48 protein-coding genes and 1 riboswitch (2 of these 49 cut by a window edge) are annotated in these 57671 nt (G+C 55.9%); of the genes, 26 read left to right on the top strand and 22 right to left on the bottom strand.

Annotated elements, in window-relative coordinates; genetic code table 11:
- The 4 genes from sodA to ABFX35_RS19455 all read left to right on the top strand — a co-directional run.
- Positions 1–437, top strand: the 3' portion of a protein-coding gene (gene sodA, locus ABFX35_RS19470; protein ID WP_346082535.1) for a superoxide dismutase [Mn]. Its footprint begins 187 nt before the window's first position; the window shows 437 of its 624 coding nt (coding positions 188–624); its start codon lies beyond the left edge, outside the window; the stop codon is at positions 435–437.
- Between the two features lie 177 nt (positions 438–614).
- Positions 615–1286 carry a 6-hydroxyaminopurine reductase gene (gene yiiM, locus ABFX35_RS19465; RefSeq protein ID WP_346082534.1) on the top strand — a complete coding sequence of 224 codons (672 nt, stop codon included), beginning with the start codon at positions 615–617 and terminating at the stop codon, positions 1284–1286.
- A gap of 91 nt (positions 1287–1377) precedes the next feature.
- On the top strand, positions 1378–2151 hold the full coding sequence (locus ABFX35_RS19460; RefSeq protein ID WP_346082533.1) for a class I SAM-dependent methyltransferase: 774 nt from the start codon (positions 1378–1380) through the stop codon (positions 2149–2151).
- Positions 2152–2731: 580 nt separating this feature from the next.
- Positions 2732–3325, top strand: coding sequence for a helix-turn-helix transcriptional regulator (locus ABFX35_RS19455; protein ID WP_279026156.1), 594 nt, complete (start codon positions 2732–2734; stop codon positions 3323–3325).
- A gap of 183 nt (positions 3326–3508) precedes the next feature.
- On the opposite strand, the gene ABFX35_RS19450 is transcribed toward ABFX35_RS19455, so the two are convergent.
- The 7 genes from ABFX35_RS19450 to ABFX35_RS19420 form a co-directional block, all read right to left on the bottom strand.
- The gene (locus ABFX35_RS19450; RefSeq protein WP_346082532.1) at positions 3509–4147 is read right to left on the bottom strand and encodes a fimbrial protein; all 639 of its coding nucleotides are present in this window, start codon (positions 4145–4147) and stop codon (positions 3509–3511) included.
- 12 nt (positions 4148–4159) lie between these two features.
- Positions 4160–5251, bottom strand: coding sequence for a fimbrial protein (locus ABFX35_RS19445; protein WP_346082531.1), 1092 nt, complete (start codon positions 5249–5251; stop codon positions 4160–4162).
- Positions 5229–7739 carry a fimbria/pilus outer membrane usher protein gene (locus ABFX35_RS19440; protein ID WP_346082530.1) on the bottom strand — a complete coding sequence of 837 codons (2511 nt, stop codon included), beginning with the start codon at positions 7737–7739 and terminating at the stop codon, positions 5229–5231. Before ABFX35_RS19440 ends, ABFX35_RS19445 begins: the two co-directional genes overlap by 23 nt.
- Positions 7740–7800: 61 nt before the next feature.
- Positions 7801–8538: a fimbrial biogenesis chaperone gene (locus ABFX35_RS19435; protein ID WP_346082528.1), complete on the bottom strand. Its 738-nt coding sequence runs from the start codon at positions 8536–8538 to the stop codon at positions 7801–7803.
- A 57-nt stretch (positions 8539–8595) separates the two neighbouring features.
- On the bottom strand, positions 8596–9210 hold the full coding sequence (locus ABFX35_RS19430; RefSeq protein ID WP_279026148.1) for a fimbrial protein: 615 nt from the start codon (positions 9208–9210) through the stop codon (positions 8596–8598).
- Positions 9211–10368: 1158 nt separating this feature from the next.
- Positions 10369–10731, bottom strand: coding sequence for a YibL family ribosome-associated protein (locus ABFX35_RS19425; RefSeq protein ID WP_121525426.1), 363 nt, complete (start codon positions 10729–10731; stop codon positions 10369–10371).
- 79 nt (positions 10732–10810) lie between these two features.
- Positions 10811–12277 (bottom strand): aminotransferase-like domain-containing protein, encoded by a 1467-nt coding sequence (locus ABFX35_RS19420; protein ID WP_346082526.1) that lies wholly within the window; start codon positions 12275–12277, stop codon positions 10811–10813.
- Between the two features lie 141 nt (positions 12278–12418).
- Between ABFX35_RS19420 and ABFX35_RS19415 the strand changes: the two genes are divergently transcribed.
- Positions 12419–13027: a LysE family translocator gene (locus ABFX35_RS19415; protein ID WP_095846447.1), complete on the top strand. Its 609-nt coding sequence runs from the start codon at positions 12419–12421 to the stop codon at positions 13025–13027.
- On the opposite strand, the gene ABFX35_RS19410 is transcribed toward ABFX35_RS19415, so the two are convergent.
- The 3 genes from ABFX35_RS19410 to ABFX35_RS19400 all read right to left on the bottom strand — a co-directional run bounded on the left by ABFX35_RS19410 (position 13024) and on the right by ABFX35_RS19400 (position 16958).
- Positions 13024–13575 (bottom strand): MltR family transcriptional regulator, encoded by a 552-nt coding sequence (locus ABFX35_RS19410; protein WP_346082653.1) that lies wholly within the window; start codon positions 13573–13575, stop codon positions 13024–13026. The two genes, ABFX35_RS19415 and ABFX35_RS19410, sit on opposite strands and share 4 nt — an antisense overlap.
- 251 nt (positions 13576–13826) lie before the next feature.
- Positions 13827–14981, bottom strand: a complete 1155-nt coding sequence (locus ABFX35_RS19405) for a mannitol-1-phosphate 5-dehydrogenase (RefSeq protein ID WP_279026140.1) — start codon at positions 14979–14981, stop codon at positions 13827–13829.
- Positions 14982–15038: 57 nt separating this feature from the next.
- A complete protein-coding gene (locus ABFX35_RS19400) occupies positions 15039–16958 on the bottom strand; it encodes a PTS mannitol transporter subunit IICBA (RefSeq protein ID WP_279026138.1) in 1920 nt (639 codons plus the stop codon).
- 685 nt (positions 16959–17643) lie between these two features.
- Here ABFX35_RS19400 and ABFX35_RS19395 point away from each other — a divergent pair.
- From ABFX35_RS19395 to ABFX35_RS19385, 3 genes are read left to right on the top strand one after another with little or no spacing between them, the layout of a single operon-like run.
- Positions 17644–18660 carry an ABC transporter substrate-binding protein gene (locus tag ABFX35_RS19395; protein WP_279026136.1) on the top strand — a complete coding sequence of 339 codons (1017 nt, stop codon included), beginning with the start codon at positions 17644–17646 and terminating at the stop codon, positions 18658–18660.
- A gap of 9 nt (positions 18661–18669) precedes the next feature.
- On the top strand, positions 18670–19434 hold the full coding sequence (locus ABFX35_RS19390; protein WP_095846451.1) for an ABC transporter permease: 765 nt from the start codon (positions 18670–18672) through the stop codon (positions 19432–19434).
- Positions 19431–20213 (top strand): ABC transporter ATP-binding protein, encoded by a 783-nt coding sequence (locus ABFX35_RS19385; RefSeq protein ID WP_346082525.1) that lies wholly within the window; start codon positions 19431–19433, stop codon positions 20211–20213. Before ABFX35_RS19390 ends, ABFX35_RS19385 begins: the two co-directional genes overlap by 4 nt.
- Positions 20214–20264: 51 nt before the next feature.
- Here ABFX35_RS19385 and ABFX35_RS19380 read toward each other — a convergent pair whose 3' ends face one another.
- Together ABFX35_RS19380 and ABFX35_RS19375 are read right to left on the bottom strand one after the other, a co-directional pair.
- Positions 20265–20984, bottom strand: coding sequence for a DUF3053 domain-containing protein (locus ABFX35_RS19380; RefSeq protein WP_279026134.1), 720 nt, complete (start codon positions 20982–20984; stop codon positions 20265–20267).
- 68 nt (positions 20985–21052) lie between these two features.
- Positions 21053–21328 carry a hypothetical protein gene (locus ABFX35_RS19375; protein ID WP_346082524.1) on the bottom strand — a complete coding sequence of 92 codons (276 nt, stop codon included), beginning with the start codon at positions 21326–21328 and terminating at the stop codon, positions 21053–21055.
- A riboswitch (guanidine-I (ykkC/yxkD leader) is annotated at positions 21317–21415 on the top strand. Its footprint overlaps the gene before it by 12 nt.
- 64 nt (positions 21416–21479) lie before the next feature.
- On the opposite strand from ABFX35_RS19375, the gene ABFX35_RS19370 reads away from it, so the two are divergent.
- The 6 genes from ABFX35_RS19370 to uca all read left to right on the top strand — a co-directional run bounded on the left by ABFX35_RS19370 (position 21480) and on the right by uca (position 29228).
- Positions 21480–22547: a putative urea ABC transporter substrate-binding protein gene (locus ABFX35_RS19370; protein ID WP_346082523.1), complete on the top strand. Its 1068-nt coding sequence runs from the start codon at positions 21480–21482 to the stop codon at positions 22545–22547.
- A gap of 16 nt (positions 22548–22563) precedes the next feature.
- Complete coding sequence (locus tag ABFX35_RS19365; RefSeq protein ID WP_095846456.1) at positions 22564–23376, top strand: ABC transporter permease; 813 nt, start codon at positions 22564–22566, stop codon at positions 23374–23376.
- Positions 23377–23386: 10 nt separating this feature from the next.
- Entirely contained in the window at positions 23387–24166 is a 780-nt protein-coding gene (locus tag ABFX35_RS19360; RefSeq protein WP_095846457.1) for an ATP-binding cassette domain-containing protein, read from the top strand.
- Positions 24167–24185: 19 nt separating this feature from the next.
- Positions 24186–24893: an urea amidolyase associated protein UAAP1 gene (locus tag ABFX35_RS19355; RefSeq protein ID WP_279026164.1), complete on the top strand. Its 708-nt coding sequence runs from the start codon at positions 24186–24188 to the stop codon at positions 24891–24893.
- A complete protein-coding gene (locus tag ABFX35_RS19350) occupies positions 24893–25516 on the top strand; it encodes an urea amidolyase associated protein UAAP2 (protein WP_095846459.1) in 624 nt (207 codons plus the stop codon). Before ABFX35_RS19355 ends, ABFX35_RS19350 begins: the two co-directional genes overlap by 1 nt.
- 115 nt (positions 25517–25631) lie before the next feature.
- Positions 25632–29228 carry an urea carboxylase gene (uca, locus tag ABFX35_RS19345; RefSeq protein ID WP_346082522.1) on the top strand — a complete coding sequence of 1199 codons (3597 nt, stop codon included), beginning with the start codon at positions 25632–25634 and terminating at the stop codon, positions 29226–29228.
- Between the two features lie 58 nt (positions 29229–29286).
- Here the strand turns inward: uca and glyS are convergent, their stop codons facing one another.
- The 3 genes from glyS to ABFX35_RS19330 form a co-directional block, all read right to left on the bottom strand.
- Positions 29287–31356, bottom strand: a complete 2070-nt coding sequence (gene glyS / locus ABFX35_RS19340) for a glycine--tRNA ligase subunit beta (RefSeq protein ID WP_346082521.1) — start codon at positions 31354–31356, stop codon at positions 29287–29289.
- A gap of 9 nt (positions 31357–31365) precedes the next feature.
- The gene (gene glyQ / locus ABFX35_RS19335) at positions 31366–32274 is read right to left on the bottom strand and encodes a glycine--tRNA ligase subunit alpha (RefSeq protein WP_279028678.1); all 909 of its coding nucleotides are present in this window, start codon (positions 32272–32274) and stop codon (positions 31366–31368) included.
- A gap of 201 nt (positions 32275–32475) precedes the next feature.
- On the bottom strand, positions 32476–33216 hold the full coding sequence (locus ABFX35_RS19330; protein WP_346082520.1) for a LuxR family transcriptional regulator: 741 nt from the start codon (positions 33214–33216) through the stop codon (positions 32476–32478).
- Positions 33217–34146: 930 nt separating this feature from the next.
- On the opposite strand from ABFX35_RS19330, the gene ABFX35_RS19325 reads away from it, so the two are divergent.
- Positions 34147–34719, top strand: coding sequence for a DNA-3-methyladenine glycosylase I (locus ABFX35_RS19325; RefSeq protein ID WP_346082518.1), 573 nt, complete (start codon positions 34147–34149; stop codon positions 34717–34719).
- 57 nt (positions 34720–34776) lie between these two features.
- On the opposite strand, the gene ABFX35_RS19320 is transcribed toward ABFX35_RS19325, so the two are convergent.
- The 4 genes from ABFX35_RS19320 to ABFX35_RS19305 form a co-directional block, all read right to left on the bottom strand.
- Positions 34777–35493, bottom strand: coding sequence for a FadR/GntR family transcriptional regulator (locus ABFX35_RS19320; protein ID WP_279029177.1), 717 nt, complete (start codon positions 35491–35493; stop codon positions 34777–34779).
- Positions 35494–35639: 146 nt separating this feature from the next.
- Positions 35640–37028, bottom strand: a complete 1389-nt coding sequence (locus ABFX35_RS19315; RefSeq protein ID WP_279029174.1) for an MFS transporter — start codon at positions 37026–37028, stop codon at positions 35640–35642.
- A gap of 124 nt (positions 37029–37152) precedes the next feature.
- Complete coding sequence (gene idnD / locus ABFX35_RS19310) at positions 37153–38193, bottom strand: L-idonate 5-dehydrogenase (protein WP_279029171.1); 1041 nt, start codon at positions 38191–38193, stop codon at positions 37153–37155.
- 33 nt (positions 38194–38226) lie between these two features.
- Positions 38227–38994 (bottom strand): SDR family oxidoreductase, encoded by a 768-nt coding sequence (locus tag ABFX35_RS19305; RefSeq protein WP_346082515.1) that lies wholly within the window; start codon positions 38992–38994, stop codon positions 38227–38229.
- A gap of 328 nt (positions 38995–39322) precedes the next feature.
- Here ABFX35_RS19305 and ABFX35_RS19300 point away from each other — a divergent pair, with 328 nt between their 5' ends.
- The 11 genes from ABFX35_RS19300 to ABFX35_RS19250 all read left to right on the top strand — a co-directional run bounded on the left by ABFX35_RS19300 (position 39323) and on the right by ABFX35_RS19250 (position 55112).
- Positions 39323–40576 carry an enolase C-terminal domain-like protein gene (locus ABFX35_RS19300; RefSeq protein ID WP_346082514.1) on the top strand — a complete coding sequence of 418 codons (1254 nt, stop codon included), beginning with the start codon at positions 39323–39325 and terminating at the stop codon, positions 40574–40576.
- 158 nt (positions 40577–40734) lie between these two features.
- Positions 40735–41742, top strand: coding sequence for a LacI family DNA-binding transcriptional regulator (locus tag ABFX35_RS19295; protein WP_279029076.1), 1008 nt, complete (start codon positions 40735–40737; stop codon positions 41740–41742).
- Positions 41743–41861: 119 nt separating this feature from the next.
- Complete coding sequence (locus tag ABFX35_RS19290) at positions 41862–43988, top strand: alpha-galactosidase (protein WP_346082512.1); 2127 nt, start codon at positions 41862–41864, stop codon at positions 43986–43988.
- 68 nt (positions 43989–44056) lie between these two features.
- On the top strand, positions 44057–45328 hold the full coding sequence (locus ABFX35_RS19285) for an MFS transporter (RefSeq protein ID WP_346082510.1): 1272 nt from the start codon (positions 44057–44059) through the stop codon (positions 45326–45328).
- Positions 45329–45398: 70 nt separating this feature from the next.
- Positions 45399–46433 carry a LacI family DNA-binding transcriptional regulator gene (locus ABFX35_RS19280; protein ID WP_095846469.1) on the top strand — a complete coding sequence of 345 codons (1035 nt, stop codon included), beginning with the start codon at positions 45399–45401 and terminating at the stop codon, positions 46431–46433.
- A gap of 850 nt (positions 46434–47283) precedes the next feature.
- A complete protein-coding gene (locus ABFX35_RS19275) occupies positions 47284–48036 on the top strand; it encodes a sugar phosphate isomerase/epimerase family protein (protein WP_346082509.1) in 753 nt (250 codons plus the stop codon).
- Between the two features lie 2 nt (positions 48037–48038).
- Complete coding sequence (locus tag ABFX35_RS19270; protein WP_423783688.1) at positions 48039–49004, top strand: sugar kinase; 966 nt, start codon at positions 48039–48041, stop codon at positions 49002–49004.
- A gap of 158 nt (positions 49005–49162) precedes the next feature.
- On the top strand, positions 49163–50431 hold the full coding sequence (locus ABFX35_RS19265; RefSeq protein WP_346082507.1) for an MFS transporter: 1269 nt from the start codon (positions 49163–49165) through the stop codon (positions 50429–50431).
- A 99-nt stretch (positions 50432–50530) separates the two neighbouring features.
- Entirely contained in the window at positions 50531–51508 is a 978-nt protein-coding gene (gene ghrB / locus ABFX35_RS19260) for a glyoxylate/hydroxypyruvate reductase GhrB (RefSeq protein WP_346082505.1), read from the top strand.
- Between the two features lie 124 nt (positions 51509–51632).
- Positions 51633–53696 carry an alpha-amylase gene (locus ABFX35_RS19255; RefSeq protein WP_346082504.1) on the top strand — a complete coding sequence of 688 codons (2064 nt, stop codon included), beginning with the start codon at positions 51633–51635 and terminating at the stop codon, positions 53694–53696.
- A 135-nt stretch (positions 53697–53831) separates the two neighbouring features.
- Positions 53832–55112 (top strand): valine--pyruvate transaminase, encoded by a 1281-nt coding sequence (locus tag ABFX35_RS19250; protein ID WP_095846474.1) that lies wholly within the window; start codon positions 53832–53834, stop codon positions 55110–55112.
- Between the two features lie 27 nt (positions 55113–55139).
- On the opposite strand, the gene ABFX35_RS19245 is transcribed toward ABFX35_RS19250, so the two are convergent.
- From ABFX35_RS19245 to ibpA, 3 genes are all read right to left on the bottom strand, one after another.
- Positions 55140–56798, bottom strand: coding sequence for a putative transporter (locus tag ABFX35_RS19245; RefSeq protein ID WP_279028365.1), 1659 nt, complete (start codon positions 56796–56798; stop codon positions 55140–55142).
- Positions 56799–56968: 170 nt separating this feature from the next.
- On the bottom strand, positions 56969–57397 hold the full coding sequence (gene ibpB / locus ABFX35_RS19240; RefSeq protein WP_279028364.1) for a small heat shock chaperone IbpB: 429 nt from the start codon (positions 57395–57397) through the stop codon (positions 56969–56971).
- Positions 57398–57530: 133 nt separating this feature from the next.
- On the bottom strand, positions 57531–57671 hold the final stretch of the coding sequence (gene ibpA / locus ABFX35_RS19235; RefSeq protein WP_279028361.1) for a small heat shock chaperone IbpA. Its footprint extends 273 nt past the window's final position; the window shows 141 of its 414 coding nt (coding positions 274–414); the start codon falls outside the window, past its right edge; its stop codon occupies positions 57531–57533.

The following is a 57671-nucleotide window of genomic DNA, read 5'->3' as shown; positions in this document are numbered from 1 at the left end:
AAGTCCCGGCCGACAAAAAAACCGCGCTGCGCAACAACGCCGGCGGCCACGCCAACCACAGCCTGTTCTGGAAAGGGCTGAAAACCGGTACCACGCTGTCTGGCGAGCTGAAAGCCGCCATCGAACGCGATTTCGGCAGCGTAGAAAAATTCCAGGAAGACTTTGAGAAAGCCGCCGCCACCCGTTTCGGCTCCGGCTGGGCCTGGCTGGTACTGAAAGACGGCAAACTGGCTGTGGTTTCCACCGCCAACCAGGACAGCCCGCTGATGGGCGAAGCCATTTCCGGCGTTTCCGGCTTCCCGATTATCGGCCTGGACGTGTGGGAACATGCTTACTACCTGAAATATCAGAATAAACGCCCTGATTACATCAAGGCCTTCTGGAACGTCGTGAACTGGGACGAAGCCGCCAAACGCTTCGCCGAAGCCGCGAAATAAGCGCACGCTCACCAGCCACGCTAACCGTTTCCCCACCGGGGGAGCGGTTTTTTTTTGCCCTGATTCCGCGCCGCTGCCCCGCTTCCGTTTTCCCTATCACGGCCGCACCGCTTTATCCTGTCCCTGGCCGGCAACTCACGCTATCCTGAAACCTGACGTGACAGTAAGGAGGCTCACATGCACCACCCCGACGTTTATATTGGCGGCATTCAACCTTACGAGGGCGGGCGCCCGAGCGCGATCGCCAAGCGCCAGGTGGACGGTGCCGTTCAGCTCACCCCGCAGGGGCTGGCGGGCGATGAGCAGGCGGAAACCCGCCACCATGGCGGGCCGGACCGCGCGCTGTGCCACTATCCGCGCGAACACTACAACCACTGGCGCGCACAGTTTCCGGTGCAGGCCGAGCAGTTCTGCGCGCCCGCCTTCGGCGAGAATATCTCCACCCTCGGCCTGACTGAGCACAACGTATTTATCGGCGATATCTTCCACTGGGGCGAGGCGTTGATTCAGGTCACTCAGCCGCGTTCCCCCTGCTTTAAACTCAATTTCCATTGCGATATCGACGATATTTCGCTATTGATGCAGCAAAGTGGCCGCTGCGGCTGGCTGTACCGGGTGATCGCCAGCGGTGAAGTGAGCGGCGATCGCCCGTTAACGCTGGCGGCGCGCAACAGCGAAATCTCGGTGGCGGAGGCCATCAGCATCGCCTGGCATATGCCGTTCGACGAAGAACAATACCACCGCCTGCTGGCGGCTGCTGGGCTGTCCGCCACCTGGAGCAAAACCATGCTGGCGCGCATCACCACCGGCAAGATCGAAGATTTCAACCGGCGCCTGTTCGGCCACTAACGGATAGACACAGCGCGCAAGGGTCAGGGATGGGCCACATAACACGCTGGCACCCCAGCAACGTGAGAGATTAAACAGATAGGCAAAGACCATGACACAACTCATCCATCCTGCCGCAGCCGAAGGTTATCAGGCCAATGCGGAATACTACGTTAAAGGCCGCCCGGATTATCCACCAGAAGTCAGCGCATGGCTGCGCGAAGCCGTCGGCCTGCAGCCGGGGAAAACCGCGATCGATCTCGGCGCGGGCACCGGCAAATTCACCGCCCGCCTGCTGGAAACCGGGGCGCAGGTGATCGCCGTCGAGCCGGTGTTGCAGATGCGTGAAAAGCTGGCCGCCGCGCTGCCGCAGGTAAAGACCCTGGCGGGAACCGCCGAAGCCATCCCGCTGCCGGACGAATCCGTCGACGCCGTGGTGTGCGCACAGTCCTTCCACTGGTTTGCCACCCCGGCGGCGCTGGCGGAAATCCGCCGCGTTCTGAAGCCGGGCGGCAAACTCGGGCTGATTTGGAACATGCGCGATGCGCGCGTGAACTGGGTGCGCAAACTCAACCAGATTGTCGATCGCTACGAAGGGGACGTGCCGCGTTTCTATTCCGGCGCGTGGCGCAGTCTGTTCCCGGTGAAGCATTTTGATAGCCTGCGGGAGCAAGGGTTTATGTTCGGCCACAGAGGCGCCACCGAAGACGTGATTTACAACCGGGTGCGCTCAACCAGCTTTATCGCCGCCCTGCCGCAGGCGCAGCAGGAACAGGTGATCGCACAGTTGCGTGAGCTGGTGGCGGCGGAAGAAGAACTGTGCGGCAAGGAAACCGTAACGGTGCCTTACCAAACCCAGGCGTTCGTCACTACCAAGCTGGAATAAAAACTGCGCCGGGCGCGGGGAAGCGCCGGCAACAGGTTTCAATACACGGCCGTTTACCCCGCCAGCGTACTTAACGAAGCAATGTGTAAAATAACAGTCTGCTGATACGATAAGATAGTAATTCCAATCATATTGGGGTAATAAAAATACCACTTATAGACAATACACCACGATCAGAAATTAATATTATGGGCGATGTAATGCGTAACCTTAAAGAATTAAGGTTATTGGCGGAGGGCCAAGCCAATATTAAAATGTCGATAGCCACTTGATTTGTAATTAATCAGCCATAAAACACTCCGCCGCACCATTCCCAATTGTATCTGCAATATCATATGCAACAGATGGGCATCATACGGAAAAATAATTTTCCATATCAGAATAAACATCCAGCAACATACCTTGGATTGCAATTACCATAGAAACAAAATATTACATATATTTATTTTAATATAATACCTGTATGGGTGGAGAATTATATTTAATAGAATTAGGATAAACATCCATAATTCATGACAACTGACGACTAATAACGCCAAGTCATCTGAATGAGAACAATAAATTAAGGTATGGATAATATATGTTACACGTGGTGAAAGTGGATAACTTAACCGTTAAAATGGCATCAGAGGATCGTTTTGCTCTGGATGGGCTCACTTATTACTTTGAAAAAATTCATATAAAAAACGCTATATTTTCCGAAGCGGGGGTTTTCATAATTAGTCAAAGTGATATTATGGAAGCCTATCGATTTTTATTAGCACATCTTGACTTTTTTAAGTCACATAAGATTATTTTTTTTATTTGCCCGTCATCAGTGTGGAAAGTTATAGACGGTATCAATGACAGACGGTTTAAGTTTATCGATATACATTCTAAGCCTGATACTATTGGCGGATTTATTCAAAGGGAAAATGACAGTTATAACATTAAGACTTCTACTCATCAGTCGAAAAGAAAACTAACATACTGTGAAATTAATTTCATAAGATATTATATGAAAGGCTATAATCCAACCTCGATCGCAAGAATTCTGGGTGTAAGTATAAAAACAGTCAGTGCACATAAAAGAGCCGTCATGAGAAAACTTTTGGCTGCTAATGTATTGGAGTTACTTGTCAAATATGAAATCAGCAAAAAGACAAAATCTCTATGTATACAGGCCCGACATTAATATTACTTATTTTAAAGTTCTAAACAGTCTTTTCTCAACTATTGGGTCATGCATTCAAATTTTGAACATGATTACTCACACCCAATAAAAACATAGATACTCCTCCAGTACGCATGCGAATATTCACAAAAAACCAAAATAAATATTTCAATGACATTCTATTTAGATGGTACCAGCGGGTAATCATTCCCAGTTAATGGTATATGTTGCTGTTGCGATAACAGAACCGGCAGAAATACTGGATCCGCCATAATTGTAATAATAGGCATATAGCGCAATACCACACTTTATCCCTACAGTGTTGAGGAGTTTACAAACTGCTTCGCTATTGCTTGCCTCGAATACACTCTTATTATTGGAAGTAAAAGCTTGTCCCAGAGTTATCGCATTGCCTGTCTCGTTTTTCAGCGAAATGCCGATGCCTTCGGCAGTACCCGAGTTCTGTATATAGTCTCCATTCGCAGAGGCATTGTTACTGTCGATGGTAAGATAGAATGTTGCCGCGTTTGTACCAATGGTTGTTGTGGCAGCGGTCCCCCACACACCGCTTGGGTCGCAGTCACTTACGGTGAATGAAAACTCTGTCGGTTCACCAACCGTGCCCACCCCAGAGGTGATCGCCTCAGCGGTGTTGATACTGGGCAAAATAACAGTCATGTCGCCGTTAGCATCGGTGTTGTCACTGTTGATACTGCAGGTGGTGTCCGCAATGGTGCCGCTCACCGTGACAGTCGCGGCACGCGCAACCGCCGCTGAATAAACCGGCGCCTGATATAATGCACAAAATAAAAAACCTGCTATCATCGCCAAGAACTTAAGCATATGACTCGCTCCTCAGTCGTAGTTTAGGTACAGCACAGCCGTAGCAGTTAAACTACCCGCAGCCAGCGACGATTCATCATAGACGTAATACTCAGCGGTCAGCGGCAAAGACAAACTGCCCACCGTATCGCCTTTAGAGACCAACGATATCTCCGTTGCATCACCCTGAACCCCGGCGCTGTCACTAAAGGTCAGGTCGCTACCGTCACTCAAAATTTTCACCCCGACGCCGCTACTGTCAGAGGCGCTATTACGCAATACCGTCGTTTGGCCGCTAACTATATCAGCACTGTAAAACCACGCGGATACATTACGGGTACTGGCGCTGTTCAGCGCGCCGCTGCATGTCAAAGGGATGGTGAAAGAGGTACTACCGACTTCACCTTGTTTCAACGATGTCGGACTTATCGTCGGCAGCGTGACGGTCGTATCCGTCGCTGAACAGGTCGTCGGCGTCGGAGAGAATGTGACATCTACTTGCTGATAGCCAATCCACTGTGTATTACTCCAGGAATTACTCAAAAAAGCATCAAGCGCATCAGACGCGGTAGCGCTTGAGCTTCGCGCCACGGCCACCACCGGCAGATCTATACTTGTGGTGGCATTTACTGTAGAACTACTTGATGGAACGGAATCGCTGTCGACCAGCTCTGCGGTAATGGTATAAGTGACCTGGTAAGCACTGAGATTGTAATAGGTGACCACAAGAATTGAACCAAGAGGAAGAGTAGTTTCATCCGCAGTTGCCGTGAATTTGACCCACTGATCAACATCGTTGCTAGTATCGGTAAAATGGACGTAATATCCACCGCTCATCGGAGAAACCACGTAGGCAGTTGAAAGTATCGTACAATACATGGCCCCAGCGTTCGACGTCCAGGTAGTAGAAGCACTTCCTGTAGCGTTATCCGTCGAGGTCAATAGGCTGGATATATCCCAAGTCGAAGTAGCCGAATGTACATCCGACGCAATGGGAGAAAGCAGTGATGAAGTTGGCCAGCACTGAGCATAAGAGAAGCCTGAAAGCGCCAACATACTTCCCGCTAAAAAAAATAGACAAGTTTTATGTATAGGCCAACGGTTATTGAGCCGGGGTACATTCATTGCGATGCTCCTCTACAGGGTGGCTGATGGCGCAAAGGCGTTCTTTTTTACTGCTGCTGTCGGTATACCGGACATAGAGTATTTCCGGCAGGGCCTCCGACTTAACATAGAGCTGCGATCCCTGGGCAACATACCCGGTATCTTCTTTCTGCTTATTCAAAATTGATGCGCCAAACGGCAACGGCTCGCCATTATTCAATTCGGCATCAAAAGTAAAAACCTGGCGCCTGTCGGTCTGATATTTGAGGTAGGATATACTGCCGTACCAAGGCGCGGCGTAGGCGACGTTGCCCAATATTTCCGCCTGCCCCTTATTAGAGCTATTTTTATCATCCATTATAAATTTATTCCGTCTGTAAGCAGAAGCTGATGCAATCAGTGCCTGACCACGGCTATTGGTTTGCACCCCAGGATTATTATTTACAATAGCGCCAGCGGCGCCAGGAGCATCCAGTATTACAAAAGTGTTCCCCGTATCGCCGGAAGCCAATAATCCGCCACGCCACAGCATCAACGTGCCGCTCGCCGATGCCCCCATTTGACGATAGCTGCTAGCATCGGTATAACTTGCGGTCAGTTTGCTCCATGGCGATTGCCAATCTGCATAAAGGCTTGCTGAACGTGAAGCTGACGACTGGCTGTCAGAAAAACTGGCGCTATAGCCCACCGTCTGGGTGGCGCCGTTAATACCCACCGTTGATGAACTATATCGGCCATTGGCAGCATATAGATTACTGCTCAAGCTGGCCTGCCGACCAAAAATGCTAAACGGGATGGTCAAAGATAAATCAATCCGGCTTTCATCGGATTTCACGATGCCATAGTTAGCCTCATCATATTCACTACTGTCATCATTTGGATCGTATTCGTAATGAATGCGTGAAGCCGCCACGCTGTAAGAGATATCGCGCCAAGAGTTACTGTACGTGACTGAATATTGTTTGGTTTTCTGCATTGACTGCCAGTAGGTGCTATAGCTGCCTCGTAAAGCGATTTTCCCCCAATCATCGGGAAGTGGCTGATCAAGCGTTGCGCTGAGCGTATGTTTGCTTCGCTTATAGCTACTGGCGCTATAGCCTTTTTTGAAAAGCGCATTTAATTTTACCGTATCGTAAAATGACAAGTAATTCTGCGTATCATAATAATACGTCGCTAACGTCAGGTTTGTCCGGGTGGGGAAGTACCGGCTCCATGATATTTTATAGCGTTGCCCTGCATGAGTTGTCTCATCGCCAAGCTCGGCCTTCGCGTCATCAACACTCAGCGATAATGAGCCTATATAAGGAACGGAAAAAGCCACCCCTCCCAGTATCGAGTGGTATTTTTCACTCAGCGTTCCTCCGGCATATAACGTCAGGTAATTATTGATACCATGAGAAAAACTCCCCTGCATAAAATCAGGATGGCTATCGACATCGCGGACATCCACCTGCCCGGCATTGAACAGCCATTCAGACGAGCCGGGCCTTAACATGTCCGACAACGTAGAAAAAGGAACCACAAAAGATTCAACGGTTCCATCTGCATTCTGTACTTTAACGGTCAGATCACCACGCGATCCCGTCGGCATGAGATCCCTGATCGCAAACGGACCTGGCGGAACGCTATTCTGATAAATCACACTGCCGCTTTGGTATACCCTAATGACAGAGTTAGTTTTTGCCACCCCATAGATAACCGGCATATATGTACGATATATATCCGGGTACATTTTCTGTTCTTGCTTCAGTAAGATCCCCTTATAGCGGAGGGAATCGAACCAGTCCGAGCCGGTATAACTTTCACCCACCCGGATAACAGAGTGAAGGGAAGGGAAAGGCCGTTCGATATAGCGTTCATTATTCGTCCAATAGCCATTAGGGTTTGCACGGGTTTTACGATAGACAGATTTATCAACCAGGTGGCTCCCCCCCAGATCAAGGCCGCTATTCAGCGTTAAATATAGATTGTCAGTATCACTGATCCCATCTGATCGCCAGGCATGATAATAGTTTGCATTATAGGTGGTATAGAGACCATTAATACCCTCATCCCACTGAGACGGCGGAAGCCAGCGGGCATCAAATTTAGTGACAAAGGCCTGTGGTATCGTAAGATTTACCCGCAGTTGACCACTGCTCAGTGAGGACTGACCGCCATGCAGAAGTAAATCAACATCGACCCACTGACCCGCCGTTGCCTGCTTGAGGATATCATCTGCATCAGTAATACCAATGAGGGGGACGGCTTCCCGACTTATTTTCATTTTATTATCATCGGTAATAATAAATTTATATTTACCACGCCATGTACTGTTGATATACACATCGAACAAATAAGTGCCGGCTGCGATTTTTTTATCTGAAGAGTTCCAGTTCACGCTTGCCGCTTCCCCCACGAGAAAACTGGTGTCGAATCCTGCAGCAGCGTGCACCTTACCCTGTAGGCCAGCAATTATAGCCAAAGATAACAAGGCCAGTTTAAAGCTTCGATCGGCTAAAATATGCATTCCTATCACACTCTTACTGGCAAGGTATCAACAGATAGTATTAACTTGTGGAGCCTGGTGATTAAAATTTAGCAACGGATGGTACTTTCGAGCCATAATCGTCGATTCTAACCATTTGGTAAGTGCCCGATGATAAATTCCCCCGGATTTCTTCCGGCGTTGTACAAGAGAACGGCGGCACAAAAACCGCTTTCTTCAGGAAATTATCCGTAACCCTCCCTTTTTGAGGGGTGTAGCTTTTCCCATCCCAGCGCATTATTTGCACTATCGTCAGATAATAAGGTGATTTATTGTTGATACAGGCTTTCCCATCGGCACCACGAGATAAAGCAACATACTTAGGAATATCATCGACGGCTATCGAAAGCCCTGCAGGCCGCCAAAATAACTTGATGCGATTACGCAGTGCAACTTGCATGTAATTGCTACCATGCTTATCGGGCATGGGGGGGACATCAAGAACGTTAAGCCAGAATACAGACTCGCGATCTTGAGGAAGTTTGCTTGAGGAACCTGTCAATAATACTTTTAGCGTCTGGCCACCTTCGCCATCAATTTTGACGACCGGAGGCGAAACGATAAAAGGGGCATGGACGTCTTCCGGACGAGACTGCGGATTTCCATCATCGATCCATGCCTGGACAAGATGAACCGTACGTGACTTATTAAGCAGTTGCACAGAAACACTGCTTTCATCTGAAGGATAAACCAATCGGGTCCTATTTATAACTACGCTGGCTGATGCTTGGCCAGAGAGCAAGGAAACAGCCACCAAAAAATATTTGCCAAAGTTAAACATATTTCCACTCCTTATAATAAATGGAGCCTGGTACACCGGGCCGGGCTCCACTACCTGTCATTCGTAGCTAAATACGTAGGTTGCTGTTGTTACAACGCTACCGGTGGTAACGCTAGAACCACCATAGTTATAGTAATTTGCATAGTAGGTAATATCGCCCGCTGCACCCGTGTCATATACCGCGGAATCAGTTGAACTGCTAGAACTGGTAGTTGCTAACCCAGTATCCAATGCTGTATCCAATGTAATTGCTTTGGATCCATCGCTGGTAAGAGCAATACCAACGCCAGTAGCGGTCCCAGTCGCATTTTTCAGATAGGTTTCATCATCTGAAATGTTAGCGCCACTAAATGTTATATCCAGCGCCTGAGCCGTCGTGCTAGTTGCCGTATACCCCGAACAACCGGAGACCGCGATAGTAAATGCGGTCGCGCCACTGGTAAGAATCCCCGTGGAGGTGCCGAGTGCATCCGTAGTTATCGGTTCAAGGCTAACTGTAAAGTCGCTGCCATTGTTAGTCGTAACGTTACATGTCGTATCGGTTACGGAGCCGGAAAACGTAATCGTACCCCCACCAACTGATGAACTGGTTGTCGCCATCGCAGTACCTGAAAGCGCTAAACCACCCATTGCAACTGCCAATAAAGCTCGAGTAAAAATTTTATCTTTCATACAAATAACTCGTTTTTTGTGAACCCTATTTTAAAAATGCATAATCTGAAATCAGATTGACATCAATCCTTAGCCTGAACTATTACAAAATTAAAACATTTCCATAGCCCACCTGTTTAATCAATGAAGTTAATTTTTACACACAAAAACCAATCTCACTCGCATACGAGCTCAATCAATTATTGAATTTTCCATTTTAGGAAAAACTTTAATCAACGTTAGGGATCGTACTCCTCTACGACTTATTCTTGCAATTGATGCAGATCAATTTTTACAACATGCCTATTTTTTGATCTCGCTGTTTACTTGCTGTTTATATTTCCATTAGAGTTCAAATATTCAACAATGACATCTTTATTAGTGGCGTATTTCGCTTCATGCACCAAACCATATTTTCCAAAAAAAATTGATTAGTTACGTAAAGTTATTATGTAGCTAATTTCATGTTACCACTGGGAATTTTCTTAATATGTAGACGCTCGTTAATACCGTCCAATCGATTACTCATCGATACTTTTACTATGGAGCCCACTATAGAAAACTCGATAGTTTATTTCTGCAGCACTTAAACCAATGTTCAAAAAACAATCAAATGATGTAATGATTTATTACACTGTTAAACTAAAACAATACAAACAATACAAACAATAAATGAGCTTCGGTTTGCTTCTTAATTTATTTTATTTAGCCCTTCATACTAAATATCCTTATTTATACTACTTAAGTGGTATTGACCACGTTATAAATATTAAAATAACTGTTATGATTATTTTTATTAGGATATGGATTTCAGCTCTTCGGATTTTCAAACATGCGATTCACCTGTGTGTCTACCCAAGTTTTTACATTACTCCAAGCTTAACGCCGCACGCACATCGCTTCATCTGCCGGAACTCATATACATCTGGTATTTAGCCATTCGTTCCAGTTGACCTCATGTTTGTCTATCGTTCGGGGAATATTTGTGGGAAAACGTGACTATGGTTCACCATCGCAAAATAGTGGGATACCGAGAGGAAAAAAGGACTATAGGCGGTAAAAACGAGCAAAGCCTAAGTAAGCTGACGCAGGGAAGACGTGCCCGCAACCCGTTGATTGACTGGATAACGAGGCATCAGCAGTGTGCATACCCACTGCTGACGTATTCGGCAGGCGGGATCAGAAAGGTTTTTTAGCGTAGCCGGTTACCGCTTTCAGCCCCATTTCACGGCCCAGCGCGGTCATCGGGTGCACCACGATCAGGCCGCGCACGCTTTTCTTCAGCGCGCCCATATCCGCCTGCTCTTTCTTGGTGATCTCACGGCTGAACGGCAGCTTTTCCAGCTTTTGCGCCTCGCTGCTCAGCTTCTGCACGCGCACGTTTTTCAGCCGCTCAATTTCCGCCGCCAGCGTTTCTTTTTCTTTATTGTGTTGCGCGATCAGATCCGGGTTGCCCTGTTGGATCACCTGGCTATCCTTGTGGTTCAGTGCATCCAGTTGGTCGCTCAGGCGCTTAATCTCTGCCTTTTCTATCTCTTTCATGGTATCCGGCCTGTTGTGCCGCTTGCGGCACGCTAAGAAGTGATTTTCAGTGCGGCATTGTAGCAAAATGCGCAGCCGGTTACCCGCCCGATGCGATCCCGGCTGGCAGGCCGCTCATCGCACAAGCCCGGGCCCCGACGCGTGCTAAAGCCTGTCTGTAGCGTTCGTTGAACGGATAGCAGCAGGAAAGGCGCAGCCCATTGCGATAACGGCCGCTGGGTGAATAGAGCATACCCGGCGTCAGGCAGATGTGCTCATCCAGCAACTGGTGAAACAACTGCACGCAGTCCACCCCGTGCGGGAACTCAACCCAGAAAACAAAACCGCCCGCCGGCTGGGTGGCGCGCGTTCCGCGCGGGAAGTGGCGAGCGATAATCGCTCGCGCCTCATCCACCTGGGCGGCATAGCGTTTACGCAGATTGCGCAAGTGGTGATCGTACCCCCCGCTGGCCAGAAACGTGGCCAGCGTTTCCGACAGCAGCTGCGACTCCGCCATCGATGATACCGCCTTCAGCTTACGCAACGCATCGCTAAAGCGCCCGCCGGCCATCCAGCCAATGCGGAAATCCGGCGCCAGCGTTTTGGTGAAGCTGGAGCAAAACAGCACCCAGCCGCCATGGTCAAAGGCTTTTACCGCCGGCTCCAGCACACCGCCAAACTGGATTTCGGCATACAGCCCATCCTCGATCAACGGCACCTGGTGATCGTTCATCAGCCGGGCCAGCCGCTTTTTTGCCGCCAGCGGCATCGTGCACCCCAACGGATTCTGCACCGTCGGCATGGCGATAACCGCATTCAGCCGCTTCTCGTCCAACAGCAGTTCCAGCGCATCCAACGACAGGCCATGCTGCGGATCGGTGGGGATTTCCAGCGCCTTCAACCCCAGGCTGGCCAACAGTGGCAACAGGTAAAAATAGGTGGGTGACTCTAGCCCGATGCAGTCACCGGGTTTGGTGGTAGCGCGCAATGCCAGTTGCAGCGCCTCCATGCAGCCGTGCGTCAGCACCACGTCACCCGGCTCCAGCAGCATACCCAGCGCCATCCCGCGGCGAGCGATCTGCTGGCGCAGCCGCAGGCTGCCGGGCGGCAGCGCATATTGGCCGATCAAATCCGGCTGGCGCCGCAGTTGTGAAGCCAGCATGCGCCCCAGTTTACCGCCGGGATAAAAATCCGCCGTCTGCGGGCAGGCCAGCGACAGGTTGGTAAACGCCGGATTCTGCTGGGCGGCGAACACCGTATCGATCAGCGCCAGCACGTCATCCGCCGGCTTTTCAATACGATCGCTCGGCGGCGAAGCCGCTTTCAGCGCCGGCAACGTACTGCGCACATAGAAGCCGGACTGCGGCCGCGCCTCGATCAGCCCGCGATCTTCCAGCATACGGTAAGCCGCCACCACGGTATTGATACTGACGCTGTGGCTCTGCGCGCAGCGGCGCACGGAAGGCACGCGGCTGCCAGGCTGTAGCGTGCCACGGCGAATGGCCTCCGCCAGCGTTTCGGCCAATTGTAAATAGCGCGTTTCCGCAGTGGATTCATCAAGAAACACAGTTTATCTCCAGGCAATGGGTACAGTTTCATCTTTAACAAACTGTATCCATCACAATAGCCGATCTCTGGTTCTGTCACCATCACGCCAAGCGCCTTATGCTGGTGTTACTGCCCAACACCCTGTTTTAGGAGCTTTTTTATGCTGGATTCTGCTTTTATCAGCTACGTCACCGTGATGTCGATAACCCCGGGGCCGAATAACCTGCTGCTGGCCTCATCCGGCGTCAACTTTGGCCTGCGCCGGACGCTGCCGATGATTTTTGGCATCGGCGCCGGCTGCGCGGTGCAGCTCGCGCTAACCACCTCCATGCTCAACGTTATTCTCAGCGGCGCCAGCGGGCTGCGTTTCCCACTGGCGCTGATGGGCTGCGCCTACCTGCTGTGGCTGTCGTGGAAGCTGTTTCAGGCTGCAACGCCCACGGCCAAACAGCAGGCCAAGCCAATGCGCTTTATCGCCGGCGCGCTGTTTCAGGCGGTGAACCCGAAAGCCTGGCTGATGGCGATCAACGTGGCTATTTTGTTTACCCCGCGCAGCGGCGCCAGCCTGCATCAAACGCTGGCGATCATCGCCGGTTTCACCTTATTGAATATTCCCTGCGTGTTGGTGTGGGCGCTCATGGGCGATCGGCTGCGCACTGCCCTGCGCGTGGCCTGGAAGCTGCGGGTGTTTAACGGGATCATGGCCGGATTGATGGCGGCCACGGCGTTGTGGCTGCTGTATGATGAGTGGCGGATCGCCCTGGCTTAAGCCGGGCCGAGCGGAGAAAGGCGGGAAGGCTGTTTGGCGCCGATGCCGGCGATCAGCTCGGTGAGGGACAGCACCATGGTGGAACGCACCATTTGCTGATAACGCTGGTGCTGCATGGCGATCAGCAATTCGTCGGCTTCGCCGGGTTGCAGGAACGTCGGCACCGGCGGCAGCACCGCCACGCAGTGCAATTCGCCAAACGGGCCAAGGATTTCATCATCAACGAAACGGTATTCGCTGCCGTCGTGGTTTAACTCTTCGCGCAGCGCCATCAACAGCTCAGCGTCTTCATATTCATGGCGGGAAATCACCCCAAGCCCGTACATCAGCTTCAGGCGCACAGACAGTTCGCCCAGCGGGCCGGCACCGGATAACAGCGGTTCGACGGCGTATTTCACCGCATAGTCATCCTTGCGAAAAACCTGCACTACCAGCACGTTGAGCGCTTCCGCCAGCAGATCCACCGCTGCAATCAGGAAGCTGCGCACCGTCTTGCCGGCGTTAAGCTTTTCCAGAACCTTATTTTCAAATGCCTGCGCTTCTTCCATCGTCGTTCTTCGTATGGCGTGGAGTGGGATCCCTTCTCCCGACAGGGGAAGTTTTGGATAAGCGTGAACAATATCACGAATGTTGCTCACCCGGCCTCCTCCCTAACCAGAGAAAATGCATTTATCCCCCTCTTATTTTAAGCGGCAGATGCGCGGGCCTGATTCCCAGAGCCGCGCTAAAACGGGGCCTCTGATATAGGCAGCGTCGCCAGGCCAACACACCTGCAATTTACTGTATGAAGGGTATGCCATTATGCGTGATGCATAGCGGTATATGCAGCCACCGCTTTGCGTACCACCTCACTGTCTTCCGGCAGGCCGGTGATTTGCACCAGCGCCGCCTGCGGCCCCAGCCGTGCCAGCAGTTCCGCCATCTCTTGCGCCTGCGGATCCTGCTCATTGTTGTAATGCAGCACCGCGGCGATGCCCTGGATCAGATTTTCGTTCGGCAGGCCATACTCCAGCGTGCCCAGCAGTGGCTTGATCAGGCGATCGCCGGCGCTCAGTTTGCGCAGCGGCTGGCGGCCGACGCGTTCCACGTCATCATGCAGGTAGGGGTTCTCAAACCGGCCGAGGATCTTATTGATATACGCCGCGTGTTTTTCCGGCGCGAAACCATAGCGTTTGATCAGCACCGCGCCGCTCTCTTCCATTGCGCCCTTTACCACACTGCGCACGTCGGGATGGAGAATGGCTTCGCGGATGGTCGGCAGGTTCGCCCGCTGCCCCAGATAAGCGGTAATGGCATGGCCGGTGTTAAGCGTGAACAGCTTGCGTTCAACAAACGCCATCAGGTTATCGGTCAACTCCATGCCGGCAATGGCTGGCGGCTCGCCTTTGAACTGCGTTTTATCAACAATCCATTCGCTGAAGGTTTCCACCGTCACTTCCAGCGGATCGGTGGTGCCTGCCGCTGCCGGCGGTACGATGCGATCGACGGCCGAATCAACAAAGCCGACGTGCTGCTCCACCCAGGCCTGCTCTTGCACCGGCAGAGCGTTAAACACGTGCTGTTTCAGTTGGCTGGTGCCGCGCACCATATTTTCGCAGGCGATAATGTTCAGCGGCGCTTCATTGCCCTGCTGGCGGCGTTTAATCAGCCCTTTGGCAATAGTGCCGGCAATTTTATCCAGGATCTGCGGCCCGACCGCCGTGGTAACCAGATCGGCCTGCGCAATCAGCGCTGCCGCCTCATCGCTGGCGCTATGCACGGCGCTGACGTTATTCACCGGTTCTACCCGCGCCTGTTCACCCACCACATGCACGTCATAACTACCGCGCTTGTTCAGTTCGTCCAGTACTGCCTGGTTGACATCGGCAAAGGTCAATTCAACGTTCGCGTCAGCCAGCAGCTTACCGATAAAGCCGCGGCCAATATTACCTGCCCCGAAATGTAATGCTTTCATAATCTTAGCCTTTTCAAACATCACGGGGGCGTTGCTTGCGCAACCCCCCGTAGGGAGTTACGCCTGCTTACCGTTCAGCAGATCCAGAACATCCTGCACGCTGGTGGTGGTGCTCAGGCGCGCAATGACGGTTTCGTCGTCCAGCGCAGTGGTCAGGCTGGTTATCACCTGGATATGTTCGTTGTTGCGCGCCGCAATGCCGATCACCAGGCGCGCCACCTCATCCTCTTCGTTACCAAAGCGCACACCCTGCGGGTATTGGCAGAACACCACCCCGGTGCGCAATACGCGGTCTTTGGCTTCGATGGTGCCGTGCGGCACCGCGATGGATTCCCCCAGATAGGTGGAGGTGAGCTTTTCACGCTCCAGCATCGCCGGCACGTATTCCGCTTCGACATAGCCCCCTTTCACCAGCTGTTCACCGGCAAAGCGGATCGCCTGTTCTTTGTCGGCCGCCTGCAAGCCAAGGAAGATATTGTCTTCACGCAGCCTGAACAGGTTCTGCTCGGTGGCGTCAAAGCTGTCGTCCAGCGTCGAGATCACTTTCTGCTGGTTTTCGCTGGTCTTGCTGGCGGCCACCAGGCGCTCGGCCAAATTGCTGTACAGGTGGCTATCGAGGAAGTTGGTCAGCGAGATGTGCTGTGCCTGCGGCGCATGCCGCATGGCGCGCTCGGTCAGATCGCGGTGGGTGATCACCAGATCCACATCATCCGGCAGGTTGTTGATCGCACAGTTGGTCACCGAGATGTTTTTCAACCCGGCGTCGGTCACTTTTTTGCGCAACACGCCGGCGCCCATGGCGCTGGAACCCATACCGGCGTCACAGGCGACGATGATTTTGCGCACGGTGCTCAGATCGCCATCCACCAGCGCATTTGCCGGCGCCGCTGCGCCCTTCGACTGCGCCTTCATGTCCTGCATGCGGCGGGTAGCTTCTTCCAGTTCGTCTTCGTCCTTCGCCTTGGTGGTTTTCAACAGCAAGGCCGAAATCACGAAGGAAACCGCAAATGCCGCGGCGATCGCCGCCAGGTTGGCGAAGTAAGCGCCTTTTGGCGTCATCGCCAGCACGGCCAGGATTGAGCCAGGGGAAGCCGGGGAAACCAGGCCGCCGTTCAGTAAGGTCAGGGTGAACACCCCAGTCATGCCGCCCAAAATCACCGCCAGGATCAGGCGTGGGTTCATCAGCACATACGGGAAGTAGATTTCGTGGATACCCCCGAAGAAGTGGATAATCGCCGCGCCGCCGGCGGACTGCTTGGCATTGCCGCGGCCAAAGAACATATAGGCCATCAGCACGCCCATCCCCGGGCCGGGGTTGGCTTCAATCAGGAAGAAGATCGATTTGCCGGCTTCCGTTGCCTGCTGGATACCCAGCGGCGAGAAGATGCCGTGGTTGATGGCGTTGTTCAGGAACAGGATTTTCGCCGGTTCGACGAAGATCGACGTCAATGGCAGCAGGTTGTTCTGCACCATGATGTTGACGCCCGCCGCCAGGATGTGCGAAAGCCCTTCAACCAGCGGCCCGATGGCCATGAAAGCCAGGATCGCCAGCAGCATGCCGATAATGCCGGCGGAGAAGTTGTTGACCAACATCTCAAAGCCGCTTTTGATCTTGCCGTCAACCCAGCGGTCAAAGCGTTTGATGGCCCAGCCGCCCAGCGGGCCGGCGATCATTGAGCCGAGGAACATTGGCATATCGGCGCCGACGATCACCCCCATGGTGGTGATGGCGCCGACCACGCCGCCACGTTCGCCACCCACCAGGCGCCCACCGGTATAACCGATCAGCAGCGGCAGTAAATAGGTGATCATCGGGCCGACCAGCTTGCCTAACGTTTCGTTCGGCAGCCAACCGGTTGGAATAAACAGCGCGGTGATAATGCCCCAGGCGATAAATGCACCGATATTGGGCATCACCATATTGCTCAGGAAGCGGCCAAAGTTCTGAACCTTGACCTTGATATCTGGTGAAAACATAAACCCCACCCCTATTGTTACGCGCTGACAATAAGAGCGCGTGATATTTGTCGTGACGGAATCGTCGAGTTGCTGCTGTATGCGAAGCGGACTCTAGCACGCGCTTTTTGGGGGGAATATCGTGTGAAAATCTTGTGATATACATCACACCAGACATGCCCATTACCGGGGGGTAATGGTGATTTAGATCACAATAATTGAATGTAAAAAAAGCACATTGTTAAAAACAGACCGGTCATGCCGTAAAAAATGTGATTTGTATCACTATTTTGTATGACAACTTTGTTTGTTAATTGTGATGTTAATCACAATTAACTTTTCGCTGCGGCGAGCAAAACGAGAGCTCGATCTCGTTCCTGGTTTTCGCCGATATGGCGCTGAAAACGGCAACGTAAAAAATGAAATAAAATTACATTTCTCACCCCGCCGGCGCTGGAGAGAACAATAACAACACGAAAAGTGGGTAAATAAAGCCAGCAAATCGTCCTTGCCATACCGTGCCCCATGAAGGCGATGCCGGCAGTGCACCACCACAGCGCTCCGCCTCATTGCGGTGCGCCGCCTGGGCCGAACATGTTACATCCTATTGAATTAACTTGATTTTTATTCTTGGCATAAGTTCTGCATACGTTAGCTGGCCTTGTATACAAGTTTGTATCCTGTCAATAACACTGGGGGAACATTTATGCGCGACCATAATGATGAAAAAATTGATATTCAGCGTCGTCGGTTAATGAAGTTATCCGCCCTAAGTTTGGGCGGCATAACCTTGGCCAGCATGCTGCACAGCACGCCGGCCTTGGCGGCCGATGATGAAATCCTTATCGGCTACTGGCCGATTGTCGGCGGGTTGCCGCTGTACACCGGCGTTGAAAGAGGCATTTTCAAACAGGCAGGGTTGAACGTGAAGGCCGTGAAGTTCGCCAGCCCGCAGCAGGTCGTGGAAGCGATGATCACCGGCCGCATTCACGGCTGCGCTAACGGCACCGCTACCGGCGCGCTGGGGCTTGGCGCCATCACCAGCCCAGAGCTATTCAAAATCATCTGCTCGAACCCATCCAATGAAAAAATGGTGTTGGACGAGTTCCTGGTGCCGGTCAACAGCAGCGCAACGCGCATTTCGGATCTGCAGGGCAAGCGTATCGCCTGCGGCCCCGGCATCCAGAACGTGACCATGACGAAAATCATTCTGGAAAAAAACGGCTTCAGCGACACCAAAGTCATCGAGTTGCCAGTGGGCCAGCATGCGCCATCGCTGGCCGCCGGGCAAATCGACGGGGTGTATACCCTGGAGCCGACCGGTACGGTGGCGCGCATCAAGGGAATGGGCAAGGTGTTGGAAACCGGCGTGATTTCCAAATACGTGCTGGGCGATGCCAGTGCCCCTTGGTTCGGCGGCGCAGCGGCGCTGACCAGCAGCTTTATCAGCGCCAACCCCCAACGGGCGCAGCAGTTCACCCAGGCATACGGCCAGGCGGTTGAGTTTATTCAGCAACAGCCGGAGGCTTCGCGCCAATACGTGGCGGGCTATACCGGCATTGAGCCGGCGCTGGTGCATGAAGTGCCGCTGCCCGGCTTTGTCATGTATGACCAGCTCACCGGCGACAATCTGCAGTGGTTCCAGAAATTTTACGACGTGTTCACCGAGCGCAAGATTTTCAGCAAACCGGTAGACGTTGCTTCACTGATTTATCGTGCGTAGAGGGATGATATGACCAAAAATTGGGGAAACAGGCTCTTACCCCTGATCGGGCCTGCCATCCTGTTTGTCTTATGGCAAACGGCGGTGAGCGCCAAATGGCTCAACCCGGTGCTGCTGCCTTCGCCGGTGGAAACGCTGCGCTATTTGTTCGAGGCGCTGGTGAGCGGCGGCATGAATCAGGATATCGGCGCCACGCTGTACCGCACGATGATGGCCTTTGTGTTTTCCGCCGTGATCGGCGTGCCGTTGGGGGTGATTCTGGGCAGTAATGAGCGCGTCTACCGCAGCGTGGAGTTCCTGGTGGATTTCTTCCGCTCCACGCCTTCGTCGGCCATGATCCCGCTGTTTATGCTGATTTTCGGCATCACCGATGCCAATAAAATCGCCATCGCCGCTTTCGCCGCGGTGTTGGTCATCCTGTTTAACAGCGCCTACGGGGTGATGAATGCCAAAAAGACCCGCATCATGGCGGCCCACGTCATGGGGGTGCCCCGCTGGCATATCTTCAAAGACATCATGCTGATGGAAAGCCTGCCGCAAACCTTCGTTGGGCTGCGCACCGGCGTCTCGATGGCGTTGGTCATCGTCATCGTCGCGGAAATGTTTATCGGCTCGGAAACCGGCCTTGGCCACCGCATTATTGATGCGCAGCAGCTGTTTAATATCAAGGATATGTATGCATCCATTCTGCTGACCGGCGCCTTTGGCTATCTGCTTAACCTGGCGTTTTTGTTAATTGAAAAACGCTGCGTACATTGGAGTGGCAAAGCATGAGTAATCCATCCTGGCCAAAGCCCAACACCCACGTTACCATCCGTGGGCTGTATAAATCCTTCGCGGGCCAACCCCTGTATAGCGATCTGAATCTGGATCTGCCCCGGGGGAAGATCGTTTCCATTTTCGGCCCCAACGGCTGCGGCAAATCAACGCTGATGAACATGATTGCCGGCTTGCTGCCGCTCGATCAGGGGCAGATTTTATTCGACGGCAAAAAGCTTTCCGAAACCAATATCGGCTACGTGTTCCAAAACTACCGCGATGCGCTGTTCCCCTGGATGAGCGCCTGGAAAAACATCGCCTACCCGCTGAAACGGCGCGGCATGAAAGAGAGTGAAGTCAAAGCGCGGGTGGAAGAACTGGCGCAAATGTTTGATATCCGTTTTGATCTGAACCGCTACCCGTATGAGCTTTCCGGCGGCCAACAGCAAACCGTGTGCATCATGCGCGCGCTGGCGGTTAAACCGGAAGTGATGTTCCTGGACGAGCCGTTTTCCGCACTCGATTTTGAAATGACGCTGTTTATTCGCGACAAGCTGCAACAGGTGCAGCTCGCGACCGGCGTTACCATGCTGATTGTCTCGCACGATCTGGAAGACGCGGTTTTCCTCGCCGATGAGATCCTGCTGCTGACGCGGCGCCCCACCCAGGTGGCGGAGATTGTGCCGTTCAACCTGGCACGCCCGCGCAACGCCGAAGCCATGAGCGACCCGGAGTTCATTCGGGTCAAGGCCCATACGCTGGCGGTATTTAAGCGCGAAATGGCGGCGGGTTAAGCGCCGCCCCGGTGGCAGCGCCCTGCACGGGCGCCGCCGCTGGCCTTACGGTTACTGCATCACGCGCTGTACGGTGCTCTGCGCATTCAACAGGTTCTGCTGGCGCGCCACCAGGTTCGACATCATGGTGTTGTACTGCGCCGCCTGTTGCTGGGTGCGGAACTGCACACCGCCGTTGTTGAAGCTCACCTGGTTACCCTGCGCCTGCAGGAAATCCCCCACCTGCACCAAATCCTGCAGGAACGTGGCGGTGGTCGGGATAGCCGGCATCAGTGCGTTGGCCGGATCGGTGACCACCTTGTCATACACCTGGTTGTACACAGCTTTCAGATCGTCCGGCTGTTTCAACGCCGCGCGCGCCGTATCCGCCTGCGATTTCGCCGACTGAATCTGCTGGCCGAGCAGATTCAGCGCGCCGACGGACTGCTGCAGCGCATCGCGCTTGGCGATATAGTCTGGCGCAACGCGGATCTGATTAACCAGATCCAGCGCCGGCGTCAGGCTAGCGTCCACCGATTTGGATAACTGCTGGGAAAAGCCGACTAAAATCGCATAATCGCCGGCATAATTGCCGAACTTCTGCTTTTGATCTTCGCTCAGCGTGGGAATTCTCACGCCGCTGCGCATCACAGTATTTTGTAAGTAATCAATGAACGCCTTACGCTGTTCCGGCTCTTTATCGCCACAGGCAGTCAACTGCAGGACTGCCAACAATGCCAATACCGGCACCAACCAACGCATCAGGCTTCTGCTCTGGATCCCTACCGCCATGTGACATAACTCCTGTTATAAACGTACTTTTTCATCGGGCTCCATGCCTTTTGCCGCACTCCGTGCGCCTATAAGAATAGATCAACTGCCGGCAATTCGATACGCGATTCACCATGGTGCGCCCATTGCGCGGTGAAATGCTTCGCCGTAGTGCAGGCTGCGCCAAAAGCGACCGCCCGCCCATCATTCACCGAATAGCGCAGCACGTCAATGGCGAACAAATAACCTGATAAAACAAGCCGGATAGGCGGTTTTTTCACAAACTGGCAAGTATCTTGCTTAATTTTTACCTGCAGGAGCGGTAGCGGGTCACCGTTGTCGCACGACAATTTGCAATAGGTCACTAGGGTTCCGGTCTGGCAACAGACGCTGGTCCGAGAGTGGCCGACCGCCCTCTGGCGGTTACACGGCGGGATAAAAGCCCGGGAGGCCAACGCGAGATCGTTCTCGCCGCCGACCTGCCTTTATTCCGTGGTTAACGTCAGAGGACATTACATGATTAAATTCTGCCAACGCCTGCTGCAGGGCACCGTCTTATTGAGCGCCCTGTTGGCCAGCCTGCCGACCCTGGCGAGCGCCAAACCCAGTTTCAAACTCTGTTGGTCCGTCTATGTGGGCTGGATGCCCTGGGATTACGCCCAGCAGCACGGCATCGTCAAAAAATGGGCCGATAAATACGGCATTGATATCCAGTTCGTTCAGATCAACGACTACATCGAGTCGGTCAACCAATATACCGCCGGCAGCTTTGACGGCTGCACCATGACCAACATGGACGCGCTGACCATTCCCGCCGCTGGCGGCGTGGACAGCACGGCGCTGATCGTCGGCGACTACTCCAACGGCAATGACGGCATCCTGATCAAGGGCCAGGGCGATATGACGGCGCTGAAAGGGCAGCCGATCAACCTGGTGGAGCTTTCCGTTTCGCATTACCTGCTGGCGCGCGCATTGGAAAAGGCCGGCATGAGCGAAAAAGACGTGCAGGTGGTCAATACCGCCGACGCCGATCTGGTCTCCGCTTTCAGCACGCCGAGCGTGAAAGCGATCGTCACCTGGAACCCGCTGCTGGCCGCCGCTAAACAGCAACCCGACAGCCACCTGCTGTTCTCTTCCGCGCAAATCCCCGGCGAGATCCTCGATCTGCTGGTGGTCAACCGCGCTACGTTGCAAAAACACCCCGAGCTTGGCAAAGCGCTGACCGGCGCCTGGTATGAAACCCTGCGCACCATGGCGGGCGACGGCGCCGAAGCGGTGGCCGCACGCAGCCAAATGGCGCAGGCCTCCGGCACCGATCTGGCCGGCTTCGACCAGCAGTTGGCGGCCACCCATCTGTTCAGCACGCCGCAACAGGCGTTGGCGTTTACCCAAAGTGCACAGTTGAAAACCACCATGCAGGCGGTGGCGGAGTTCTCCTTCCGTCATGGGCTGCTGGGCGATAACGCCCCCAGCGCCGACGTGGTGGGCATCAGCACGCCGGCAGGCACATGGGGCAACGCCGGCAACGTCAAACTGCATTTTGATGACAGCTATCTGAAGCTGGCGGCAGCCAACCAGCTGTAAAGCCACGGGGCCGATGATGAAAAAAATCATTAACTACCAGCCGGACAGGCTGTCACGGGTACTGCTCGGCTTTCTGCCGCTGTTGCTGCTGACGGTGATCTACCTGATGGCTTCCGACGCACGGCTGGCGGCTAATGCCTCCGACAAACTGCTGCCGAGCTTTGGCAGCATGGGCGACGCGCTGGCGCGCATGGCGCTGCAGCCAAGCCCACGCACCGGGGAATACCTGATGTGGATCGATACCGGCGCCAGCCTGCTGCGCCTGCTGATCGGCATTCTGATCAGCAGCGGGCTGGGGCTGGCGCTCGGGGTATTCTGCGGCGCCCTGCCCGCGGTGCGCGCCCTGCTGTCGCCGCTGATCACACTGTTTGCGTTAATCCCGCCGCTGGCGGTGCTGCCCATCCTGTTCATTGTGTTCGGGCTGGGGGAAGTCTCGAAGGTGGTGCTGATCGTGATCGGCGTGGCGCCGTTTATCGCCCGCGACTTGCAGCAGCGGGTACAGGCCATTCCGCAAGAGCAGCTGATCAAGGCGCTGACGTTAGGGGCGCACAGTGGCCAGATCCTGTGGCGCATCATCCTGCCGCAGCTGCTGCCGCGCCTGCTGGAAGCCGTGCGCCTGTCGCTCTGTTCCGCCTGGCTGTTCCTGATCGCCGCCGAGGCCATCGCCTCCACCGAAGGGCTGGGCTACCGCATCTTCCTGATGCGCCGCTATCTGGCAATGGATGTGATCCTGCCTTACGTCGCCTGGATCACGCTACTGGCCTTCCTGCTGGATGTGTTGCTCAGCAGCATCAGCCGCCGCTGTTGGCCTTGGTATTACGCACGTTAAGGAACACACCATGAGCCTGTTAGTGATGAAGCAGTTGGAAAAACATTACGGCGCCCAGGTGGTGCTGGAGCGGGTCAACGCCAGCGTGGAGGAAGGCGAGTTCGTGTCGATCGTCGGCGCCTCCGGCTGCGGGAAAACCACCTTCCTGAAAATGATGCTCGGCACCGAATCCCCCAGCCGCGGCCAACTGCTGCTGGACGGCCAGCCGATCCGCCAGGAACCAGGGGAAGACCGCGGCGTGGTGTTCCAGCGCTATTCGGTTTTCCCACACCTCAACGCCCAGGAAAACGTGATGCTGGGCGATGAATTCAGCCAGGCGCGCCTGCTCGGCCGCGTGTGGGGAAGCAAACGCCGCGCCATTGCCGAGCGGGCCGCCGCCATGCTGCAACAGGTGGGGCTGGGCCAGGCGCTGCAAAAATACCCGCACCAGCTTTCGGGCGGCATGCAGCAACGGCTGGCGCTGGCACAGGCGCTGATGAAAAAGCCGCGCATCCTGTTGCTGGACGAACCGTTCGGCGCGCTCGATCCCGGCATCCGCGCCGATATGCACCAGTTGATCACCGAGCTGTGGCAACAGCACCGCCTGACGATCTTTATGATCACCCACGATCTGAAAGAAGGGTTTTCCCTCGGCTCGCGCCTGTGGGTATTCGACAAACTGCGCCACGATCCACAGGCCCCGGACGCATACGGCGCCAGCATCACCTATGACATTCCGCTCGACCGCACGCCCGCCGTGCCGATCGAGCACGTGAGCAGCCTGGTCTATCCGCCGGCCCAACGGGCCTGAACGCTAAAAGGAGAGAATGATGACAGACAGCCTGTACCAAACCCAATTGCCCGCCGGCGCCCACTGGTCGCTGCGCGTGCGCCGCGGCATGGCGCTGCGGATCACCGATATCACCGGCGGCGCCAACGTCGGCATGTTGTTCTACAACCCGGAGAACCTGCTGGAACGCTACAACGCCGCTGATACGCTGAAGTGCCAGCACACGTTCCGCCTGACCGCCGGGCACTGCCTGTATTCCGATATGGGCCGCATCTTCTGCGGCATTGAACAGGATGACGCCGGCTGGCACGACACCGTCTGCGGCACCAGCAACGCCGCGCAGGTAGCCAAACAGTTCGGCGCTCTGGATTACCAGCAGGCGCGGAACGAGCGCCACCAGAACGGCTATGACAGCCTGCTGACCGAACTGGCGAAATACGGCCTGGGCAAACGCGATATGGCCGCCAGCCTCAATCTGTTCTCCCGCGTGGAGGCCGACGCCGACGGCAACCTGCGCCTGACGGCAACGCCGCACCCCGGCGCCAGCGTCACGCTGCGCTTTGCGATGGACGCGCTGGTGCTGCTGCACACCTGCCCGCACCCGCTGTCCACCGCCGCCCAATACCCGCGCGGCGCGGTCGGCATCGCCCTGCTGGCCGGCAGCGCGCCGCTGCCGGAACACTGCCTGACCATCGAGGAAAACCGCCGCGGCCTGGCCAACAACCACCTCTACTACGCAGGAGCCTGATGATGAACACCGCAACCCCTTCCGTTTACCGCAAAACCATCGGCGCCGGCGATTACTGGCTGTACCGCGTCAACGCCGGGCAAACGCTGCGTATCACCGATCTGGAAGGCAACCAGGCGGCGGATACGCTGTTCTTCAACGCCGATGACACCGCCGAGCGCTACAGCGCCATGGATACCCTGCGCGGCCAGCAAAACCTGTACCTGGGCCTGGGCACCGTGCTGCGCTCCAACGACGATCGCCCGATGCTGGAGATCGTCGGCGACACCTGCGGCCGCCACGACACCCTGGGCGGCGCCTGCTCCACCGAAAGCAACACCGTGCGCTACGATCTGGAAAAACGCCATATGCACGCCTGCCGCGACAGCTGGATGCTGGCGATCGCCGAACACCCGGAATACGGGCTGACCAAGCGCGACATCACCCATAACATCAATTTCTTTATGAACGTGCCGGTCACCGCGGAGGGCGGCCTGACCTTCGCCGACGGGCTTTCCGCGCCGGGGAAATACGTCGAGCTGGTGGCGAAAATGAACGTACTGGTACTGATCTCCAACTGCCCGCAGTTGAACAACCCGTGCAACGCTTACAACCCGACGCCGATTGAAGTGGAAGTCTGGTAACCCTAATCGCACGGGAACGGCCCCTTTTCCTGGGGGCGAGTCAGGGAACATGACGGGACGACCCGCCATCGCATAACAAAACGCAGGACGGCCTGCCTTTGAAAGAGAACGCACCATGTTCAACTGCGTATTGATCGCCAACCGGGGCGCAATCGCAGTGCGCATCATCCGCACACTGCAACAGCTCGGCATCAAAGCCATTGCGGTCTACGCCGAAGCCGATCGCCATTCGCTGCACGTCCGTCATGCCGATTGCGCTTTCAGCCTGGGCGAAGGCAGCGTGCGCGAAACCTATCTCAATCAGGACAAACTGATCGCCATCGCACAGCGCGCCGGCGCACAGGCCATTCACCCCGGCTACGGTTTTCTCAGTGAAAACGCCGGTTTCGTCACCCGCTGCGAACAGGCACAGATCGTGTTTCTCGGCCCCACGGTGGAACAGATGGCGGCGTTCGGCCTTAAACACCGGGCGCGGGCGTTGGCGCAGCAAAACCAGGTGCCGCTGCTGCCGGGCAGCGATCTACTGACCAGCGAGCAGCAGGCGTTGAGCGCCGCAGCGGCGATGGGCTACCCGGTGATGCTGAAAAGCACCGCCGGCGGCGGCGGTATCGGCATGCAGCGCTGCGACGATGGCCAGGCGCTGGCCAAAGCGTTTACCCACGTCAAACGGCTGGCGGGCAATAACTTCGCCAACGACGGCGTGTTTGTGGAAAAATTTGTGGCCCAGGCCCGGCACATCGAAGTGCAAATTTTCGGCGACGGCGCGGGCCAGGTGATCGCCCTGGGCGAGCGTGACTGCTCGGCGCAGCGCCGCAACCAGAAAGTGATCGAAGAAACCCCGGCGCCGCACCTCAGTGATGAGGTGCGCAGCGCGCTGCACCAAACCGCGGTGCGGCTGTGCCAGGCGGTCAACTACCGCAGCGCCGGCACGGTGGAATTCGTTTACGATGTCGCCCAGGATCGCTTCTACTTTCTGGAGGTCAACACCCGGCTGCAGGTGGAACACGGCGTCACCGAAATGGTATATGGCGTGGACATTGTGCGCTGGATGGTGGAGCTGGGCGCCGGTTGCCTGCCGGCCCTCAGCGTGCCGCCGGCGCAGGGGCATGCGGTGCAGGTGCGGCTATACGCCGAAGACGCCGCCAAGCAGTTCCAGCCGTGCGCCGGGCTGTTGAGCCAGGTGGCGTTCCCGCAGCAAGCGCCCGGCGCCCGGTTGCGGATCGACACCTGGGTCGACAGCGGCAGCGAAGTGCCCGCGCTGTACGATCCGATGCTGGCTAAGGTCATCGTTCACGCAGCCGATCGCGCCAACGCGCTGGCGGCGCTGCAAACTACCCTCGCCCAGACCACGCTGTACGGCGTGGAAACCAACCTCGGCTACCTGCGCCACCTGTTAACGCAGCCCGCGGTGCGCGACGGCACTCTCATTACCGCCACCCTTGGCACGGTGATATACCGGCCGGCGACGCTGGACGTGCTCAGCCCCGGCACCCTGACCAGCGTTCAGGACGCGCCCGGGCGCATCGGTTACTGGCATATCGGCGTGCCGCCTTCCGGGCCATTCGACGGCCGCTCGTTCCGGATCGGCAACCGCCTGCTGGGCAACGATCCGCAGGCGGCCGGGCTGGAGATCACTCTGCGCGGGCCGACGCTGCGCGTTAATTGCGATTGCGCCTTGGCGATTACCGGCGCGCAGATTGACGCCACTCTCGACGGCCAGCCCTTGCCGCTGTGGCAAGTGGTGAACGCCAAAGCTGGCCAAACGCTGGCGCTGGGCAAGGTGAGCGGCGCCGGTTGCCGCAGCTACCTGCTGCTGGCCGGCGGCGTGGATTGCCCGGCCTATCTGGGCAGCCGCAGCACCTTCACCTTGGGCCGCTTCGGCGGCCATGCCGGGCGTGCGTTGCGCAGCGGCGATGTGCTGCACCTGGCGGCCCCTGCGCACCGCAGCGCCCAGGCGCTGCCGACCGAAATGGCGCCGCGGTGGCGGAATACCTGGCAACTGCGGGTGATCTACGGGCCGCACGGCGCGCCGGAATTCTTCACCGACAGCGACATCAGCGCCTTTTTCGCCGCCGAGTGGCAGGTGCACTACAACTCCAGCCGCACCGGCGTGCGCTTGATCGGCCCGAAACCGCAGTGGGCGCGCAGCGACGGCGGCGAAGCGGGCATGCACCCGTCCAACATCCACGACAACGCCTACGCCTTCGGCACCATCGACTTCACCGGCGATATGCCGGTGATCCTGGGGCCGGACGGCCCGTCGCTCGGCGGTTTCGTCTGCCCGGCAACGGTGATCCACGCCGATTTGTGGAAGCTCGGCCAGCTCAAGGCCGGCGATACCCTGCGCTTTATCCCCGTGACGCTGGAAGCTGCCGACCGCTTCGCCCAACGGGCGGAAGAGGAAATCGCCGCGCTGCAGGCCGCGCCTGTACACATACCGCCGGCCGCGCCGGGCAACCCGATTCTGTTCCACCGCGCCACGCACGGCGGCTTGCCGGCGGTGACCTGCCGCCGCGCCGGCGATCGTTTCCTGCTGCTGGAGTATGGCGAACAGGTGCTGGATATTGCGTTGCGCTTCCGGGTGCATGCGCTGATGCAGTGGCTGGAACAGCACCCGCTGCCGGGCATGCTGGAACTGACGCCGGGTATTCGCTCGCTGCAGATCCATTTCGACGCGCTGTGCTGCCCGCGCGAGCGCTTGCTGGCACACCTGCAATCGGCGGAACAACAGCTGGGCGATCTGCAGGGCGCGCAGGTGCCTTCGCGCACCGTGTGGCTGCCGCTCAGTTGGGATGACGCCGCCTGCCATGAAGCCATCGCCAAATATACCCAGTCGGTGCGCCCCGGTGCGCCCTGGTGCCCGAGCAACATTGAGTTTATCCGCCGCATCAACGGCCTGGATTCGGTGGAGCAGGTCAAAGAGATCGTGTTCAACGCCCGTTATCTGGTGATGGGGCTGGGGGATGTCTACCTGGGCGCGCCGGTCGCCACCCCGCTCGATCCGCGCCACCGGCTGGTCACCACCAAATACAACCCGGCGCGCACCTGGACGGCGGAAAACTCCGTCGGGATCGGCGGCGCCTATCTGTGCGTGTACGGCATGGAAGGGCCCGGCGGCTACCAGTTCGTCGGCCGCACGTTGCAAATGTGGAACCGCGATCGTCAAACCCCGGAATTCAACCAGCCGTGGCTGCTGCGTTTCTTCGATCAGCTGCGTTTTTACCCGGTGAGCGCCGAGGAACTGCTCGATATCCGCGAACGCTTCCCGTACGGCGATTACCCGCTACGGGTGGAGGAAGGCAGCTTCAGCCTGTCGCAGTATCAGGCGTTCCTTGCGCAGCAGCAGGCGGAGATTACAACCTTTGCGCAGCAGCGCCAGCTGGCGTTTGATGCCGAACTGGCACGCTGGCGCGCCGACGGCCAATTCACCTTTGACAGCAGCCAGCAGCAAGAGCAGCCGCTGGAACAGGAAACCATTCCGGAGAACTGCCATGGGGTGGACAGCCTGGTGGCAGGCAGCGTGTGGCAGTGGTTGGTCACGCCCGGTGAAACGGTGCAGGAAGGGCAAACGCTGGGAATTCTGGAATCGATGAAAATGGAGATACCGATCGCCGCCCCGGTGGCCGGGGTGGTGCGTACTCTTAACCGCCCGGCGGGCAGCCAGGTCCAGGCCGGGCAGTTGCTGATGCTGATCGAAATCAGCGCGGCGTAACATAAAAAAATGCCAGCCGGCATAACCGGCTGGCATTACTGTTTGACTGCGGCAACGCTTACTGCAGCACGGAAATATCCGCCACCTGCAGGAACAGCTCGCGCAGCTTGCTCAGCAGCGTCAGGCGGTTGACGCGCACGTCGTTATCTTCCGCCATCACCATCACGCTATCAAAGAACGCATCGACCGGCTCGCGCAGCGCGGCCAGTTCCACCAGCGCTTCCTGATAACGGCCAGCGGCAAACAGCGGTTGCAGCTTATCGCGCAGCACCACCACGTGGGTGGCCAGTTGCAGCTCGGCCGAATCTTTCAGCACCGACGCCTGGACTTCGTCATTCAGCGTATCGGAAGACTTGGCCAGGATGTTGGAAACACGCTTGTTGGCTGCCGCCAGCGCCGCCGCCGCATCCAGGGTGCGGAAATGGCTCACCGCTTTCACCCGCGCGTCGAAATCCGCCGGTTTGGTCGGCCGGCGCGCCAGCACGGCCTGAATGGTGTCCACCGCGTGGCCTTCTTCCTGATACCATGCGCGGAAGCGGCCCAGCATGAATTCCACCACGTCGTCGACCACATTGGCGTTGGTCAGCTTATCGCCATACAGACGCACCGCCTCTTCCGCCAGGGTTTGCAGATCCAACGGCAGGTTTTTCTCAACGATGATGCGCAGCACACCGAGCGCGGCACGGCGCAGAGCGAACGGGTCTTTATCGCCTTTCGGATGTTGCCCGATGCCGAAAATACCGGCCAAGGTGTCCATCTTGTCGGCGATCGCCAGCGAGCAAGCCACCAGGGAGTGCGGCAGATCGTCGCCGGAGAAGCGCGGTTGGTACTGCTCATTCAGCGCCACCGCCACATCTTCGGCCTCACCGTCATGGCGCGCGTAGTGCATGCCCATCACGCCCTGGGTATCAGTGAATTCGAACACCATATTGGTCATCAGATCGCACTTCGACAGCAACCCGGCGCGGGTAGCGTGGTTGACGTCGGCGCCAATCTGGCCGGCAACCCAGCCCGACAGCGCCTGAATGCGATCGGTCTTGTCGCGCAGCGAACCCAGCTGCTGTTGGAACAGCACGGTTTCCAGACGCGGCAGGTTGTCTTCCAGGCGTTGCTTGCGGTCGGTGTTGAAGAAGAACTCGGCGTCCGCCAGGCGCGGGCGCACCACTTTTTCGTTACCGGCGATGATTTGCTGCGGATCTTTGGATTCGATGTTGGCGACAAAAATGAAGTTCGGCAGCAGCTTGCCCGCGGCGTCATACACCGGGAAGTACTTCTGATCGCCCTTCATGGTATAGACCAGCGCTTCCGCCGGCACCGCCAGGAATTTCTCTTCGAATTTGGCCGTCAGCACCACCGGCCATTCCACCAGCGACGCCACTTCTTCCAGCAGGCTGTCGCTCAGATCGGCCTTGCCGCCAATCTTTTGCGCCGCCAGTTCGGCATCGCGCTTGATGATGGCTTTACGCACGGCGTAATCCGCCACCACTTTGCCGCACTCCAGCAGGATCTGCGGATATTGGTCGGCGTTGTCGATGGTGAACTCCGCTTCGCCCATGAAGCGGTGGCCGCGCAAAGTGCGCCCGGATTCGATGCCCAGGATGGTGCCTGGGATCACCTGCTCGCCCAGCAGCAGGGTAACGGTGTGCACCGGCCGCACAAACTGGGTTTCTTTATCGGCCCAGCGCATCAATTTTGGAATCGGCAGTTTGCTCAGCGCATTGCTGACCATATCGACCAGCAGTTCCTGCGCCGACAGCCCCTTCACGTGGGCGCGGTACAGCAACCATTCGCCTTTGTCGGTTTTCAGGCGTTCCGCCTGATCAACGCTGATGCCGCAGCCGCGCGCCCAGCCTTCGGCCGCTTTGCTTGGGCGGCCTTCGGCGTCGAACGCCTGGGCAATCGCCGGGCCGCGTTTTTCAACGGTGCGATCGGCCTGGGCGGCGCTCAGGTTGGCCACTTTCAGCGCCAGACGGCGCGGCGCGGCAAACCAGGTGACGGCGCCATGTTCAAGGCTGGCGTTATCCAGTTCGGCGGTAAAATTAGCGGCAAAAGCTTCTGCCAGTGAACGAAGAGCCTTCGGCGGCAGCTCTTCCGTGCCGATTTCCACCAGGAAAGTCTGTTGTGTCATGGCTGCCTCTTAATTCTTTTTACACATCGGGAAGCCCAGCGCTTCGCGGGAAGCGTAGTAGGCCTCGGCAACGGCTTTGGTCAGCGTGCGGATACGCAGAATATAACGCTGGCGCTCGGTGACCGAGATCGCCTTGCGTGCATCCAGCAGGTTGAAGGTATGGGCAGCCTTCAGGATACGTTCGTAAGCCGGCAGCGGCAGCGGTTTTTCCAGCGCCAGCAGCTTTTGCGCTTCTTTTTCATACTGCTCGAAGCAGGTGAACAGGAAATCGACGTCGGCGTATTCGAAGTTATAGGTGGACTGCTCCACTTCGTTCTGGTGGAACACATCACCGTAGGTGGTAACGCCCAGCGGGCCATTGCTCCACACCAGATCGTAAACGCTGTCCACGCCCTGGATGTACATCGCCAGGCGCTCCAGGCCGTAGGTGATCTCGCCGGTAACCGGTTTGCATTCCAGGCCGCCCACCTGCTGGAAGTAGGTGAACTGCGTCACTTCCATACCGTTCAGCCACACTTCCCAACCCAGGCCCCAGGCGCCGAGCGTCGGGTTTTCCCAGTTGTCTTCAACGAAGCGGATGTCATGGATGGTGGGATCCAGCCCCAGCTCTTTCAGCGAGCCCAGATACAGTTCCTGAATATTTTCCGGCGATGGCTTGATGATCACCTGGAACTGGTAGTAGTGCTGCAAGCGGTTAGGGTTTTCGCCGTAACGGCCGTCGGTCGGGCGGCGTGAAGGTTGCACATAGGCAGCGGCGATCGGCTCTGGGCCAAGCGCACGCAGGCACGTCATAGGGTGGGAGGTACCCGCGCCGACTTCCATGTCCAATGGTTGAACAATGGTACAGCCCTGGCGCGCCCAATAGTCCTGCAGTGTCAGGATCAGGCCCTGAAAGGTCTTGGTATCAAACTTTTGCATGTTGAATTCGCACGCGGTACAAGTGGTTTTAGATTGAATGCGCAAGTATACCCGTTGACCGTAAGATATACAGCCACAATCCAGCATCAAGTGCGAATCATCAAACAAAAAGCGGTTTGGGATGCTTAAAGGCCGGGAAAATCACCAGCGCCAAGGCTACCTGCGGCCCCTTTACTACCATGAAGGACTAAATACTGACTGCTATTTTCCCGCATCCGGCGGCAGGATAAGCTGCAACTCCACCCCAAGCCTGATGGCATGTTTGGCATTGGTAACGCCCAACTTTTTAACGGCGTTGCCAACGTGATATTTCACCGTGGCAAGCTTAATCCCCAGGATAAGTGCAATTTCCTGATAGGATTTCCCCATGCTTGCCCAGTAAAGAATGGCATTCTCACGCGGCGAAAATATCGCTTTCCCGTTCATTTTCTCAACGTTGGTAGGGCTGCTCACCGCCTGATAACGTGCGGTGAGTTCCTCATGCGTGCTAATCAATAACATCTGAAGCCTGTCTTTATCTTGTTCTATTCTTTTTTCTACGTTATCACCGCGATTCTTATCAAAGATAAGAGATAAGACGACAAGATTATGGTGATGATCGTGAAGCACAAAGGTATATCCATTAAGGACGTTGTAGTCCTTCGCCATATCAAAAATCTTGTGGAGCCTCAGCCCAGAGCCGATCATGATATTCTCATCCCAGGAAAAAGGGGTGAGGCGTTGCGATGCCATAATCAGCACCGGATCGATAAACTGACAATGTTCTTTAATATAGAGTTCAAACCACGGCATCCAGTTTGAAATTATAGAAAAATTCGCCGGATTATTTTTGTCCATGATGGCATAAGCGAATTTTATCTTGTTATATTGGCTTAGTTTTTTCTCCAGGCACTTTTGCATTGAGGTGTTAACCACCTCATTATCAAAGAACAATGCAGACACCTAACGCGCTCCTCAAATAGCATGACACACGTAAAAATTTAACATAACAAAGGGGGGGAGTATAATTATAGGAAACTAAAAAAATAACGCATGTAAACCATTAGTTAGCAATCAAATTATCAATAAAACCCATATCACGATAGGGTGATTATTCTACCATCGGTACATTAACACATCAAAATCATGTTCTTCTTTAGACAAGCAGGGATGAGGGATGAGGGATGAGGGATGAGTGAAGAATGGATGAATAATAGATGAAGAAAACACAAGACAATCCACTTTGTTATATTTATTGATTACATATTATTAATTTTCATATATCAAAAAAACAAAGTGAATTTTTGTGAACAGGAAGCTGAAAAGAACTCAATCATCTCACCGCCGGGTGAAAATTAACGGTGATATTATGCAGTTAGCTAAATTCAAATAACTGACTAAGCAGAAAAAAAGCAATAAACTCCTCCATAAATCGGCTACCGAGAAAGAAATAAATTGACAATTGTTCTACAGTGACATGATAATAATTAAACTATTTTCCCTGGTGTTGGCCGAATTGGCTAGCTGATTCTGTTCTCAGAATCAGCTTTTTTTTATTTTTATTTCCCGGCTATCTTGCCGGCGAAAATAACACTTTCGACTGTTCAATGATAAACAAGACTATACTAAAGTATAGTCTTTTTCTGCTATCAGTGGATAAACGTTTTGGTATTTATTCCCTAATTCGCACATGACTTAGAGATATCGGCAGCAAAAAGACGGATAAACCCGCGATATGCTCGAACATCATGAAAGTATGGCTCCCAGCCTGCCAACATGCTCACGCGCACTCTGTTAATACCCGCGGCGATTATAACCCCCACAGACACTTGCCAAACCGGCCGCTTCAGGCGATGATTACCTGTAAATAAACACAGTGAAAGGGCATTCAGCATGACAGACAAACGCTGTGGCTGGGTAACAGCCGATCCGTTGTATCTCGATTACCACGACAATGAATGGGGCCAGCCCACGCTCAGCGGCCAAGCGCTGTTTGAAATGCTATGCCTTGAGGGCCAACAGGCTGGGCTTTCTTGGATCACGGTGCTGAAAAAACGTGAAAACTATCGCCAGGCTTTCCACCAGTTCGATCCGCAGCAGATTGCCGCCATGACCGAGCAAGACATAGAAAGCCTGCTGCAAAATAGCGGCATTATCCGCCACCGCGGCAAAATTGAAGCCATCATCAACAATGCCAGGGCCTATCTGGCGATGGAGGCCGCAGGCGAAGATTTTGTGGCGTTCATCTGGCAATTTGTCGATGGCAAACCCTTGCTGAACCACTGGGAAACGCTGGCCCAAGTGCCGGCAAAAACGCCGCAGTCCGATGCCATGTCCAAGGCGCTGAAAAAGCGCGGCTTCAAGTTTATCGGCTCCACCACCTGCTATGCCTTTATGCAGGCCTGCGGGCTGGTGAACGATCATCTCACCCAATGCATCTGCCATCAGGCTGATCGTTCGCAGTAGTGAATGCCTGCGTGGGTGAATTTGAAAACCAAAACCTGCTGGAGGTGGCGGGCAAGATCACTGTTCTGAAATGTCCATCGCTTTGATTTTCTCAATAGCGAGAATGTTTTCCGACATCGCCTCGTTGAGTACCTCTACCGCCGTGCTGGCGTCGCGGTTCTTGATAGCCATATAAACCTTGATATGCGCTTCAACACTCTCCAGAGTAATACCCAGCGCACGGTTGAGTTCTTCAAGGTAGTAGTAATAGATATCTTTGATCGAGTTCATCACGTTGTAGAACACGCTATTGTGTGATGCCCGGACAATCGACAGATGGAACGCGTAATCCGCTTCCGAATATTTTTTGTAGTCGCCTTTGTTGATAAGCATATTGTTCAATGCTTGTTCCAGTTGGCGAATGTCATCATCGGTCGCATGGGTGACCGCCAGCTCCACGCATTTGAACTCCACGGTCTGGCGGAAAATCATCATGTCGTGAAACTCTTCGCGGCTAAGATGCATGATGGGGCGGGGATCGTTACTCAGCATCTGCGGGGTAAAGTTTTTACTGACGTAGCTGCCGCTTCCCTGGCGGGTGACCACAATGCCAAGATCGCGAAAGCGTTGAACCGCACTACGCACGCTAACCCTACTAACATTAAAAGAGGTGGTCAGCTCCGCTTCCGAGGGCAAACGGCTACCCGGCGTCCAACTGCCGTCCAGCAGCTTTTCCTTTATCTGGTCAAAGATTTCATTAACCACATTTTTTTTCTGGATAGATTTAATACTCACACCAGCGACCTATAAGATGTCCTACAGAAGTAAACTATATATCATATCTATTTATCGTACAATTAATCATCATTTAATCTGAACCGCCGAATAATTAATCCAGGGAACGGGTTTCCCCGCGCCCTGGCCTCTCATACCGGAAAGCCTCAAGGGCAGCGATTAGCATTAACGGCCCGATCAATGTTTCTTTTATTCAGTTGTTTTGATTCCGTCGCGTTTGCAAGATCGGTGAGATCGCGATCGCTCACTTCAGGCATCACACAGGACGATAACAGGCCAATACATGAGTACCCGATCAGCATGATGAAGATTGGATACCACGAGCCCGTGAGCTGGCAGAATATCCCGGCCAATAACGGCCCTAAGCCGGTGGCAAAAAGACCGCCAATCTCTTTAGAAATCGCCATCAAAGCGAAGCGGTTCTTTGAACCAAACATCTCCGCCATGGTAATCCCCTCAATAGCCGCCTGGCCCAGAACCGCACAGTTATGGATAAGTATCAGGCAAAGGGTGATCGTTCCTATCGACTGATCTTTATCGACGATAAAAGAAAGCATGGGATATGCCAAGATAATAGAGCAGAGCGTGAGAATAATATAAGGAATACGCCGCCCCACTTTATCTGATATCCAGCCAATTAACGGGATCGTTAAGAAGCCAATAACAGAACTCATCATCATCGCATCCGTTGGTATGGCCTTATTAAATAGGAGAGTCTGAACCATATAGCCCGCGAGAAATGTCTGGATAATCCCCGAGTTTCCCGCTTGCCCAAAACGCAGCCCGGTGGCGATCCAGAACGAACGCCCTTTCATTAATTTCCATAAAGGCTCGCTTTGTTGCTGGGCCACACTGCCTACTTCTTTGACATTTTCGAAGACCGGGCTTTCTTTCAAATTCAGCCGTAGCCAAATAGCAAAGCCCATCACGATAAAACTGGCCAGGAAAGGAATACGCCAGGCCCAGGCAACAATATCTTCATTATCAAAGAAGAAAAACATGGCTGCCCAAATGGCGGTCGCACTTAATGTGCCACAGTTTGTGCCCATGGCAACCAGTGAAGAGATAATGCCTTTTTTACCCGCTGGCGCATATTCCGCCAGCATGGTGCTAGCGCCGGAAATTTCCGCCCCGGCCCCCAGCCCCTGAATAATCCGCAGCGTAACCAGCAATAACGGTGCCAAAATGCCCACCTGCTGATACGTTGGTAAAACACCGATTAATGTCGTACAAACGCCCATTAAGGCAATAGTAATAAAAAGGACCTTTTTACGGCCTACTTTATCGCCCATCTTACCAAAGATAACCGCGCCGAAAATACGTGCGACGTAACCGGCACCATAAGTACCCATCGCAAGGATTAAAGCCATGGCACTTGATTGGCCCGGGAAAAATACCTCATGAAACACTAACGCGGCGCCCAAAGAATATAGCTGAAAGTCCATAAACTCTAATGTTGTCCCAAGCCAGCCGGAAACGGATGCTCTAACAAGATCAGAGGTATTTCGTTCTGTGTTAGGGGTTGAATGACTCATACTTTCACCACAGGGTTAGAGAATATATTAATATCTAACAACCAACAAACTCAGCTGATTAATGGATTAAATCCCACTACTTTTCAGATATTCGATTTGATCCGATATAAAAAACATACCGTTATTAAAAGGTAACCAGCACCTTGGATGAGATGTTTTTATCGCTGGCGGCTATTAGCGCATCTTCTATTTTATTGTATTGATATGTTGATGAAATAATTGGGCGTGGATCGATAATTCCTTTTTCCAGCCATTTTACGGCGGTCGTAAATTCATCAATAAACCGAAAAGAACCTTTCCAGGAAAGCTCTTTTACCAGCATCTGCGCCACGGGTAAATTAACCGGGCTTTTACCCATCCCGATCTGTACCACAACCCCACCCGGCCGCGTTGCCAGAATGCTGGATTCAATCGCCGCTTCGGCGCCACTCGCTTCCAGCGTCACATCAAAATAGCCTCTGTTATCATAATATTCCGCCATACTATTTTGCGTGCGGGGATCGACTGCCGCATCGGCGCCCATTTCAATAGCAATGCGCCGACATCTCTCACTCAGATCGCAGGCTACAATTTCTGAAGCGCCAGAGGCCCTTACCGCGGCAATCGCAAGTGCGCCAATCGGCCCCGCGCCAATCACCAGTACTTTTTTCCCAACCACGCTACCTGCAACATTAAGAGCGTGGATCACCACGGCGGTTGGTTCCGCGAGCGCCATAATATTCGCCGCCACCCGTTCATCATAAGTAATACATTGTTTTTCAGATACCACGACATATTGCGCGAACCCGCCATGTACATGAGGAGTAAACTGGGCGCTCCCCATAAAACGCATATTCTGGCATTCATTTTGTTTGCCGGCATAGCAGTATTCGCACTGCAGGCAAGGCTGCGATGGGTTCACCGCGACTTTTTGCCCCACCTTCAATTCAGAGCCGGCGGGCGCATGGAAAATACGGCCGACGAACTCATGGCCAATCACCAGCGGATGCTTAATGACAGACAGCCCCGCACGCCCTTCATGATAATAGTGAATATCTGATCCGCATATTCCACCGCACTCCACCTTTATCACTACATCGTGTTCTGAATACTGCAATTCGCGATGTTCTACCGCCACATCTTTTTTGCCATTTACGATACAGGCATCGAAATCTACTTTAAGCATGTTAATTCTCCATGGTCTTTTTCGATAACAGGTTCACAGTACAGCCAGCCAGCCGCCATCGACGTAAATAATTTGGCCGTTAATGTAATCCGATGCTTTTGATGACAGAAACACCGCCGTACCGATTAATTCTTCCGGCCGGCCCCAACGCTGTGAGGGGTTGCTGCTTTTAACCCAACTGTCGAACTGTTTATCTTCAATCAGCGCGGTGTTCATGTCGGTCAGAATGTAGCCCGGCCCGATGGCGTTGGTCTGAATATTAAACGGTGCCCATTCGGCTGCCATAGAGCAGGTGAGCATTTTAATGCCGCCTTTTGCCGCCGTGTAAGGCGCAACGGTGGGTCTGGCGGCCTGGCTGGTTAATGAACCAATATTGACGATCTTTCCCCCGCTATTGCGTGCAATCATGCGCTTTGCCGCAGCGCGCGAAACCAGAAAGGCGCTGGTCAGGTTGGTATCAATCACCTTCTGCCAGTTTGCCAGCTCCAGCTCAACCATCGGCTTGCGGTACTGAATGCCTGCGTTATTAATCAGAATATCGACGTGGACATCCTGCGCATCGAGCTGAGCGAAGGCGGTTTCAATGGCGTCTTCATTGGTAACATCGAATGCCACGCCATGCGCGCTGTAGCCTTTACGCGCCAGCTTATCCACGGATTCAGCCAGCAGCGTATCGCGAATATCATTCAGAATGACGCGCGCCCCCGCAGCGGCCAGGCCCTCCGCATAGGCAAACCCCAGGCCACGTGCGGAGCCCGTTACCAGAGCCGTTTTCCCCGTTAAGCCAAATAAATCGGTCATATAATTTTCCTCGCCCATTTAATTTGTATGACAACTATCTTTTTTAAGAGTGAGTTTTCACTTTAATAAAATCAACACCGCAAAAATGAATTTGCAACAAAGATCACAAACAATAGGTTATAACCGATCGCAAAAAATCATATAATTAATTGATAATAAAATATATTTATGTTTTTTTGCGTTATGGTATTTGATCGTTATCACAAAATGGCGCACTGAAAGAGGCTGACCCGGCAAAGCGTGATATAACAACATCAATTTGTAGGACAACCTACAGGTAAAAACGTATCAATGATATGCCGTTAATTCGCTGAATTGAGGAGTTAAAGTGAGTAACCTGAAAATCACCAATGTGAAAACGATTCTGACGGCACCGGGTGGCATTGACCTGGCCGTCGTGAAGATCGAAACCAACGAACCAGGGCTGTACGGTTTGGGATGCGCGACATTCACGCAACGCATTTTTGCCGTGAAAAGCGCCATTGATGAGTACATGGCCCCTTTTCTGATTGGCAAAGACCCTCGCCGCATTGAAGACATCTGGCAGTCTGGCGCGGTCAGCGGTTACTGGCGCAACGGCCCGATCATGAACAATGCGTTATCCGGCGTGGACATGGCGCTGTGGGATATCAAAGGCAAACTTGCGGGCATGCCGGTTTATGAGTTGCTGGGCGGTAAGTGCCGCGACGGTATTCCGCTTTATTGCCATACGGATGGCAGCGATGAAATAGAAGTGGAAGATAACATTCGCGCCAGAATGGAAGAGGGCTACCAGTATGTTCGCTGCCAGATGGGCATGTACGGCGGCGCAGGGACCGACGATCTCAAACTGATTGCCACCCAGTTGGCACGCGCGAAGAACATTCAACCCAAACGTTCACCGCGCAGTAAAACCCCCGGCATCTATTTTGATCCGGATGCCTACGCAAAAAGCGTCCCACGCCTGTTCGATCATCTGCGCAATAAACTGGGCTTTAGTATTGAATTTATCCACGACGTACACGAGCGCGTGACGCCGGTAACCGCCATCAATCTGGCCAAAAGACTCGAAGAATATCAACTTTTCTATCTTGAAGATCCGGTAGCGCCGGAAAACATCGACTGGCTGAACATGCTGCGCCAACAATCCTCCACGCCAATTTCCATGGGCGAGTTGTTCGTTAATGTCAATGAGTGGAAACCGCTTATCGACAACAAGCTGATTGATTATATTCGCTGCCATGTCAGCACCATCGGCGGTATTACGCCAGCCAGGAAACTGGCGGTTTACAGCGAACTGAACGGCGTGCGCACCGCGTGGCACGGGCCGGGCGACATTTCTCCGGTGGGTGTGTGCGCCAATATGCAACTTGATTTAAGCTCGCCAAACTTTGGCATTCAGGAATACACGCCGATGAATGACGCGCTGCGTGAAGTCTTCGCTGGCTGCCCGGAGATTAATCACGGTTATGCTTATCTGAATGACAAGCCGGGCCTGGGCATTGATATCGATGAAGCCAAAGCGGCAAAATATCCGTGCGCCGGGGGCATTCCGTCCTGGACGATGGCGCGTACGCCAGATGGCACCGCATCCAGACCATAACTTTCCCCCTGCGATTATCGAAAGAAGGTTGGAAGATAGCCCGGTTAGTAAAGTTTACCGGGCCTTTTTCCGGCATCGGTGCGGCACCACTCCCGCCAGCGCCGCGCTCTGTGGTACTCTCGCCTTGCCCTTTCCGCCATTTTTCAGCAGAGAATGTTATGTCCCTGAAAGCGATCGCCAAGGAACTTGGCCTGTCCATAACCACCGTCAGCCGCGCGCTGAACGGCTACGATGACGTAGCGCAAAAAACGCGTCAGCGGGTGGAGGCGATGGCAAACCAGATGGGATACCGCCCGAATACGCTGGCGCGCCGTCTGAAAATGGGCAAGATCGACGCCGTTGGCCTGGTTTTCCCCTTCAATTCCCACCCGTTTGGCAATTCCACCTTTATGGAAATGGTCGGCTGCATCAGCAATGAACTGGTGCGCCATGAGATCGATCTGCTGCTGGTTGCCGATGAAGCGCCACACTTATCCTTTACGCGCCTGATCGAAAGCAAACGGGTGGATGCGCTGATCGTGGCGCACACGCTGAATGACGATCCGCGCCTGCACCAGCTACAGCGCCTGAACTTCCCGTTTCTGGCGCTCGGCCGCAGCCAGCTGGCAGGCGACTACGCGTGGTTTGACTTTGACAACCACGCGGGCTGCAAAATGGCGGTGGACTACCTGGCGCACCTTGGCCACCGCCGTATTGCCTACCTCGGGGAAAATAATCACCAATCCTTTATCAGCCAGCGCCGCCAGGGCTATCTGGACGGGCTGGCGGCCAACCATCTGCCGCTGCATGAAGAATACCTGTGCCGCATTACCCCCAGCCGGCGCGCCGGCTATCTTGCCACCCAACAGCTGCTGGCGCAGGCCACGCCGCCGACGGCGATCATCACCGATTGCAACGGCCACGGCGAAGGCGCGGCGATGGCGCTGCGCGACGCCGGCCGCCTGGGGCCGGGTGGGGTTCCGCTGGTGGTCTACGACGGCCTGCCGCCGGACAGCCTGCTCGATCTGCCCGTCAGCGCGATTGTGCAAGCCACCCGTGAGCAGGTGGGCAAAAAGATCGCCGAAATGACGCTAGGCCTGATCCAACGCCAGCCGCTCAATCAGCTACAGGTGCTGTGGCAACCGGTACTGAAACCCAGCCCGGACGATCTGCCGCTCGCAGACTAGCTTTCCATAAGCATCATTTTTGCCCAGTCAGATCACAGATCCGAAACGTTTCGGTTTTAATCCAAAACGTTTCGGATTATTGATCGGAGCACAAATATGGCTTATTAAGGAACCCGATCATGGAAGCTACCGTTGTGCGGCTAACCAGCGCCGCGACCGACGTTATCGTGCGCTGTTCCCCGTTTGCAGAAATCCTCTACTGGGGGCCGCATCTGAGCTATTTTACAGCCCAGGACGTGCTGACCCTGGGGCGCCCGGTGCCGAATGGCCGCCTGGACGTTGATACCCCGCTGACGCTGGCGGCCGAAGCGGGGCGTGGCCTGTTTGGCGCACCCGGCGTTGAAGGCCACCGGGACGGCCTGGACTGGTCGCCGGTATTTACCACCTGTGATGTGATCCATACCGGGCAACAACTGGAGATTCTGGCTGAAGATCGCCAAGCTGGGCTGCAGTTGCATAGCGAACTGGTGCTGGATACCGCCAGCAGCGTACTGCAAATGCGCCACACCCTGACCAACACCAAGCCGGAGCGTTACTGGCTGAACCGCCTGGCGCTAACGTTGCCGCTGCCGGAGCGCGCCGGCGAAGTGATGGCGTTCCACGGCCGTTGGATCCGCGAGTTTCAACCACACCGCATCCCGCTGGCCCACGGCGGCTATCAACAGGAAAACCGCCGCGGCCGCACCTCGCACGAATATTTCCCCGGCATGATGATCGGCACCGCCGGCTTTAGCGAGCAGCAAGGGGAAGTCTGGGGCGTGCACCTTGGCTGGAGCGGCAATCACCGCCTGCGCGCGGAGGTGAAAACCGACGGCCGCCGCCTGGTGCAGGCCGAAGCGCTGTATCTGCCGGGGGAAATGGCGCTGGAAGAAAATGCCAGCCTGAGCACGCCGTGGCTGTACGCCGCCTGCTCGCAACGCGGCCTGACGGCCCTGAGCCAGCAGTTCCACCGCTATGTGCGCCAGCACATTCTGCATTTTCCCGGCAACAAGCCGCGCCCGGTGCACCTTAACACCTGGGAAGGCATCTATTTCGATCACCAGCCCGAATACATCATGCGCATGGCCAGCCAGGCCGCCGAACTGGGCGTCGAACGCTTTATCATTGACGATGGCTGGTTCCGCGGCCGCGATCACGATCGCGCCGCCCTGGGGGACTGGTATCTTGACGAACGCAAATACCCCGACGGCCTGGAACCGGTGATCGGCCACGTAAAACGTCTGGGGATGGAGTTCGGCATCTGGGTGGAGCCGGAAATGATTAACCCGGATTCAGACCTGTACCGCGCCCACCCCGACTGGGTGCTGGGGCTGGCGGGTTACCAACAGCCCACCGGCCGCCACCAGTACGTGCTCGATCTGTGCAACCCGCAGGTGTTTGATTACCTGCTGGCGCGCCTGGAGTGGCTGTTGAGCGCGCATGATATCGACTATGTGAAATGGGACATGAACCGCGAAATCGTCCAGCCCGCGCACCTGGGCCACGCGTCGCTGACCGCGCAGACGGCGCAGTTTTACCGGCTGCTGGATACGTTGCAACAGCGTTTCCCGGCGGTGGAGTTTGAATCCTGCGCATCCGGCGGCGGCCGCATCGATTACGAAGTGCTCAAACGCAGCCACCGTTTCTGGACCTCGGACAACAACGATGCGCTGGAGCGCCAGAGCATCCAACGCGGCATGAGCTACTTTTTCCCGCCGGAAGTGATGGGCGCGCACATCGGCAACCGCCAATGCCACGCCACCGAACGCCAGCACAGCATCGGCTTTCGCGGCCTGACGGCGCTGTTCGGCCACATGGGCATTGAGCTGGATCCGGTTAAAGAAGGGGAAGAAGAGCAACGGGGCTTTGCCCGCTACGTGGCGCTGCATAAAGCCTTGCGGCCGCTGCTGCACAGCGGCGACGTGGTGCGGATCGATCATCACGACAAAAACACGCTGATCAACGGCGTGATCAGCCCCACGCGCGATCGCGCGGTGATCCTGGTCAGCCAGTTGGCGATGCCGGAGTACACCCTGCCGGGCAACCTGCGCATCCCGGGGCTAAACCCACAGACGCGCTACTGCATCAGCCTGCTGGATACCCCGGCGCTGATCCACCAGCAGCGGGGCGGCCACACCATGCGCCAACTGCCGGCCTGGATGAAACAGCCGTGTGAAGCCAGCGGCGAGTGGCTGGCGCAGGCCGGGTTGGCGCTGCCGGTGCTGGATCCGGAAAGCGCCATGCTGATTAATATCGAACAGCTTTAATAAAGCCAGTGCGGCGGCCTGGCGCCGCCGCATGCTCATCGCCAGTCAGTAGCGAAAGGACAATAGCAATGAACGCCACCGTCTGTACCTACAAAAACAACCGTAACTTCTGGATCTTCGGCGCCTTCTTTTTCCTGTACTTTTTCATCATGGCCACCTGCTTCCCGTTCTTGCCGATTTGGCTGTCGGAAGTGATTGGCCTGAATAAAACCGAAACCGGGCTGGTTTTCTCCTGCCTGTCGCTGTTTGCCATTCTGTTCCAACCGATTTTCGGCATTATTTCCGACAAACTGGGGCTGAAAAAACATCTGCTGTGGATCATTTCACTGCTGCTGCTGTTCTTTGCGCCCTTCTTCCTGTTTGTCTTCGCTCCGCTGCTCAAGACCAACATTCTGCTCGGCGCGTTAAGCGGCGGGGCCTACATCGGCTTTGTGTTTTCCGGCGGTTCCGGCGCCGTAGAAGCCTATATCGAAAGGGTCAGCCGCAAAAGCGCGTTTGAATATGGCAAAGCGCGCATGTTCGGCTGCTTTGGCTGGGGGATCTGCGCCTCGACCGCCGGCGTATTGTTCAACATCAACCCGGACATTGTATTTTGGATGGGTTCGGGGGCGTCCGTCCTGCTGATGCTGTTGCTGCTGCTGGCCGATCCCAAAGAAAACCCCACCGCCGTGGTGATGAACCAGCTCGGGGCCAACCAGCCGCAGTTCAGGATCAAAATGGCCGCCGAGCTGTTTAAAATGCCGAAAATGTGGCTGTTTATCCTGTACGTGGTGGGCGTCGCCTGCGTCTATGACGTGTTCGATCAGCAGTTCGCCAACTTCTTTAAATCATTCTTTAGCTCACCGCAGCGCGGCACCGAAGTGTTCGGCTACGTCACCACCGCCGGCGAACTGGCCAATGCGCTGATCATGTTCTGCTCGCCGTGGATCATTAACCGCATCGGGGCGAAAAATACGCTGCTGCTGGCCGGGGTGATCATGTCAATCCGCATCATCGGCTCTTCCTTTGCCACCACCGCGCTGGAGGTGGTGCTGCTGAAAATGCTGCACGCGCTGGAAGTGCCCTTCCTGCTGGTCGGGACTTTCAAATACATCACCGCCATCTTCGACACCCGGCTTTCCGCGACTATCTACCTGATCGGCTTCCAGTTTGCCAAACAGGGTGCGGCAATCTTCCTGTCCGCCTTTGCCGGCAATATGTATGATCGGATCGGTTTTCACAGCACCTATATGATCCTCGGCGGCCTGGCGCTGGGCGTGACGTTAATCTCCGCCTTTACGCTGAGCAGCACGCCAAAAAGCCGGGCGCTGCCGGAAGGTGCGCCCAGCGCCACATCCTGATAGCAGAGGCTCCCGGCGGCGCGGCGGGTGTGTTAGGCTCTGTGGCTATCTACCTCAGGAGGGATCGACCGTGAGCAGTGTGAAGGCATCGCGCGCCGCCGGGCGCGCTACCATCAGCGATGTGGCCAAAGCCGCCAAAACCGGCAAGACCAGCGTGTCGCGTTACCTGAACGGTGAACAGCACCTGCTGTCTGACGATCTCAAACGCCGCATCCAGCAGGCGATTACACAGCTCGACTACCGGCCAAGCCAGATGGCGCGCAGCCTGAAAGGCGGCCAGACCCGGCTGATCGGCCTGATTATCGCCGATATCACCAACCCCTATTCGGTGGATGTGATGCGCGGCATCGAAGCCGCCTGCCGCCAGCACGGCTTCACCCTTCTGGTGTGTAACACCAACAATGAAGTCAACCAGGAGCAGCACTACCTGCAACTGCTCAGCAGCTACCGGGTCGAGGGCATCGTCGTCAATGCCGTCGGGATGCGTGAAGATGCGCTCTCGGCGTTGCATCAGTCGCAGCTGCCTATGGTGCTGATCGACCGGAAAATCCCGGATTTCACCTGCGATGTGGTAGGGCTAAACAACCATGAAGCGGCAACCCGGGCCACGGAGCACCTGTTGCAACAGGGGTTTGAAGCCATTTTGTTCCTAAGTGAACCGGTCGGCACCGTTAACACCCGCCTGGAGCGCCTGCTCGCTTTCCGCCAAACCATGGCAGAGCACCCGGCGCTGGCGGCGGAACAGGCGGAAACGCCGCTGAACGACGGCCCACAGTTGGAAACGGTGCTGCGGGAATTTAATCTGCGCCATCGCGGTATGCGCAAGGCGGTGATTTCCGCCAACGGCGCGCTGACGCTGCAAGTGGCGCGCGCCATGCGCCGCCTCGGCCTGCACTGGGGCAGCGATATCGGCCTGCTGGGCTTTGACGAACTGGAATGGGCGGAGCTGGCCGGGGTGGGGATTACTACGCTAAAGCAGCCGACCTATCAGATGGGGCATACCGCGCTGGAGCAGTTGCTGCAACGTATTCAGGGGCTGGCGTCTGCGCCGGAAGAGCGGGTGTTTTCCGGTGAGCTGATTGTGCGAGGTTCAACGACCCGCTAGGTTTTTTCCCTCACCCCAACCCTCTCCCAAAGGGAGAGGGAGCGGCCCGTGCAATAATGGAAGCTCGGCATTCCGTTTATCAAATGATTTAAAAATAGCGCTACAACAGGGTTGGGCGCGGCACTAATCTTGATAAGAACTCCGGTTTTCCCCCTCTCCCTCTGGGAGAGGGAGCCGCCCGTGCAATAGTGGAAGCTCAGTATTCCGTTTATCAAATAATTTAAAAATAGCGCTACAACAGGGGGTTTCCTCTCTCCCACAGGGACAGGGAGCCGCCCATGCAATAGTGGAAGCTCGTCATTCCGCTTATCAAATGATTTAAAAATAGCGCTACAACAGGGTTTGGCGCGGCACTAATCTTGATAAGAACTCCGGTTTTCCCCCTCTCCCACAGGGAGAGGGAGCCATCCGTGCAATAGTGGACGTTTATCAAATGATTTAAAAATAGCGCTACAACAAGGGTTTGGCGCGGCACTAATCTTGATAAGAACTCCGGTTTTCCCCCTCTCCCTCTGGGAGAGGGAGCCATCCGTGCAATAGTGGAAGCTCAGTATTCCGCTTATCAAATAATTTAAAAATAGCGCTACAACAGGGTTTAGCGCGGCACTAATCTTGATAAGAACTCCGGTTTTCCCCCTCTCCCTCTGGGAGAGGGCTGGGGTGAGGGTGCCGGGTGAGGGAAACATCCGCCGCCTGCGCGCCAGCTTTTACCCGCTTAAACTCCGACTATTTTTTGTTCACCGTTCGTGATTTCGATCATACTTTTACACTCTGTCGCTTTCGCATGGAACCGGTTCCATCTAACGTATTTATAACAGCAATAAAAAACGCAGCCGATTCAGGAGCGGGTATGAAAAAAGAAATTATCGTCGTGACCGGTGCCTATGGCGCCGAAGCCGTCCTCCAGCAAGGTGGCCAGGCGGCGCTGCTGCCGCTTATTGCGCAGGCTGGCGCAGACGGCGTGGAGATTCGCCGCGAGCTGTTCAGCGCGCAAGACATCGACGCCCTGCCGGCGCTAGCCGAGGCCATCGCACAGCACGGGCTATTCGCCGTCTATTCCGCTCCGGAAGCCTTATTTACGCCGCAGCATGCGCTTAACCCAAACCTGGAAGCGCGCCTGGCCGAAGCACAGATCCTGCACGCCCGCCAGCTCAAGCTGTCGCTCGGCCATTATCAGCCGGGGTTTGACTTCACCCCGTTGAAAGTGGCTCTGGAAAAATACCCGCTGCAGTTGGTGGTTGAAAACGATCAAACCCCCGACTGCGGCGTTTTGCCGATGCTCAACGCCTTCTTCCACGCCGCAGAAGACAACCACCTGCCGGTAGGGATGACCTTTGATATGGCCAACTGGCTGTGGGTGGGGCAAGACGCGCAGGCCGCGGCCGAGCGCCTGGCGCGCCACGTCAGCTATATCCACGTGAAGGCCGCCGCCCAGGGCCCGCACGGCTGGCGCGCCATTGCGCTGGATGAAACCGACGGCAGTTGGCGCAATCTGTTGGCCCTGTTGCCGCAGGACGCGCCGCGGGGTATTGAGTTCCCATTACAGGGCGACGATCTGGCGGCAGTCACCCGCCACTACGTTAATCTTTTACGTGCGGAGTAAACATGATGGCAACACAGACAACCGAACGCTATTCAGCATTGGACGTCGTCACCCTGGGCGAAGCCATGGCGATGTTCGTCGCGGCGCAACCGGGCGATCTGGCAGAAGTGGAAACCTTCACCAAGCGCATTGCCGGCGCCGAGTTGAACGTGGCCATCGGCCTGTCACGCCTGGGCCTCAACGTCGGCTGGGTGAGCCGGGTGGGCAACGATGCTTTTGGCCGTTTCACCTTGCAGCAGTTGAAACAAGAGGGGGTTAACGCCCACTGCGTTACCGTGGACGGCCACTACCCGACCGGTTTTCAGATGAAATCCAAAGCCCTGGATGGAACCGATCCCATTGTGGAGTATTTCCGTAAAGGTTCGGCCGCCAGCCATCTTTCCACCGCCGATTTTGATCGGGATTACTTTGGCCGCGCCCGCCACCTGCACCTGAGCGGCGTGGCGGCGGCGCTGTCCGGCTCCTCGCTGGCGCTGTGCCACTACGCCGCACGCGAAATGCGCGCCATGGGCAAAACCATCTCCTTCGATCCCAACCTGCGCCCGGTGCTGTGGCCAAGCCAGGCGGTGATGATCGCGCAGCTTAACGCACTGGCGTTTGCCGCCGACTGGGTGCTGCCAGGGCTGAAGGAAGGCCAAATCCTGACCGGCCAGTCAACGCCGGAAGGCATCGCCGATTTCTATCTGGAGCACGGCGTGCAGGCGGTGCTGATCAAAACCGGCCCGGAAGGCGCCTGGTTCAAAACCGCCGCCGGCGATCAGGCCGTGGTGCCGGCGGTAAAAGTCAGCAACGTGGTGGATACCGTGGGTGCGGGAGACGGCTTTGCCGTGGGGGCGATCAGCGCCCTGCTGGAAGGCAAAACGCTGAAACAGGCGGTGCAACGCGGCAATAAAATCGGCTCGCTGGCGATCCAGGCCATCGGCGATAGCGAAGGCCTGCCGACCCGCGCCGCCTTGGCCGAATCATAAACCGATAAAAACGATTCACGGATTAACCGCCCGCTCCCAACGGCGTACGCCTCTTGCCCTACAGCCAGGACGTGCTGGGAGAATACTGGCCCCGTGGGTTGCCAGGCTATAAGCCAGGCTGCCAACGGGGAAACAAGACACCACTGAGGAGTCTGAACATGAGTACAGCAACTGTCGCAGTCAAACGCTGGTGGTACATCATGCCCATCGTGTTTATCACCTATAGCCTGGCCTATCTCGACCGCGCTAACTTCAGTTTTGCTTCTGCCGCCGGCATCAATGAAGATCTCGGCATCACCAAAGGCATGGCATCCCTGCTAGGCGCCCTGTTCTTTCTCGGCTACTTTTTCTTCCAGATCCCCGGCGCGATCTACGCCGAACGGCGCAGCGTCAAAAAGCTGATCTTCTGGTGCCTGATCCTGTGGGGCGGCTGCGCCTCGCTGACCGGGATCGTCAGTAACATCCCCATGCTGGCGGCAATCCGCTTTATTCTTGGCGTGGTGGAGGCCGCCGTCATGCCGGCGATGCTGATTTACATCAGCAACTGGTTCACCAAATCTGAACGTTCGCGCGCCAATACCTTTTTAATCCTGGGCAACCCGGTGACGGTGCTGTGGATGTCGGTCGTTTCCGGCTATCTGATCCACGCCTTCGGCTGGCGGGAAATGTTCATCTTTGAAGGCATCCCGGCGATCATCTGGGCCTTCTGCTGGTGGGTGCTGGTGCAAGACAAACCCGCGCAGGCCAACTGGCTGAGCAAAGACGAAAAGCTGGCGCTACAACAGCAGTTGGAAGAAGAACAGAAAGGCATCAAGGCGGTGCGCAACTACAGCGAAGCCTTCCGTTCCCGCAACGTGATCCTGCTGTGCGTGCAATACTTTGCCTGGAGCATCGGCGTCTACGGTTTTGTGCTGTGGCTGCCTTCCATCCTGCGCAGCGGTATGCAGATGGGCATGGTTGAAGCGGGCTGGCTGTCTGCGGTGCCTTACCTGGCCGCGACCATCGCCATGATCGTGGTTTCCTGGGCGTCGGACAAAATGCAAAACCGTAAGCTGTTTGTCTGGCCGCTGCTGCTGCTGGGCGCGCTGGCGTTCTTCGGCTCCTACGCCATTGGCCCGAATCATTTCTGGATCTCTTACGGCCTGCTGGTGGTTGCCGGCGCGGCGATGTACGCCCCATACGGGCCGTTCTTCGCCATTATTCCGGAAATGCTGCCGAAAAACGTGGCCGGCGGCGCCATGGCGCTAATTAACAGCATGGGCGCCCTGGGCTCGTTCTTTGGCTCCTGGTTCGTCGGCTACCTGAACGGCGCAACCGGCACGCCGGCCGCCTCATACATGTTTATGGCCATCGCGCTGGTGGTAGCGGTAGTGCTGACGCTGGTGGTAAAGCCCGCCCGCGCTGAAACCCACCCGCAAATGGCCTGATGGGGATGGATTATCTCAGCAGAGGGGCAGGCGGCACGCCCCTCTGCACGCTATGCTTTATGCTATGTTGGATGAATTATTAGCCTGCTGGAGTTTGTAATGAAGCCTTCCATTGTATTGTACCGAAGCATCCCGACCGATCTGCTTGAACGGCTGGAGCAGCATTTTACCGTGCATACCTTCAACAGCCTGACCCCGGATAACCCGGAACACCTGAAACAGGTATTGCAACAGGCCGAAGGGATCATCGGCACCGGCGGCAAAGTGGATGAAGCCTTTCTGCAACAGGCGCCGAATCTGCGCGCGGCTTCGACCATTTCCGTCGGCTACGACAACTTCGACGTCGCCGCACTCAACGCCCACAATGTCGTCCTGATGCACACCCCCACCGTGCTGACGGAAACCGTAGCGGACACCATCATGGGCCTGGTGCTGGCGACCGCACGCCGTATCGTAGAAGTGGCCGAGCGGGTTAAAGCCGGCGAATGGCAACACAGTATCGGCCCGGACTGGTTCGGGGTGGATGTTCACCATAAGACCATGGGGATCCTCGGTATGGGGCGCATCGGGCTGGCGCTGGCGCAGCGCGCGCACTTCGGCTTCGGTATGCCGATACTGTATAACGCCCGCCGCACCCATGAAGAAGCCGATCGGCGCTTTAACGCCCGCCGCTGCGATCTGGATACGCTCCTGGCGGAATCCGACTTTATCTGCATCACGCTGCCGCTGACGGAGCAGACCTTCCACATGATTGGCGCCGAACAGCTGGCGAAGATGAAAAAGAGCGGCATCCTGATCAACGCGGGCCGTGGCTCAGTGGTGGATGAAAACGCGCTGATCGCCGCGCTGCAAAACGGCACCATTCATGCCGCCGGGCTGGACGTATTCGAAGAGGAGCCGCTGCCGGTCAGTTCCCCGTTGTTGAAGCTGCCGAATGTGGTCGCCCTGCCGCACATCGGCTCGGCAACCCATGAAACACGCTACGGTATGGCTGAGTGCGCCGTAGATAACCTGATTGCCGCGCTGACCGGCACCGTAACGGAAAACTGCGTTAACCCCCAGATCCTGAAGCGCTAACGCGCCTCCCCCTGACGCCTCATCCCCGCATTTCCGCCGCGGGGATGAGGCTATTTTTGCCTTCTCCTGCACACTGAAAGCGACCCTACGATAACAATGCTTCCCGCCACGTGTAAGGAGCGCTATGAAACGCCTGACCCTCACCCTTTTGATGCTATTGCCCCCGGCGGCGCTGGCCGACTGGGCGCTGCAACCCTTCCCCGCATTTCAGGAATCCCCCAGCGGCCTGTTCAGCAGCCAGGCCACGCTGCAAAAGGGGCAACTGCCGCTGCGGCTCTACCAGGACCAACAGTGCTGGCAGCCCACCGAGGCAGTAAAGCTCAACCAAACCCTTTCGCTACAGCCGTGCGGCAACAATCCGCCGGTGAACTGGCGGCTGTTCCGCGACGGCGAATACCAGGTGCGTATTGATACCCGCAGCGGCACGCCAACCCTGCAGTTGAGCCTGAAGGCGCAGGAAGCCAGCGCCGCGGTAACGGCCCACACCTGCCAGCGCTGGGACGGCAACCCGGTGACGGTGGATGTCGGCGGCACCTTCGCCGAAGGCGAAACGGTGCGCGATTTCTATTCCGGCCAGACCGCCACCGTCACACAGGGCAAAGTCACCCTGAAGCCGGCCGCCGACAGCGGCGGCATCATGCTGCTTGAAACGGCGATGACGGAAAACGCCGCGCCGTTCAGTTGGCAAAACGCCACCGTGTATTTTGTACTGACCGATCGCTTTGAAAACGGCAACCCCGGCAATGACCATAGCTATGGCCGCCGCAGCGACGGTATGCAGGAGATCGGCACTTTCCACGGCGGCGATCTGGCCGGCCTGACCAACCGGCTGGATTACCTGCAGCAGCTTGGCGTCAACGCGCTATGGATAAGCTCGCCGCTGGAACAAATCCACGGCTGGGTTGGCGGCGGCACCAAAGGCGACTTCCCGCACTATGCCTACCATGGCTACTACACCCAGGACTGGACCCGGCTGGATGCAAACATGGGCAACGAACAGGATCTGCGTACGCTGGTTGAACAGGCGCACAAGCGCGGCATCCGCATCCTGTTCGATGTGGTGGTGAACCACGTTGGCTACGCTACCCTGGCCGATATGCAAACCTTCCAGTTCGGCTCGCTGTATCTGAAGGGCAGTGACATTGAAAAAACGCTGGGTAAAAACTGGGGCGACTGGCAGCCAGCGCGCGGCCAGAACTGGCACAGTTTCAATGATTACATCAATTTCAGCGATAAAGCCGGCTGGGCGACCTGGTGGGGCAAAAACTGGATCCGCACCGACATCGGGGATTACGACTCGCCGGGCTATAGCGATCTCACCATGTCGCTGGCGTTCCTGCCGGACATCAAAACCGAAACCGCCGGCGCCAGCGGCCTGCCGCTGTTTTACCGCCACAAACCGGATACGGCGGCAAAAGAGATCCCGGGCGCCACCACCCGCGACTACCTGACGCAATGGCTCAGCCAATGGGTGCGCGACTACGGCATTGACGGCTTTCGCGTCGACACCGCCAAGCACGTTGATAAGCCAACGCTGGCGCAGCTAAAACAGCGCGCCGCCGCGGCGCTACAGGCCTGGAAGGCCGCCAACCCCGGCCAGGCGCTGGATGACGGCCCCTTCTGGATGACCGGCGAAGCCTGGGGCCACGGCGTGATGAAAAGCGATTATTACCACAACGGCTTCGATGCAATGATCAACTTCGACTTTCAGGATCGGGCGGCCGAAGCGCTGAACTGTTTCTCAAATATCGATCCCACTTACCAGCAGATGGCCGACAAGCTGCAAGGCTTCAATGTGCTCAGCTATCTTTCATCGCACGACACACGGCTATTTTTCAGCAGCGATGCCAAAGGATCGCTGCCGCTGCAACAGCGCGCGGCGGATTTGCTGTTGCTGGCGCCGGGCGCGGTGCAGATCTACTACGGCGATGAGAGCGCGCGCGCCTTTGGCCCCACCGGCTCCGATCCGTTGCAGGGCACCCGTTCGGACATGAACTGGCAGGAACTGCAGGGCGCCAAAGCGCCGGTGCTGGCCCACTGGCAACGCCTGGGCGCATTCCGCGCCCGCCACCCGGCCGTTGGCGCAGGCACGCAGCAATCGCAACAGACCGCCCGTTACTACGCCTTCAGCCGCCAGCACGCCGGCGATAAAGTGATGGTGGTTTGGGTGGGCGAACGGCCACAGTAAAACAGTGGATTATGCTAAAAATAAACCGCCGAATGAAGTTTACGCCCGGTGGTTTATTTTTCCGGCGCATTGCACCGGAGTTTGTCTGGCGGTATGGTGACGGATTAACCTGCTAAAAATAATATTGCTACACCTATGACTTTTTCACTTTTCGGCGACAAATTTACCCGTTACGCGGGCATCACCCGCTTAATGGACGATCTGAACGAAGGCCTGCGAACCCCAGGCGCCATCATGCTTGGCGGCGGAAACCCGGCGCAAATCCCCGAGATGGAGAGCTACTTCAAACAGCTGTGCCAGGAGATGCTCGAACAGGGCAAGCTGACCGAAGCCCTGTGCAACTATGACGGCCCTCAGGGCAAGGATACGCTGCTGAAAGCGCTGGCCAAGTTGCTGCGTGACGAGCTTGGTTGGCAAATAGAGCCACAGAATATTGCACTGACAAATGGCAGCCAGAGCGCATTTTTCTACTTATTTAACCTGTTTGCCGGCCGCTATGCCGACGGCAGCCGCCGCCGCGTGCTGTTCCCCCTGGCGCCGGAGTACATTGGCTACGCCGATGCCGGCCTGGACGAAGGGCTGTTTGTCTCCGCCAAACCCAATATCGAACTGCTGCCGGGCGGCCAGTTCAAGTATCACGTCGATTTTGAACACCTGAACATCAGCAACGATATCGGCATGATCTGCGTCTCCCGCCCGACCAACCCCACCGGCAACGTGATCACCGACGACGAGCTGATCAAGCTGGACGCGCTGGCGCAGCAGCACGATATCCCGCTGGTGATCGATAACGCCTACGGCGTGCCGTTCCCCGGCATTATCTTCAGTGAAGCCACCCCGCTGTGGAACCCCAACATCATTCTGTGCATGAGCCTGTCCAAGCTCGGCCTGCCGGGTTCGCGCTGCGGGATCGTGGTTGCCGACGAGAAGACCATCAGCGCATTGAGCAATATGAACGGCATCATCAGCCTGTCGCCGGGCAGTATCGGCCCCGCGCTGGCGGCGGAAATGATCGCCCGCGGCGATCTGCTGCGCCTGTCCAATGAGGTTATTCGCCCCTTTTACCGCCAACGCGTGGAGCAGACGATCGACATTATCCGCCGCTACCTGCCGGCGGAGCGTTGCCTGATCCACAAACCGGAAGGCGCTATCTTCCTCTGGCTATGGTTTAAGGATCTGCCGATCACCACCGAGCTGCTCTATCAGCGGCTGAAAAAGCGCGGCGTGCTGATGGTGCCGGGGCACTATTTCTTCCCGGGGCTGGAGCATGAGTGGCCGCACACCCACCAGTGCATGCGCATGAACTACGTGCCCGATCCGGAGAAAATAGAGCAAGGGGTGAAAATCCTGGCGGAAGAGATTGAGCGCGCTCACCGGGAAGTGAATGCCGCGGCGCCTGCCGTGCAAATCCGCTAGCCGCCAACGGGGCCGCCGCGGCAGCCCCTATATGGCCCAGAACAGCACCGCCAGCAGCTGCGGCGAGATGATGCGCAGGAACATCGCCAGCGGGTAAACCGTGGCATAGGACAGCGCCGCCGCGCCGCTGGTCGGGTGCAGGTTGTTGGCAAAAGCCAGCGCCGGCGGATCGGTCATTGAGCCGGCCAGCATGCCCGATAGCGTCAGGTAATTCATCTTGCCGACTAGCCGGGCCAAGACGCCCACCGCGATCAGCGGGATGGCGGTGATCAGCACCCCATAGCCCACCCATGCCAGCCCGTCGCCGTTCACCAGCGTATCGACAAAGTTGCCGCCCGACTTCAAGCCCACCACCGCCAGAAACAGCACGATACCCAGTTCACGCAGCGCCAGGTTGGCGCCCGGCGGCATAAACCAATACAGCTTGCCGATGCTGCCGATCCGCCCCAGAATCAGCGCCACCACCAGCGGGCCGCCGGCAAGCCCCAGACGCAGCGCCGCCGGGAAACCGGGCACGAACAGCGGGATCGAGCCGAGCAACACCCCCAGCCCCACGCCGATAAACACCGGCAGCATATGCACCTGCTGTAACTTTTGCCTGGCGTTGCCCACGATGGCCGCCACCGCGTCAATCGCCTCCGGCCGGCCAACCAGATTGAGAATGTCGCCGAACTGCAGCGACACATTGCTGCCGGCGACCAGCTCCACCCCGGCCCGGTTCAGCCGCGACACCACCACGTCATATTTTTGCTTCAGGTTCAGCTCGCGGATTTTCTTGCCCAACACTTGCTCATTGGTGACCACGGCGCGCACGACCTGCAGCGTGGTGCCGCGGGTGGAAAGCGAGGCGTCCACCTCTTCCCCGATCACCAGCCGGGCGCTTTCCAGGCTTTCCCGCTTGCCGACCAGGTGCAGATAATCCCCCAGTTCCAGCTTTTCGTGCGGTGCGGGCACCATCAGCAGATCGCCCCGCTTCAGCCGCGAACAGATGATGTCGTCGCCGTTAAGCAGCGGCACCTGCTGAATGGCGATACCGTGCAGGTTCTGGTTACGCACCGCGACGTTCATGGTGTGCAGCAGTTCACGGCTATTGCCCTGGCTATCGTCAAATGCCTGCGCTTCCTGCTCGATGTTGATGCGGAAAAACAGCCGCAGCAGCCACATCACCAGCAGAATGCCGCAGATGCCGAACGGGTATGCCATCGCATAGCCCATTCCCATGCGATCGACCAGCGCCGGATCGGAACCGAGATCGGTCAGGATTTGTTGGCCGGCGCCCAATGCCGGGGTGTTGGTCACCGCGCCGGAGAAAACGCCGAGGATAATCGGCAGGGGAACGTCAAACAGCTTGTGCACCACGGCCGCCACCACGCCGCCAATCAACACCAGCAGGATGGCGAAGCCGTTTAGCCGTAGCCCGGAAACGCGCAGGGAGTAAAAAAACCCCGGCCCAACCTGAATGCCAATGGTATAGACGAACAGGATCAGGCCAAACTCCTGGATAAAATGCAGCATGTCACTGTTGAGATCGATCTGGTAAACCTGGGCAAAATGGCCGACGATAATGCCGCCAAACAGCACGCCGCCGATCCCCAACCCCACGCCGTACACTTTCCAGTTGCCGATCCACAGCCCAAGAACGGCCACCAACGCCAGCATGCTGACAGCCTGTGCAATATCGCTCATAGGTTACGACCTTAAGACAAGTTTGAAACCTTGCTCTACGTTGTAGGATAGATGCTTAACCTGAGGGATTCTGACATAAGGCAACGCGAGTGAATGCGGAGTGTGCCACAGAACGAAACGGGGGAAGCCCTTTCAGGCCTCCCCCGTAAAATATAACGCTTTTCAGGCGGTTATTTTGCTTCTATCCCGGGCGTGCTGCCAATCGCGATCCGCTGTGGCTGCAGCGCTTCCGGTATCTGGCGCACCAGATCGATATGCAGCAGGCCGTTTTCAAACGCGGCCTCGGATACGTGCAAATGCTCAGCCAGGGTAAAGCTCAGAGTAAACTCTTTGCATACCAGCCCCTGGTGCAGATATTCCACCGGTTTTTCCGGCAGTGCAGGTTTGCCGCGCACGGTCAGGCGTGGGCCTTCCACTTCAATATCCAGCTCACTTTGTTTAAAACCGGCCAGCGCCAGGGAGATGCGATAATGGTTATCGTCGCTCTTTTCGATATTGTAGGGCGGGAACCCTTGCGGCTCCTGGCTGCCCATTGAGCTTGCCAGTTTATCAAAGCCGATCCACTGACGCAGTAGTGGGGATAAATCGTAATTACGCATAATATTAACTCCTTCTATGAAGCGAGATTATTACCCGTGGCCTTGCAACGGCGATCGGGCATGACGTTATTTGCCCCCTGTCGGCGGGCAGTACGATATTTTCATCGGTAAAAATCACCGATGAAAATAACAATTATTTAATTTCAATTTTGCGTGGCTTTAAGGTTTCCGGCACCACGCGTTCCAGATCGATATACAGCAAGCCGTTTTCCAGTTTGGCGCCTTTAATTTGGATATGTTCCGCCAGCTGGAATTTGCGTTCGAAATTGCGCTC

The sequence above is a fragment of the Gibbsiella dentisursi genome, assembly GCF_039539505.1.
In the GTDB taxonomy this organism is placed as follows: Bacteria; Pseudomonadota; Gammaproteobacteria; order Enterobacterales; family Enterobacteriaceae; genus Gibbsiella; species Gibbsiella quercinecans.
The sequence above is the reverse complement of the archived record's forward strand: the minus strand, read 5'-3'. Positions and strand labels throughout refer to the sequence as shown.

Bases quoted from the DNA above. Each gene is read 5' to 3' on its own strand.
- ABFX35_RS19365 (WP_095846456.1), top strand. From the start codon at position 22,564: ATGAAAAAAATCATTAACTACCAGCCGGACAGGCTGTCACGGGTACTG.
- glyQ (WP_279028678.1), bottom strand. From the start codon at position 32,274: ATGCAAAAGTTTGATACCAAGACCTTTCAGGGCCTGATCCTGACACTG.
- ABFX35_RS19305 (WP_346082515.1), bottom strand. From the start codon at position 38,994: ATGACCGATTTATTTGGCTTAACGGGGAAAACGGCTCTGGTAACGGGC.
- glyS (WP_346082521.1), bottom strand. From the start codon at position 31,356: ATGACACAACAGACTTTCCTGGTGGAAATCGGCACGGAAGAGCTGCCG.
- uca (WP_346082522.1), top strand. From the start codon at position 25,632: ATGTTCAACTGCGTATTGATCGCCAACCGGGGCGCAATCGCAGTGCGC.
- ABFX35_RS19295 (WP_279029076.1), top strand. From the start codon at position 40,735: ATGTCCCTGAAAGCGATCGCCAAGGAACTTGGCCTGTCCATAACCACC.
- ABFX35_RS19395 (WP_279026136.1), top strand. From the start codon at position 17,644: ATGCGCGACCATAATGATGAAAAAATTGATATTCAGCGTCGTCGGTTA.
- ABFX35_RS19440 (WP_346082530.1), bottom strand. From the start codon at position 7,739: ATGCATATTTTAGCCGATCGAAGCTTTAAACTGGCCTTGTTATCTTTG.
- ABFX35_RS19255 (WP_346082504.1), top strand. From the start codon at position 51,633: ATGAAACGCCTGACCCTCACCCTTTTGATGCTATTGCCCCCGGCGGCG.
- ABFX35_RS19350 (WP_095846459.1), top strand. From the start codon at position 24,893: ATGATGAACACCGCAACCCCTTCCGTTTACCGCAAAACCATCGGCGCC.
- ABFX35_RS19360 (WP_095846457.1), top strand. From the start codon at position 23,387: ATGAGCCTGTTAGTGATGAAGCAGTTGGAAAAACATTACGGCGCCCAG.
- ABFX35_RS19380 (WP_279026134.1), bottom strand. From the start codon at position 20,984: ATGGCGGTAGGGATCCAGAGCAGAAGCCTGATGCGTTGGTTGGTGCCG.
- ABFX35_RS19290 (WP_346082512.1), top strand. From the start codon at position 41,862: ATGGAAGCTACCGTTGTGCGGCTAACCAGCGCCGCGACCGACGTTATC.
- ABFX35_RS19275 (WP_346082509.1), top strand. From the start codon at position 47,284: ATGAAAAAAGAAATTATCGTCGTGACCGGTGCCTATGGCGCCGAAGCC.
- yiiM (WP_346082534.1), top strand. From the start codon at position 615: ATGCACCACCCCGACGTTTATATTGGCGGCATTCAACCTTACGAGGGC.
- ABFX35_RS19270 (WP_423783688.1), top strand. From the start codon at position 48,039: ATGATGGCAACACAGACAACCGAACGCTATTCAGCATTGGACGTCGTC.
- ABFX35_RS19400 (WP_279026138.1), bottom strand. From the start codon at position 16,958: ATGTTTTCACCAGATATCAAGGTCAAGGTTCAGAACTTTGGCCGCTTC.
- ABFX35_RS19385 (WP_346082525.1), top strand. From the start codon at position 19,431: ATGAGTAATCCATCCTGGCCAAAGCCCAACACCCACGTTACCATCCGT.
- ABFX35_RS19435 (WP_346082528.1), bottom strand. From the start codon at position 8,538: ATGTTTAACTTTGGCAAATATTTTTTGGTGGCTGTTTCCTTGCTCTCT.
- ABFX35_RS19370 (WP_346082523.1), top strand. From the start codon at position 21,480: ATGATTAAATTCTGCCAACGCCTGCTGCAGGGCACCGTCTTATTGAGC.
- ABFX35_RS19245 (WP_279028365.1), bottom strand. From the start codon at position 56,798: ATGAGCGATATTGCACAGGCTGTCAGCATGCTGGCGTTGGTGGCCGTT.
- ABFX35_RS19390 (WP_095846451.1), top strand. From the start codon at position 18,670: ATGACCAAAAATTGGGGAAACAGGCTCTTACCCCTGATCGGGCCTGCC.
- ABFX35_RS19430 (WP_279026148.1), bottom strand. From the start codon at position 9,210: ATGAAAGATAAAATTTTTACTCGAGCTTTATTGGCAGTTGCAATGGGT.
- ABFX35_RS19425 (WP_121525426.1), bottom strand. From the start codon at position 10,731: ATGAAAGAGATAGAAAAGGCAGAGATTAAGCGCCTGAGCGACCAACTG.
- ABFX35_RS19405 (WP_279026140.1), bottom strand. From the start codon at position 14,981: ATGAAAGCATTACATTTCGGGGCAGGTAATATTGGCCGCGGCTTTATC.
- idnD (WP_279029171.1), bottom strand. From the start codon at position 38,193: ATGCTTAAAGTAGATTTCGATGCCTGTATCGTAAATGGCAAAAAAGAT.
- ibpB (WP_279028364.1), bottom strand. From the start codon at position 57,397: ATGCGTAATTACGATTTATCCCCACTACTGCGTCAGTGGATCGGCTTT.
- ABFX35_RS19315 (WP_279029174.1), bottom strand. From the start codon at position 37,028: ATGAGTCATTCAACCCCTAACACAGAACGAAATACCTCTGATCTTGTT.
- ABFX35_RS19285 (WP_346082510.1), top strand. From the start codon at position 44,057: ATGAACGCCACCGTCTGTACCTACAAAAACAACCGTAACTTCTGGATC.
- ABFX35_RS19250 (WP_095846474.1), top strand. From the start codon at position 53,832: ATGACTTTTTCACTTTTCGGCGACAAATTTACCCGTTACGCGGGCATC.
- ABFX35_RS19460 (WP_346082533.1), top strand. From the start codon at position 1,378: ATGACACAACTCATCCATCCTGCCGCAGCCGAAGGTTATCAGGCCAAT.
- ABFX35_RS19455 (WP_279026156.1), top strand. From the start codon at position 2,732: ATGTTACACGTGGTGAAAGTGGATAACTTAACCGTTAAAATGGCATCA.
- ABFX35_RS19325 (WP_346082518.1), top strand. From the start codon at position 34,147: ATGACAGACAAACGCTGTGGCTGGGTAACAGCCGATCCGTTGTATCTC.
- ghrB (WP_346082505.1), top strand. From the start codon at position 50,531: ATGAAGCCTTCCATTGTATTGTACCGAAGCATCCCGACCGATCTGCTT.
- ABFX35_RS19265 (WP_346082507.1), top strand. From the start codon at position 49,163: ATGAGTACAGCAACTGTCGCAGTCAAACGCTGGTGGTACATCATGCCC.
- ABFX35_RS19410 (WP_346082653.1), bottom strand. From the start codon at position 13,575: ATGGAAGAAGCGCAGGCATTTGAAAATAAGGTTCTGGAAAAGCTTAAC.
- ABFX35_RS19445 (WP_346082531.1), bottom strand. From the start codon at position 5,251: ATGAATGTACCCCGGCTCAATAACCGTTGGCCTATACATAAAACTTGT.
- ABFX35_RS19450 (WP_346082532.1), bottom strand. From the start codon at position 4,147: ATGCTTAAGTTCTTGGCGATGATAGCAGGTTTTTTATTTTGTGCATTA.
- ABFX35_RS19415 (WP_095846447.1), top strand. From the start codon at position 12,419: ATGCTGGATTCTGCTTTTATCAGCTACGTCACCGTGATGTCGATAACC.
- ABFX35_RS19355 (WP_279026164.1), top strand. From the start codon at position 24,186: ATGACAGACAGCCTGTACCAAACCCAATTGCCCGCCGGCGCCCACTGG.